Here is a 42,865-nt window from a genome sequence, read left to right on the forward strand (position 1 = left end):
TCTGCGATGTCGATGCCTCGTGTATAGTGGCTGGCGCGGAGAACGGAGGCGCGGCTGACACCGTTTTCCTCTGCGATCCGGTCACAGGTTTTCTTTCCAGAGTGGTGGTTATCACCGTGATCACCACCACTTTTCTTTGCTAAAGTGTACTGATTACCCCGAAAGATTTTTGCAGCTTTCTTTTCAGCTTCATACTGTTTCCCAAGCAGATAGCGTTTCTGTTCGGGGCTCAGGTTTCGCCGTCCCAACTGATTCCGGCAAATCCACGCAATGGTTTCTTCGCGGTTCTCAAATTGGAGCGGCGTAGTGGAAAAATAAATCTCAGGATGCTTCTGGAGAATGGCATAACGGTTGTGGCCGTCAACAAGGGTATTGTTCCAAACGATCAAAGGAGAGAGCAGCTTGCCTTCCTTGAGGATGTTTTCTTCAAGCTGCTTAAATTCATCATCGGTCAGAGGAGGAATCTGAGACTGGAACTCCGGGTCGATTTTCAGGTTGATCATACGCACACTCCTTTATCTCTCCTGCTGCGCCGGTTCTTCCTCCCGGAAAAAGGACGCAACATTCTGCTTTGCGGTTTTCAGCTTGAGCAGCTCGTTCTTGGCTTCCTTGTACTGCTCGTAGAACTGTGCCTTTTCGGATGCCAGCTGCGCATACTCGGCTTCCAGTTTCTTCGGGCTGGGCAGCTTGGTGATATCATTTGCCTTGAAATAGGCTGCTGCCGCCCGGTGCGCTGTCAGCTCTGCACGGTGCTGTTCTTCAAAGGCTGCGGGTCGTTTTGCAGCTTTTAACTGCTGTGCGACGCTCTTGGTGCTGGCGTAGGCTGCGACATGATAGCGCAGCTCTTTGTTGGCTTTCATGCGACCTTCGAGATCTTTCACCACTGCCAGCGAATCGTGGAACTTGGTATCAAGCTCTGTAATTCTCTGGTCGAGTGCGTCCTCGTTGAGCAGACCATTTTCCTGCAAGAGGATCAAGGTCTGTGCCATAGCTTTGAGGTTGTGTTTTTTCGCCCAACGCTCGTAGCCGATGCCCTTACCCTGCTTCAGCTTCGCCTGAATATCGATCAGTTTCCCGATGCGGTCAGACTTGGACTGGATAGTGCGCTTGCGTTCGGTATTGGCTTTCAGAGCGGCAAGCACAAGTTCTTTCTCGAACTTGTCACCGATGCTGCGCGCCCGGATGAACTTTGTCCTTCCAGCAGGCAGATAGCTGAGCCGTCCACGGCTTTCCTTGACGGTAATGCCGTACTGCTGCAAGAGCCTGTCCGAGAAATCTTCAAAACTCGTTGCAACATTGAGAACCTCCGAAATCTGTCTCCGCAAGACTTCTTTTGCGGTTTCAAACTTCGTTTGTGTGGGCTGCTGACCTGTTGCGAGCAGGGCAGCGTTTTCATGGTCGAGTTTCAGTTGACCTCGCTGTTTCATCCAGTATTCGCGCTCGCTCACACGAACCTTCGAGCCGTTGAGCAGGTCGATCTGGTACAGACCAGCACCCTCACACATCTCCATGACCTCAACACGCAAGTGCCGCATGGTCTGGGCTGTGCTGGAGTGCTTCATACCCTCACACCAGTCGCGGGGCTTCTGCATATAGGGCTTGCGTTCCACTTCTCGCATTCGGATGCTGCCGATCACGATGTGGACATGGATGTTTCCCGAATGGTTGTGCCCATCGGGGTGAGTGCAGACGATGGCGGGATGACCGGGGAAGTTTTCTTCGCAGAATTTCAGGCCAAGTGCCTGTGCCTTTTCCATGGTCAAGCCGTTGTCGGCTGCATCTCTTGGGTCAAAGCTGATGATATACTGGTGGCTTTTAATATCACCATGCTGGGTGTTCTTGCCATACTTGCGGTTTGCCAGCAGACAGGCCGTTGCAAATGAGAAATCACCGCACTCAAGGGTGTCGAGCAGGTACGATTCCCGCAGCTTGGGTCTGCCCTGTTCGTCCAGAATCTTCTTGCCGGAAAATTCATCGTGCTGGTAAATCAGATAGGTTTCGGCAGCAGAGTAGTCCGAATTTTTAGAGGCGATATGCTTCAGCGTTGCCATACAGTTCACCCAGAACTTTCTCGGCATTGAGCCGGAAGGCGGTCAGGTCTGCAAGTTCGTCCAGAAGTTTCGCCCGGAGCTGTCCGGTGTCTGCTCCGCCGGAGTTGAAGTGTCGTGCGAGTTGGTTCAGGTTGCCGCCCACCCTGCTGCACTGAGCGAGCAGAGTGGAAACGGCAGTCAGGGTTTCTTCTCCGCCGCCGGCAACGATAACAGTGCGCTCGATCTTCGCACTGTGCAGCGCACGGCGGATGAGGGTGGACAGGGAGAGGTGAAGGAGTTTTGCTGTGCATTGGAGTTCCATCTTTTCAGTTTCCGTCACACGGAACTTGATGATGTGCGTTTTGTTGTTCGGCGTGTCGTGGCGGTGGGTCGTGCTGGGATTCGCTTTGACATTCGTTTTGTTCATTGAACCTCCTGTCGTTTCGCTAGCTCCTCGGTGAAGCTATGTAAGCACGACGCGCCGTTCTTTCGCACCGCAAGGTGCGAATATGAGCAGGGTTTGGGGCAGGCACGCCCCAACAAGATCACTTCGGAAATGCAGGTGCATTGAAGAAGTGAAGTCCCGGTGGAGCACAAGATTTTCAAGAATTGAAAATTTGTGGCCACGGGACGGTTCTTGCCCTCTACCGCTGCGCTCAAAACCGTTTTCGGGTAATTGTTTCCGAAGTGTTAAGACGCAAAAATAAGTAGAGAGTTCCGCTGCTCGTGTATGTTGATCACCGTTTGCTCCGAACGCAGTTCCTGCCCCTGTTTTGCAGCGGCGTTGTCCGGCTCGCCCACACAAAGTGTGAGGTCATGGCACGGTATCACGTTCAGACGGCTTATGTAAGATTCAAGGTACAGTATGAAGAAAGCCGGGCACAGTGCGGACACTACAACCTGCTTCTTTCAAGCATTAGAATAACACTTTGAAGTTGTGCAGTCAACAACCGAAAACAAATTTTGGAGATTTACACAACTACATAAGATTTTATTTGGGGAAAAGAAAAATACCGCCCACGCAGCGCAGCGATGATTTTGTCGGGTGAATCGGCGGCAAAATGAATCGGGTGTGTTGCGGGGCGGTAAGTTCTTTCGTGAACTTTTCCTCACGGAAGTGGTGGGTCTCACGGTGATAACCAACCACTTTCTGTGGCAACGTTCAAAATGAACACGACCACATCTTGTAGATGGTTTTGGGCCAATCCACAAAATCAGTGGGATTTGTGACAGAAAATATCATGGTTTCTAAGATGTGTCAAGATAGCTTTACAAATTCTATTGCGGCAAAGTGAAAGAAGTACGGCTTATATGGAGGTGTTGCACAATTCTAGAAAAATCAATCATTCCAATTTTTCGCCGTTGGAGGCGATAACCTTTTTGTACCAGTAGAAGGAGTCCTTTTTCTCGCGGCTCAGGTCGCCGGTGCCATCATCGAACTTGTTGACGTAGATAAAGCCGTAACGCTTTGCCATCTCGCCGGTGGAAGCCGAAACCAGATCGATGCAGCCCCACGGGGTATAGCCCATCAGATCCACGCCGTCCTTAACCGCCTCAGCCATCTGCTCGATGTGCTGGTGCAGGTAGTCAATGCGATAGCTGTCGTGGATCTTGCCGTCCTCGCTCTTCACATCGTAAGCACCCAGACCGTTCTCCACCACCATCATAGGCAGGTGGTAACGGTCGTAGATTTCGTTGAGGGTGTAGCGCAGACCAATGGGGTCGATCTGCCAGCCCCAGTCGGAAGCCTTCAGGTAGGGGTTCTTCTTTCCGGCAACGATGTTGCCGCCCACATCCTCGATATCCTTATGGGTGGTGATGCAGTTGGACATATAATAGCTGAAGGTGTAGAAGTCCACCGTGCCTTCTTTCAGGATGTCAGCGTCCTCGGGCTGCTGCAGGATGGTGATGCCGTTCTCGGCGAACCAGCGCTTCATATAGCTGGGATACTCGCCGCGCACCTGCACATCGGAGCAGAACCAGTTGGTAATCTGCATCTTCTGCTGATTGGCGATCACATCGGCAGGGTCACAGGTCAGCGGATAACTGGTGATGAAGCAAATCATGTTGCCCATCTTGAACTGGGGATAGTTGTCGTGGGCGTACTTGACCGCCATGGCGCTGGCCACGAACTGGTGATGAAGTGCCTGAAAACGCTCCTGCTTGTTGTCGGGCACATCGGCGGTGGAGCCTTCAAAGCCTTTGATCGTGCCGGTCTCGAGGATCGCGCCCATGGGCATGGTGCCGCAGTTAATCTCGTTGAAGGTCAGCCAGTACTTTACCTTGTCCTTGTAGCGCTCAAAGATTGCCTTGCAGTAGTTCATGTAGAACTCAATCAGTTCCCGGGAAGCCCAGCCGTTGTACTTTTCCACCAGAGCATAGGGCAGCTCGTAATGGCTGATGGTGACCAGCGGCTCGATGCCGTGCTTCTTGCAGCAGTCGAACACGCGGTCGTAGAACTCCAGACCATTCTCATTGGGTTCCGTTTCCCAGCCGTTGGGGAAGATGCGGGTCCAGTTGATGGAGGTGCGGAAGGTCTTGAAGCCCATCTCAGCAAAGAGGGCGATATCCTCTTCGTAGTGATGATAGAAATCAATGGCCTCGTGGCTGGGGTACAGACGGTCGGGTCGGATGCCGGTGGTCACCCATTTCGGGCTGGTGTGGGAACCGTTGGTACACATATCCGGCACGCTGGGGCCTTTGCCGTCCACATCCCATGCACCCTCGAACTGATTGGCAGCGCAGGCACCGCCCCACAGAAAATCATCGCGAAAAACACTCATGGTTTGCTTCTCCTATTCTTTTTAGCAGAAGAGATTTACAAATAAATTTGCTGCTCCACAGCAGAGCATTGTTAAAATTGGATTTATTTTGAACGTCCGAAGGGCAACAAAAGCGGCAACAAAAATCAAAACACCAGCCCAGTTTACGGAGGCAAGGGCAGCAACATTGCCTTGAAACACAACCAGCTTTAAGATAGACAGACCGGCACCTGCGATAAGAGCAACGACTGCTGGACGCAGGCTTGCTAAAACGCTTTGCAGGGCAGAGACATTCTTATATCGATAATAAATATAAGCCAGCAGAGAAACAATGAGAAGCGAAGGCGTAATACAACCTAATGTGGCGATGACGGCACCCAGAGGGCCGGTAATACGGATGCCAACAAAGGTCGCCGAGTTGACCGCAATAGGACCTGGTGTCATTTCAGCAATGGTAATGAGGTCGGTGAATTCGTTCATTGTCAGCCAAGTGTGGCTGGTCACAATTTGATCCCGGATCAGTGGAATGGCCGCATAACCGCCACCGATGCTGAACATGCCTACCTGTAGAAAGCTCAGAAACAACTGCAAGTAAATCATACGGCATCTCCTCTCCGCTTCATGTGGTGAATGACTTCGAGCAGGACGCCAAAAACGGCACAGGTCAGAATGATGAAGATGACGTTGATATTAAAAATGCTGTTTGCAAGGAAGGCAAGCATCATAACCCCGATGTAAACAGGCTTATGCTGCCGGATGATGTTACCGCCCAAGCCAAAAACAACGTCCAGAATGACCGCAGCAACACCGGCCTGCATACCTTTCAGTGCAAGGGAAACATAGAAATTTGTAGCAAAAGCCGTATAAAAAAAGGAAATGCCCGAGAGAATCGCCATGGGTGGAATGATGGTACCGATGACCGATGTCACCATTCCGATAAATCCGCCGACACGCCAGCCGACTAGAATCGCAGCATTGACCGCAATAGCGCCCGGACTGGACTGAGCCAGAGCCGCAAAATCAAGCATTTCATCCTCTTCCAGCCAATGCAGTTCATCAACAAATTTTTGCTTCATGAAGGTGACGATGACGAAGCCGCCACCGAAGGTGAAGGTGCTGATATAAAGGGTGCTTAGGAAAAGCTTCCAAAGTGTTTTTGTATCTGTGCGTTTATTCATAACTTTACTCCATCTCTACAAGGAGAAGCAGGACTCTACAGGGAAAAACAGGACAAGCTGCAATGCCGTCCTGTTTCTGTTTATAATCCCAGTCGGAAAAACTCTTCCTGCGGAGCCTGCACCTGTTTCAGTGCGTTGGTCAGCTTATCCTTCCAGACGGTCTCTTCCGGACTTCCGCTCAGGTTTTTCAGCTGTTCCGGGTCTTTTTTGAGGTCATACAGGCGGTCTTTCAATTTTGCAGTCTGGTATATTTTTACGACCGGATACCGGATGCACGGGATGCCATTGGTAAACCGGGTCCCTTCCACCAGCTCCCCACGGCGAAGCTGATCTTCCGAAAAATACCCACGAATATTCGTCGGCATCAGGGTGTACTCGTACAGCGGCGCATCCTCGTTCTGTTCGGCTTTCAGGTAGGTCATCCGACCATCTGTAATGCCCGTATAGCAGCCATGGACACCAAACAATGCCCATTCCCGAACCGGTTTCCCTTCCAATGCCGGGAGCAGTGACCGACCGTCCATCTCGCCCATCGGGGTCTGGGCACATCCAAAGAGTTCCAGCAGCGTTGGCGCGATATCCACTGTTGTTGCCAGTTGTTCACACCGTCCGCCCTCGGCGATGCCCGGAACATGGAAATAGAACGGGAGATGTACCAATTCGTCATAAGGCGGCGGAAAATTCTTGCCGAGCCATTCGTGTTCGCCCAGCAGGAAGCCGTGGTCGGTGTTGACAATGAGGACCGTATCCTTCCACATATCGTGCGCATCCATGAAGTCCAGAATCAGCCCGAGGTGCACATCGCACATTGTCATCAGAGCCGCATACTCTCTAGCTGCATTTTGCAGATCTTCACGGTAGTCTTCGCTGGCAACTCTGCCGTATCGGGGCCAGTTCAAAGTTTCTTCTTCCGGCAGATCGTACAGGGCACGGTATTTCTGCGGAACATAGAAGGGCTCGTGAGGATCAAAGCACTCTATCTGTAAAAACCAACTGTCTTTTTCCACGTGCTCTTTCAGAAATTCCAGTCCGGCCTGTACAGTTCGTGTGCCGGACATTTCTTCTTCCGTCCTCTGACGCTCCCGGTTGCGGTAATGCTGTGTTACGGAGATACCAGTCTTATTGAGGGGATGGCGTTTCTCAGGCATGTCCACCGGGATATCGTGCGCCACAAAGCGGTCGCCCTCCTGTCCACGGAAGCCCTCCCAGGTGTCATAGCGGTTATGATAGGTGCAGCCACCGTCTTCCCAATAGTGCGAATGGTCTGTACACAGATGGGTATAGACGCCCTCCGCACGCAGGACTTCGACACAAGAACGATCAAACGGTTCCATCGGACCCCAGCTTCGATGAAGAAAGTTATGCTTTCCGGTATGTAGTTCTCGTCGGGCCGGCATGCAGGGCAGACTGCCTGCATAGAAATTGTCGAAGGTTGTGCAGCGTTGTTCCAACCGTTTGAAATTAGGCAGTTTTGTCCAGTTACAGCCGTAACTCGGCAAAAACTTTCGCGTCAGCGTATCAAACATCACCATAATGGTTCGCACAGATTGGTCTCTCCTCTCATGAAAAGGGATTATTCGTAGTGGCGTGCCTTACCCACGATATAGGTCAGCACGCAGGCAGCAATCGCACCGCCAAAGTAAGAAATCAGGTAGTACAGATACTTTCCATCTGCGACCAGCGGCAGAGCAGACATACCAGCCATACCCATCGCATTGAAGGAAACGTTGAACAAACGGATCAGCGCACCGCCGACGCCTGCACCGATGGAACCGGTGATGAAGCCGAAGCCGGAGGGCAGACAGACACCGTAGATGACCGGCTCACCGACGCACAGGAAGGAGGTCGGAATCGCGCCACGGCAGGCCTGACGGACTTTTTCGTTCTTGCTCAGCAGGAAGATGCCGCAGGCTGCGCCGACCATACCGGCGTTGCTCATGACCTGAACCGAAATCAGCGGAGCGTAACCCAGAGTATTGAGCATCTCCATGTGGATTGCCGTCAGACCGTGATGCAGGCCAGTCGAGATCAGGGTCGGGAAACATGCCGCCAGAATAAAGCCGCCGAAGACGCCGGTCTTGTCCAGGATCCACATCAGGCCACTGACGATGGCATCCGATAGAACGCCGCAGACCGGCATCAAAATCGTGATCATCAACGCCGCTGTAATCAGAACACTCAGGGTCGGCACAAAGATAACGGCCACCTGATTGGGAATGATCTTCTGAATAAATTTATAAATGTACTTGAGGACCAGAATCGAGATGATGACGCCAATCAAGCCGCCTTTGCCTGCAGAGGTTCCGAACTTCGTCAAATCGCCGCTCAGGGTGATGCAGCCAATGAGCGCACCGAGGACCGGGTCAACGCTCAGGCGTTTTGCCGCTGTATAGCCGACGTAAATTGCAAGGAAGTTGAACACGCAGGCATAGATCAGGCCCATCAGGTTGCTCAAGTTCAGCAGATGATAATTCTGCAGCCAGACCTGTGCAGCCGTCAGCGTCTCCGTCGCCGCGATGCCAGCCGCTGCCGCACGAGCCTCCGCGACCGATTTCAGAACGTTATTCAGACCCTGTACGATACCGCCTGCGATCATAGCCGGCAGGACCGGAACGAAGATGTCGCTGATGATTTTGAGGAAGTCGCCCTTCTTCTTTTCTTCCGTCACATCCGGCGCATCCGGCGCAGCGGTGCTCGCAGCGCGGTCAACGCTCAGAATCTCATTGATGGCCGCACACAGCTTGTTGCAGACACCCGGGCCGACGACCACCTGCAGGCCGTCCTTTTCAATCACGCTCAGCACACCGTCCATCTCTCCGATGGCCTTTTTGTCCACCTTGGACAGGTCTTTGTACTGGATGCGGACACGGGTCGCGCAGTTTTCGACCGTTATAAAATTTTCCTTACCGCCGGAAAGCTGGATCAGCGTCTCTGCCGCCGCTGAATAGTTCTTGATCGCCATAAAGATTCTCCTTCATTTGCTTTTTACCAATGCAAAAATTCCGGGCCCTGGAATCTTTTCGATGGATTTATTATACGGTCATTCATTCGTAAAATCAATGCTTTTCTGAACAAATGTTCGTTTTTGCCGTGCTGCACAAGAACATCCGTTCGTTTTTGTATACTATTTTTGGGGATTTCGATTGTTTTACTGCTCAATTCTGGACAATTGTTCGTTTTTCGATTATACTTGAGATAATGATCCTTACCGATACCCCAATTTTTAGACTCCGATGGAGGTAATCTCTATGACAGTTCTGGAAAATATGCAGGCTGTGCTTCCCAGTCTCCCCAAAAACGAGCGCAAAGCCGCAGAATACCTGCTGAACTATCCGCACGATATCCAGCGCCGAAGTGCTGAGATCATTGCACAGGATGCCGGCATCTCACGCAGTGCTATCGTTCGTTTATGCCAGAAACTCGGATATCAGGGATGGTCTGAGTTCAAATATGCCTATCTTCATGAACCGGCTCTGGCGGCTTCTGCACAGGAGCACAACATCCTGACCCGGTACGAAAACATTATCCAAAAGCTCCGTCAAGGGGTCTCCGCTGATCAGATTCAGACGATCGTTCAGATCATCCACCGGGCCAATCGCGTTATCACTCTTGGCAACTATCACTCTGGCATGTCTGCACAGCAGATGGCATTTCGTCTGAATCGTTCCGGCATCGACAGCCACTTTATGAATGATACTTCGCAGATGGAATGCTATGTTTCCCTCATCCGATCTAATGACGTTATATTTATTTTTTCTCTCAGCGGTGATCCGCTTTATGAATCCCTTGTGGAACAATATGTTCAACGAGGAGCATCGGTCATCCTCATCACCATGTCGACCCGTACCACTCTCGCAAAACTTGTTACCCAGACGGTTGTGCTTCCTTTCCTTAGCCACGAGCGATGCAATTATCTTCTAGATGATGCGATTACTTTTTTCATATTTATTGAGATGATTATAGAAGCGCTTCATGAAGAAAGCTCTAAGCAGTAAAATAGAAGATATTAAGCTGAGGTAATAATGAAAAATTTGAATTTTCTAATCAAACCAGCTTCAAGTCTGTGCAATATGCGTTGTCGCTACTGTTTTTATGAAGATGAAGCAGTCAATCGCGCAGAAGCCAGCACTGGTCGAATGACGACTGAAACTGTCGATTGTTTGATTCAACAAGCCTTTGCTGCATTGGATAACAGGAACAGTAGCGTGACGTTCGCCTTTCAGGGAGGAGAACCAACACTTGCTGGGCTGGATTACTACCGTTATTTTGTTGAAAAGGTTTACCAGCATAACGCAAACCACGTCCACGTGAATTTTGCAATTCAGACAAATGGCCTGATGATTGATGAACAGTGGGCTGTTTTTCTGGCAGCAAATCGCTTCCTAGTGGGAATCAGTATGGATGGAACAAAAGCTCTTCATGATGAATTACGCCCAGATGCTTTTGGAAGATCCACATGGGCTCGCGTGACAAAAGCACTTTCTCTTTTGCAAAAAAATAAAGTTGATACAAACATCCTCTGTGTTGTTACACGGTCGTGTGCAAAAAGCCCTGTCAAAGTGTATCATACGCTTCAGAAACTTGGTGGTAACTATCTGCAATTTACGCCGTGTCTTGATCCATTAGGTAAAACTCGTGGCAGTATGCCATATTCCATCACACCGGAACTTTATGGACACTTTTTATGTGGGTTATTTGATGAATGGTATCGGGATTGGCAAGCTGGTCGGTATACAAGCGTCCGTTTATTTGACGACTATATCTATCTTGCTATGGGAATGCCTGCAGGAACATGTGCCACAAGTGGAAGTTGTGGAAATTATCTTGTGGTGGAAGGAAACGGTTCTCTCTATCCTTGTGACTTTTACTGTTTAGACGAATGGAAACTGGGGGTAGTGAAGGATACGTCATTTGTCGAAATCATGCAATGCGATAAGGAGCGCCGTTTTTTGAAGGACGGAGCAGAACATCCTGCTGAGTGTAATTCATGCCGCTGGCGAAGAATGTGTTTCGGCGGCTGTAAACGGGATTGGTATGTAGATTCCACTGGAAAGCATAACTATTTATGTGGCGCTTTCCAGATGTTTTTTGAACATTCATTTCCCAGAATCGAACAAATTGCAAAACAACAGAAAGCTTGTTTATATTGAGCTTTCTTGGATTTTTTAGAAAGACCTTGTATTTATTGAAGTTGCGTGATGTATTATACGAAATTAAAGATTGGCAAACGTATTATCGTTCAATGATGTGTAAATGGGAGGTGCCTGCCATGACCGCCGTGATCTATGCCCGCTATTCATCGGATAACCAGCGCGAAGAGTCCATTGAAGGTCAGATTCGGGAATGCACGGCCTATGCGGAAAAGAACGGCATCACCATCGTCAAGCACTACATTGACCGTGCCATCTCTGCCAAGACGGACAACCGCCCGGAGTTTCAGCAGATGATCAAAGACAGCGACAAAAAGCTGTTTGACATTGTGCTGGTCTGGAAGCTGGACCGTTTTGCCCGGAACCGCTACGACAGTGCCCGGTATAAGACCCAACTGAAAAAGAATGGTGTCAAGCTTATGTCTGCCACCGAGATCATTTCGGATGGCCCGGAAGGTATCATTCTGGAATCGGTTCTGGAAGGTTATGCCGAGTATTACTCCGCTGATCTGTCCGAAAAGGTCATTCGCGGCATGACAGAAAACGCCCTGAAAGGCAAATTTTCTGGCGGTGCTATCCCTTTCGGCTACACCATCAACGCAGACCGCCGCTTTGAAATCGACCCACTCACAGCTCCCTTTGTAGCTGAAGCTTTCCAGCGATACAATGACGGACAGACGATGCGGGAGATTCGGGATTGGCTCAATGAAAAGGGCATCAAGAATAAGCGCGGTGGGCCAATGACTTTCAATGTCATCCAGCACATGCTGAGCAACCGCCGATATATCGGCGAGTTGAAGTACCGGGACGTCCTGATTCCCGATGCGATTCCACCTATCGTGTCCGCAGAGCTTTTCAATGATGTACAGGAAAAGATGTTGAAAAACAAGAAAGCCCCTGCCCGTAGAAAGGCAGAGGATGACTACCTGCTCACCACCAAGCTGTTCTGCGGCTACTGTGGGGCGTTGATGTTTGGCGAAAGCGGCACAAGCCGGACGGGTGAAGTCCACCGCTATTATAAATGTGCTACTGCCAAAAAGCACAAGGGCTGCAAGAAAAAGACCGTCCGCAAACAGTGGCTGGAAGATCTGGTGGTCAACCAGACCATGCAGCTTGTCAAGGATGATGCCGCCATGGAATCCATCATTGCCAAGGTGATGGATCTGCAAAACAAGGAAAACACCAACATTCCCCTTTATGAAAAGCAGCTCCGGGATGCGGAATCTGGTATTCAGAATATGCTGAACGCAATTCAGGCCGGTATCCTGACCAGCTCTACCAAGGAGCGGTTGGAACAGCTCGAAGAAACCAAGCGTGAGCTTGAAGCCCGCATTGCGGAAGAAAAGCTGGCAAAGCCCAAGGTCACAGAGGAGTTCATTCGCTTTTGGTTGCTGCGGTTCCGTAAGCTGGACATGAGCCTGAAAGACCAGCGGCAGGCACTGGTGGATACCTTCATCAATGCGATTTATCTGTACGATGATAAGGTTTTGATAACCTTCAACTATAAAGAAGGAACACAGACCGTGACTTTTGGAGAAGCGGCAGAAGCCGCATCAAAGGGAAATGGTTCGGATTTGGATTGCTTTACTGCACCATGACGAATGTTCTTACAGCATTTAGCTGTCAAAGAGCATTCGTCATTTTTTATTTGCTAAATAGCGACATCACAGGGGGCGTAGTTCACAACTACGCCTTTTCTTGTATTCACCGACACATCGGGTGTCGGCAAAGGAAGTGCGCTTGGAATCTCGATGGTGCCCACGCAGTTGTAGTGAATGCGGAGCCGCTGCTCCCACACACCGTTGACCTTTTCTGCATTGAACACTTCGATTTTTTCAACCAGTTCATTCAGCATCCGGGGTGTCAGCTTTTTTGCTCTGGTGTACTTGCGAACCAGACTGATGAACATATCCGTTGTCATAGTACGGCTGCTCTGCTTTTCGATTTCGGAGCGGAGCTGTTTGATTTTCTCGGTCAGCTCCTTTTGCTCGTCCTCATATCTTCGGGACATTCTGGAAAAGCGTTCGTCAGAGATTTTGCCGGAAACATTGTCCTCATAGATGCGCTCAAAAAGGCCGTCCAGTTCTTCATCACGGGCAAGGAGAGCTTTCAACTCTTTCTCTTTCAGCTTGCGGTCGGCTTCGTCCGCCTGCTGGGAGTGCCCGATAACAGCTTTCAGAAAGTCGTCCTCGTAGAGGCTGGCAAACTTGGTCAGCCGCCGAATCTCGCCCAGCACCACTTCTTCCAGAAAGTCTACCCGGATGTAGTGGGTGGATTGACAGGTACCACGGTTGCCCTTGTAGTTGGAGCAGTTGAAATACTTGATTTCCGGGTTGCCCTGATTGAAGTGGAAGTGCAGATTGCAGCCGCAGTCTGCGCAGACAAGCAGGCCGGAGAACATATTGTGTTCTCCGTTGCTGGTACGGCGTTTGCGCATCTTTCCACGCTTCTGCTGTACCTGTTCAAACACGGCACGTTCAATAATGGGTTCGTGAACATTTTGGAACACTACCCAATTTTCCGGGTCGTTATGAATCCGCTTCTTATTCTTGTAGGACTTGGAGTAGGTTTTGAAGTTCAGAACATCACCACAATACTCCTGCTGGTACAGAAGATGGGTAATCGTGGAGCCATTCCACTTGGTGGCGGGGCGCATCTTGGTCTTTCCGGGACGGCCGATGCCTTTCTGAATCCAGTAGGCCTGCGGCGTCAGGATGCCTTCCTTTTCAAACTGGGTGGCAATCTGTTCCGTGCCAAAGCCCTCCAACGTCATATCAAAAATGCGCCGGACAACTTGTGCAGCTTCTTCATCAATGACCCAGTACTTGGGGTTGTTCGGGTCCTTGATATACCCATAGGGAGGAAGTCCCATCGGTTCGCCGGAGTTGCCTTTGATTTTATTACTGATACGGCGTTTCTTGCTGATGTCACGGGCATACCACTCATTGAACAGGTTTCGGATGGGTGCCAGTTCGTTTTCTCCCTCGGCCGTGTCGATGTTGTCCGAAACGGCAACAAGTCGGATGTCATGGTCTGGGAAAAATTCTTCTGTCAGCCGCCCGACCTCGATATAGTTTCGGCCCAGACGGGAAAGGTCTTTGACGAACACAGCAGAGGCTTTTCCTTGTTCAAGCTGCTGCATCATTTCAACGAAACCGGGACGGTTCATGGTCACGCCGGAAATGCCATCATCCAGAAAGTGAACCAGATTGGTATAGCCTTTTTCCTTTGCAACTTTGGTGAGCAGTTTCTTTTGGTTGCCGATGCTGTAACTCTCGCCCTCCAAATTATCATCACGGGAAAGACGCTCATAGAGAAAAGCGGTTGCTTCACGGGATTTCTTGTTACTCGACTGTTTCATACTCGCTCCTTTCTTGGGACAGTCGAATAGCAAATTCACTTGTACACCTATATTATAACACAATCCGCTTTCTCTGTCCGCTGCCTCCCGAAAGGTCATTATAATTTTTCGCTTTCGGATTTCATCAGCCGGAGAAGAACTTCTCCTAAGGTCTGGGAACTTTCTTCTTTGAACACCGGCTCAACGATAAAGGAGCGATTGCCAATACGATAAGTCGAATCCAGAGTAAGCATCTCTGGATTTTTTGCTTTTTCAGGGTTTGTCTTTTTCGCTTGCATCGTAAAAATCCCCTTTCTTAAAAATCAAAAAATGAGCCAACGGACGGCTGCTGGCAGCAGCCCACGGGAATCTCACCCCTGCATTCCTCATGCAGCCCTACTCATTGCCTGCGACGCTCTGAACGCTCGGACTTTGACGGTAAGGGAGTATCAGCCTGCCTGTATGTCATGGCCCGCAAGCAGCCGCGCTTGCATTGCGGCGTGGTGGTGATCGCTCCACTTTTCAAAGAAAAGCATCTTGGCGCACCCGCCGTCCGGCTCGATACAGACAGCAACGTGTCCGTTTGCCCTATGATGCACCGCCATTATCCTGCGGGCATATTTTTCAAGGTGCAGTCCCGAAACGTGGAAAGGGTCAGACTGTTTCGGCTTTGGTCACAATAGAAGAAATCAGTTTGATTTCCAGATGGCGTTTCATGTACTCGTCTATGCACACATGAGGCTGACCGTGCTTGTCATAGAGAATGCCTGTACAGAGCTTGTTGATATAACCTCTGTAATGTCGCAAAACCTGTTCAACTGCATCGGTGTCTCCAGCGCAGGCAGAGCGAATCACCGAGAGCGGTAAAAGCTCTCTGCTTGTGTGTTCATAGGAGCCCATTTACGCCTAACCTCCCTCCGGCAAGTGCGCCTTTAGCTTTTTTCGCAGCTCATTCAGCGTTTTTGCCCGGTGTCGTTGAACAGCACTCCGGGACATTCCCATGAGGTCGCCAATCTCGCCGTCGCCCAGTTCCAGAACGCAAAACAGAATCAGAATACTTTGTTCTTGCTTCGGCAGAGCGGCAAACGCATTGGCAACAAGTTCATTGTCGATGTGCAGATCACAGCCGTAGGACGAAAATATAAATTCTTCGCTCGGATAATAGTCTACACTCGTGAGCTTTCCCAGTTCTTCCAACGAAAGAGTGCTGAATGACTTTTCACGGTCAAGCAGGCGTTTCTTATTTCGGTGATAGTTCCGGGCCTCATTTCGCAGTACCGCTTTGCAGAACGCATCGAATCGGTACTGTTCGCCATCGTTGCGAGGGATAGCTTCCATCTTCTCACCCCCTTTCCGTGGGGATGTCGGGTGGATTTTTCCCTTTCCGCTAATATGACACCTGAAACACCCGCTTCTGCCCGCTTTTCTGAAAATTTCCAAAAATATTTTTGAAACGGGCAGATTTTCAGGCGGCAAAAGAAAATCCAAGCAGACTGAAAGCGGCCAACCGAGCAGAATGACAGTGTTAAACGCGCAGCAACTACATTGTATAGTACATAGTAAAAGCCCTGCTGACCCTGTGCGGGAGCAAGGCTTTTTTTGATGATTCAAAGTTGAGTGACCGATAGAATATCAGGCGCATAGTGGCATCCTCCTAGCGGCCGCCATACGGACGATGAAACGTGCTGATAAGCAAAAAGAACCGGCGGCCCTGATTTTCTCAAAAGCCGTCGGTTCAAAATAGGTACACAAAATCACCTGCTCAAACCAACGGCTTTTTATTTCCCCTTAGTCGGGGCAGGCTCATGTGCTATATGATTGTTCTTTCTTAAAGGCGTCTTTCAGCCGTTCATAGATTTCTGCGCTAATATCGCATTCGATTCAGCAGGTATCACCCCTGCCGCTTTATTTTCTATCAAGCCGATATTTTTTGCTCTGCGTTCCACATAGCAGCATATTTTCCGCCTTTCGCAAGCAATTCCTCGTGGGTTCCCGATTCAGCAATCCTGCCATCACCCATTACAAGGATTTGGTCTGCATTTTTGACAATGGAAAGGGTATGAGCAATCATTACCACTGTCTTTTTCTCTTTTAGCAGATTGGCGATGGCCTGCTTTACGGCAAGCTCATTTTCAATGTCAAGAGATGCGGTTGCTTCATCCAAAAGCAGGATAGGGCTGTTTTTCAGGATAGCGCGGGCTATTGAAATTCGCTGACGCTCACCGCCAGAGAGAAGATTTCCATTCTCGCCAGTCAGCGTATCGTATCCCTTTTCCATCTTACGGATGAAGCTGTCACAGTTGGCTTCCCGGCAGGCAGCCTCGATTTCTGCGTCCGTAGCATTAGGACGGGCGTGTCGGATATTATCCCGGATGGTATCATCAAAGAGAAATACGTCTTGGTCTACCATAGAAACTTGTTCTAGAACCCGCTCGGCGGCTACATGGTTAATGGGCTTACCTCCAATAGAAATCGTCCCGCCCGTTGCTTCGTAATATTTTGCAATCAGGTTCAAAATGGTGGATTTGCCAGAACCAGAGTCTCCGACAATGGCTGTGAGTTTTTGATCCGGCACCGTAAAGGTAGCGTGTTTTAGTACCGGCTCACCGGGTACATACGAAAAATCTACATTGTCAAAGATGATTTCATGGGTGGTTGTGTGAAGCGGCTCCATACTGCCTGTTTCCTCCGGCTCATTCATTACACCCAAGATTTTGTTCTTCGAAATCATCAGGTTTTTATAACTGGTGAGGTCTACAAAAATCGAGTTGGCCAGCTTTGCACAGAACAAGGGCAGCATACAAATCAAAAGGTAGTCTACCGTGTTCAGCGTTCCAGCAGCCCAAGGTGTATAAGCCAGCCAGATAACCAGCGGACAGGATAGCCAGCTCAAAATGCCAAATCCTGTACCGATCGGCAGCACTTTTGCCTCGTATACAAAACTAATACGGCTAAACTCCCGCATGGCGTTAATAACGGTTTTGTTCTTCATACCGCCTACACCATAAGCACGGAAAGTCTGAATGCCAGAAACATATTCAACAATGCTGCTGACATTCTCCGCACAAATATCGTTCTTTTCTTTTCCGTATTTCTGCACCATGCGGAAAGAAAGCCACAAGCCAGGGATTAAAAGAAGGTCAGCAATCAACAGAATAATTCCAGCCGGGACATAAATCGTCATAACAAAAACGATCAACATGAACGACAAGGCAAAATTCTTTGCCAAATCTCCGACCTTATGGGTCAGAATTTTTTCATAGTTATTTACATCGCTTGTGATGGTGTTGATATAATCGCCGGTCTGTCCCTGCGTAAACCGGGACAGTGGGATGCGCTTCAAATGGTCACCCATAAAAAGCCGAATATTCTTGCTGACCTCTGCACCGCCAATCTGCGCTTTGGTATAACCATAGCTGTAAATCAGGATACGGAGAAGAAAAATCACTGCAATGATACCAGTCAGAGCCAAAACTCGGTTCATGTCAAATTGACTCGACCACAAAAACTGCATAACAGAGTAAAGCAGCATAAACAGGCTGCCGGAGAGAAGTCCTTCCAGAACGGTTCCGCCGACACCAATATAGAAATTGCGGTTCTTTTTCAATACATCATGCTCATTCATGCTGCTCACCGCCCTCCAACTGATAAGTGATATTCCGGGCTGTTTCGTAGTCATCCCACGCTTTTCGATAGTAGGCGTTGTTCTTCCGAACTTCCTCATGGGTACCAACGCTGGTAATTGTATGGTTTTCCACCACAGCCACCCGGTTGCACATTTTCAAAGCACTCAAACGGTGTGCTACTACAATAACTGTTTTGCCTTTGCATAGATTTTGAATGGCTTTATCAATCTCCATCTGATTTTCCGGGTCAGAGGCACTTGTGGCCTCGTCCAAAATCAAGATGGGTGCATTTTTCAGAATTGCGCGGGCAATCGCAATCCGCTGCTTTTCTCCGCCGGAAAAGCGGGAGCCGAAACTGCCCACTTTTGTGTCATATCCATCCGGCAGGGACATGATAAAGTCATCAATCTGTGCCTCTTTTGCAGCAGCCCGCACTTCTTCCAGAGTAGCGTTACTACCCATGCGGATATTTTCCAGCACACTGTCACGGGTGAGGAAAGTCTTTTGAAACACGATGGCTATATTTTTCAGAATGGTATCGTAGTCAAGCTCCTTGACATTTTTGCCGCCAATCAGCACTTCGCCTTCCTGCACATCGTAGAACCGGGAAATAAGTTCAATCACAGTGCTTTTACCGGCACCAGATCGGCCCACAAGAGCCATGCGCTCGCCATCATGGATTTTGAGGTTGACACCATGCAGTACATCGGTTTTACCGTCATAAGAAAATCGGACATTCCGAAGTTCAATATCATGTTTTTGGGGGAAGTCTGTTCCACCCTCATAAATCGGAATATCCAGTATTTCTTTGGTTTTGGTAATCGCGTTCAGTACATTTGCAAAGTTTGTGCCCAATTCCTGTAAAGGCCGAATTTCCGTTAAATACATAGAGCCGACATACACAAACAACAGAAGCGCACTGGCTGTCAGCGAACCTTTCAGGAAAAACATCCCGCCTATCGGAACCATCAGCAGCATTCCACATTCAATGATAACGACAAATGCTGCATATGGAGGCCCCATACGCCGGGAAGTCTCATTCCACATGGCGTTTTCCTCCTGGATTGCGTCAGACAATTTTCGGAACGACTTACTCCCCATGTTATAGGCTTTAATCAGTTTCATTCCGCTGATGTATTCAATCATAACGGAGTTCAGTGCAGTAATGGATTGGTTGGCTCGTTCCATCAGGTCATCTGTATTGCGGAACATTATCCCCATTACTACCACGGCCAGAACCAGAGGGACAAGGGAAATCAACGCCAATGGAACATTAACGGTCATCAAATAAATAAAGATGACTACCGGTCCAACCAGATAGCACACAAGGTCGGGAAGATTATGCGCCAGAAATAGCTCCAGCTTTTCAATATCTTCATTCAGAACCGTTTTAATATCTCCTGTGCGCCGTTCATTCAGGGCGCCCAAAGGCGCTCTGGCCATGTGTTCCGCCACCATACAGCGCACTTTGAACAGTGCGCCGTAGGCGCCTTTATGGGCCGCCACGCCGGAACATCCGAACAGGACAAAACGCAGGGTGACAGCAGCGGCAATCATTGCCACAGTCTGCACTACAAGTTCTTTTGTGCAGGCACTGTTAAATGTAGCATCCATCAACCTGTAAATTCCAATATATGGGATAATAATACACAGCCCGCTGCACATGGACAGCAGGATTGCCAGAAACAACCAAAATTTTTGTTCTCCTGCCCAATGCAGCAGCAATGCTACACTGTTTTCTTTTTTCTGCTTCATAGACTACCTCTCCTTTCCATCTGAACGGCCCAGGCCTCCCTCTCTGTCCCCTGCGGGGACATTCACCTTGACAGAGAAAAGCTCTCTCAATTTCGGGAGGGCATCCATTGTAACTAATACGTCATCGGGTATTTCGCCTTCGTCAAAATGTAAGACACGGGAACAGGTACGGCAGACAAACTCAAAATCATGGGTGACAATGAAAATGACTTTTCCCATATCGGATAATCGCCGGATCAATCCTGCAACCTGCGTCATACTGTCAAAGTCAAGGCCGCTGGTCGGTTCATCAAATACAAGCAAGTCTTTCCCACAAATCATGCTGACAGCTACAGCTACTCGTTGCTTTTGACCGCCGGAAAGCGTGTTTGGATGTTGTTCTCGATATGGGGAAAGCCCCAGTTCTTCCAAAGTTGCATTTACCAGCGTTTGGTCTGGATTTCGGATGCCAAAGGAACATTCTGCTTCTACGCTGTCAGCGAAAAGCTCATAGTTCACATCCTGCATGACCATATAAGAGCGTTGCAGCCTTTCCTTACGCTCAATCGGCTTGCTTTCCCACAAAAATTGTCCATCGCAGTTTTTGTGAAGCCCACAGAGAGCGCGAGAAAATGTAGTCTTTCCGGCTCCATTGTGGCCGACCACGCCAATCACTTCGCCCTTTCCCGCGGATAGGACAATGTCATGCAAAATGGTTTGTTTCTTGTAACTGAGCGTCACATTCCGCAGTTCCAATACAGGGGTAAGCGCAGGCAAGTGGGCTTTTGGCGGGAATACCGCCTGTAAATCAACAGCCCGCAGCCCCATGTGTTCACGCTCATATTCCGATAGCTGCCGAAATTCTTCCGGGGTATAAATCCCTTTGATTTCTCCTTTTTCCAGATAAACGATTCGGTCGGCCAGTTCCATCAGGTAGTACAGCCGGTGTTCTGCTATCAAAACCGTTTTGCCCTGCTTTTTTATCAGCCGCAAATGCTCTCTCAACTCCTGAATGGAAGTCATATCCAAATTGGAGGACGGTTCATCCAGCAAATAAATCTGTGGGTTCATGGCATAAACAGAAGCGAAGGCGATTTTCTGCTTTTCACCGCCGGACAGTTCAAAAATATTCCTGTTCCGCAGCTTTTGAATACGCAGATCGTCGGCTGTCTGTTCCACTCGCTCTATCAGCTCTTGTGGAGGACGAGCCTCGTTCTCAATGCCAAAGGCAATCTCGCTGTCTGTGTCCACATTGAAAAACTGTGTCCGTGGATTTTGGAAAACGGAGCCGACCTTAGCAGCAATCTGATACATGGGGCGGCTGCTGATTTCCTGACCATCTACCAGCACACGGCCTTGAAGCTCTCCCTGATAAAACTGAGGAATTAGTCCATTCACCAGCCTTGTGATCGTTGTTTTTCCGCACCCACTGCGGCCACAGAACAGGACACATTCTCCGTCCGAAATTTTCAAATTGATGTCATGCAGCCCGCCATGTTCCTGTCCTGTATAGGAAAACGATACATTTTCAAACTCAATCAACCGATCACACCTCCCCGCACACATAATTCAAAAATCAGATAAGCTACAGCAACGGCCATGACGCCCCAATCGGCAGCTCCGCATTTTATCTGGACAAGGCAGGTGCGTGGATTGGGATTTTCAATTCCACGGGTGACAGAAGCAACAGAAAGATCATCCGCTGCTTTTGAAGCTGCCATCAACAAAGGCACATAAATACACTCAACTGTCATACCCGGATGTGCTAAAAAGCTCGCCAGAGAAGGTGAAACATCTCTCATCCGCATAGCGTCCTTGATATAGCGCCAGTCCTCTTGAATAGTTGGAATGTACCGTAGCATAACTGCCATAGGAATTACTAACTTTTTAGGTGCGTGGACACGGTTCATAGCAGACAGGAACTCATTGACTTTTGTAGTAGTCAGAACAATCCCGGCCAAGGTTCCGCACGCATAGACCTTATGAAACAATCCTAAAAAGGCAATAAACATTGTCCGCAGCGTGCCTGTCATTTCTGCCATGATCCAAACTGTCAGGGCACAGATGACCGCATAAAAGCATACAGCCTTAATGACATATTTCCACTTTCCAAAGAAAGCCCCCAATACCGCAATCAGCATAACAAGGACAAATTGATATGCAAGTGAAGGAGCAAACATGGACGATAAAACACACATAAGAATAAGAAAGAGCTTGGCCCGTGGGTCGAGCCAAATCCCTTTCTTGTGGCGTTTACCGCTCATGCTGTAATACCTGCTTTTTCAAACTGCTTTTTCAGCATTTTGCAGCCCACAAAAGCACTGATTGCAGATGCAGCGATAGCGGTAGCAAACATGGCAATCAGGATGCCAGTATTTGCGGTAGCCTGCATGGTGTCGATATAGCTCTGTTCCGTTCCATTTCCCAGCATGGTCTGTGCCCAGCCGTTGGGGTCAACAAAGAACACGATATACGAACCAGTGCCACCGAGGGAGAACAGGATATAAGACAGGCTGTTGAGTTTTTTGCTTTTGTACTGTCCTGCGCCAGCAACAAAGTCCGCGACAATCGCCATGATCAGGTAGCCCAATGCAAAAGCCCAGTGCATACCAGTCACGAACCAAATAATACCCATGATAACGCCCATTATAGAAAGGCTCCAACGCTTATGTACTTTTGCAATCAGCAAAAGATAAATGGGGCCAGCAAGCAGCCCACCTCCTGCCGGCATGAAAAAAGTAAGCACGGGATTCGTTGCAAAAAAGACACCGCCCACCAATACAAAAACAAATAACAGTGCGGTAAAAATGCCAGTTGTTACAAGGTCTTTCACAGTCAGACCTTTGTTCATAGAATTTACTTGATTACTCATTTTGAGCCTCCTACCTTTCGTTGTCTTGACGCGACAAGCGGTTTGTGATATTCTTCGATTAGATGATGCTAACCGTTATCTAATACGGTACACTTGTGACGAACAGCATTCAATAGGTTTCGGCGATGTTCGTCTGTTCCTTTCAAAGGTTCGTCCAATCGTTGCAAAAAAGAAGGCGGTCTACTTTCATGTCTGAAATCATTGATCAGCTTTATGCGCCCCTGCTTGCGGAACACGGTTTTATCCGTGACTCGGATAACCAGCAATACGGGGCATTAGGTATCTGCTGGAAACTTTCTCCCGAAGTCGGAGAAGGTACCTACTGGACTTATGGACAGAAAGACCTATACGATATTAAAATTCACAATTTTTCTTTCCACAAGGATTTCATGCTGGAATGTTCTTTGCCAGAATGTTTGAGTATTACGCAGTATGATTCTATCTCCGGGGAAGAGTTATCGCCATACCGCAGACTGTCTGCCGGCTGCATCAAAACATTTATCGGAGGCTATGCGCCATACAAGGCTTTGATACATAAGAATATTCCAATCCGTTCGGTTGGAATCGAGATTGCACCCGCATATTATGAAGATTATCTGAAGAAACTGTACCCTGAGGCACAGATCAATCCGATTGACGCCTTCCGCAAAATCGACCAAACATCAGATTTTCCTGCGATGTCACGGTTGCTTACGGAGATTAAGGACTATCGCGGAGAAGGGATTGCCGCAAAACTTTTTTATGAGGGAAAAGTCGCAGAAGCAGTTTCAATGGTAGTGGAATATCAGAAGAAGCATCCTGATAAACCAGTTCATAAGCTCTCGCAGCAGGATATAGAAAGTATCCAGACGGTTGCCTCATATCTTAGCGACCACTATGCTTTTGACATTCCTCTGGAAAGGCTGACGCAGATTGCCTGTATGGGGACAACGAAACTGAAAAGTTGTTTTAAGAAATACTACGACTGCACCATTACAGAGTATATTCAGCAGCGGCGCATGAGCCAAGCCGAGTATCTGCTGGCATACACAGAACTGACAGTCGGACAAGTTGCCCAAACAGTGGGGTATTCCACTTCAAGCCGATTTGCAGAATTGTTCCGCAAAAGCACTGGATTGTTGCCATTGGAGTATAGAAAAACCGCGCAACGAAAGTAGAATGAGAGCCAGAATAAACTCTGGCGCGTGCGTCTGATTTTCAAGTGGAACTATAAAGTGTAAGCTGAATGGATTTTGCATCATTTCGCCAATCGCTCATGAACTATAAAATGTATATGGGTGATGCAGAATGGCGAAAATTGAGGACTGTCCCGGCTTTGAAACGTTCGGAGCGGATGTCAAGGCAGCTCGAAAGGCAAAACAACTTTCCCGCAGTGCGCTGGCTGACATGATACATTGTGACAGCCGGTATCTTGCGAACATCGAAAACGAAGGCACGCTGCCCAGCCTGCCGGTGGTGATTCAGCTGATAAAAATATGTGGTCTGCCCGTGGAGCGATACTTCAACCCGGAACTCATGCGGGAAGAAAGCGCGGATCGTCAGAGGGTCAGCCACAAGCTGCAGCTTTGCCCAGAAGAATACTTACCTATCGTAGAAGGTGCTATTGACGGTGCCTTGCGAATCCATGAACAGGAAAAAGTGCCGGCGTGTGTCTGATTGCCACGCACGGTCATTGAGAGGATGCAAAAGCGTCCTCTTATTTTTTTGCATTTTGCGGGCAGAACGGGGGTGTTGTGGTGTCATAGTAGTGGGGAAAGGTAACGTAGCAAGCATAGGGAGTGTAGCCACTCCCGGCAAAAATGCTTGCTGGGGAGTACCCCAGACCCCCAAGAAACGAGGTGAAACTATGACGAACCGAACCCGAAAAATTGTTCTGCGTGTTCCCGTGACACCGGAGGAACAGAAACTTATCCGGCAGAAGATGGCTCTGCTGCACACACGGAATTTTTCTGCCTACGCCCGGAAGATGCTGATAGATGGTTATGTTGTCCACATCGACACCACCGACATCCGGGCGCAGACCGCCGAATTGCAGAAGATTGGTGTCAACGTCAATCAGATCGCACGGCGGCTGAACAGCATGGGGCCGCTGTACACACAAGATGTTGCGGACATTAAAGGAGCGCTGGCACAGATATGGCAGTTACAAAGATACATCCTATCAAGTCAACGCTGAAAAAGGCACTGGACTACATCGAGAATCCAGCCAAGACGGATGAAAAAATGCTGGTGTCCTCCTTTGCCTGCTCCTATGAAACCGCCGACATCGAATTTGAACTGCTGCTATCACAAGCCATGCAGAAAGGCAACAATCTGGCCCACCACCTGATACAGTCTTTTGCGCCGGGCGAAACCACGCCGGAGCAGGCCCACGAGATTGGCCGGCAGCTTGCAGATGAAGTCCTGCAAGGAAAATATCCCTATGTGCTGACAACGCACATTGACAAAGGGCACATCCACAACCACATCATCTTTTGCGCTGTGGACATGGTGAATCAGCGCAAATATGTTTCTAACCGACAGAGTTATGCCTACATCCGGCGCACCAGCGACCGGCTGTGTAAGGAACATGGCCTGTCCGTGGTAATGCCCGGTCAAGACCGGGGCAAAAGCTATGCCGAGTGGGATGCACACCGCAAGGGCACGAGCTGGAAGGCGAAGCTGAAAACCGCCATAGATGCAGCCATCCCGCAGGCCAAGGATTTTGACGATTTTCTGCGGCTCCTGCAGGAGCAGGGCTACGAGGTCAAGCGGGGCAAGTACGTTTCGTTCCGTGCGCCCGGACAGGGGCGGTTCACTCGCTGCAAAACGCTGGGCGAAGCCTACACCGAAGAAGCTATCACCGAGCGCATCAAAGGGCGGTTTGCGGAGCGGAAGCCCAAAGAAAACCGCAAAATTTCGCTGCGGATTGATTTGGAGAACAGCATCAAGGCCCAGCAGTCCGCAGGGTATGAGAAGTGGGCAAAACTCCACAATCTGAAACAGGCTGCCCGGACGCTGAACTTCCTGACCGAGCATGAAATCGACAGCTACCCGGATTTGGAAAGCCGGTTGGCCGAGATCACCGCCGCCAGCACCGAAGCTGCCGCCGCGCTGAAAGCGGCCGAACGCCGGCTTGCAGAAATGGCCGTGCTGATAAAGGATGTCACCACCTGTAAGGAGCTGCGCCCATTGGTGCAGGAATATCAGCGAGCTGCTGAAAAAAAGCAGTTCCGGCGCAGGCACGAAGGCACCTTGATTCTCTATGAGGCCGCAGCCAAGGCCCTGAAAGAGCAGGGCTTTCAAAAGCTGCCCGACCTTTACGCCCTGAAAGCCGAGTATAAGCTATTGGCCGAGCAGAAAGACCAGCTGCAACAGCAGTACACCGAAGCCAAACGCCAGATGCAGGAGTATGGCATTATCAAGCAGAATGTGGACGGCATCCTACGGACAACACCGGGAAAGGAGCAGATGCAGGAACGGTAAATCTGCACAAAATATTGTTCGGATTTTTGAATCCAAAACGCTTAGACCGGGTGGCGTTTCCACCCGAAATCATGTAAAATAGACTTAGACAACGAAAGCGAGGAACCCTCTATGGCAGAAGTGAACGATAACAGCTCCATCCAGCTTTTTGAAGATCAGAAAATCCGTACTGCATGGGATGCAGAAAAGGAAGAATGGTATTTTTCGATTATTGATGTTATCTCCGTTTTAACAGATACCGCTAATCCGCGGCGATATTGGAGCGACCTGAAACGTAAGCTGAAAATTGAGGGTGCAGTTGAAGTGTACGAAAAAATCGTACAGTTGAAATTGCTGTCCCCGGATGGAAAGAAAAGACTGACGGATGTTGCCAGCACAGAACAACTTTTGCGTATCATCCAGTCAATCCCATCTCCGAAAGCTGAGCCGTTCAAGGCATGGCTGGCAATGGTAGGCAAGGAACGCATCGAGGAAACCATCGACCCGGAACAGGCCATCGACCGCGCACTTGATACCTATTTGAAAAAAGGCTACTCCGAAGAATGGATTCACCAGCGGCTTTTGGCAATCCGCATCCGCAACGAACTGACGGATGAATGGAAGAAGCGCGGAGTACAAAAGGGCAAGGAGTATGCTATCCTGACCGATGAAATCTCCCGCGCATGGTCTGGCATGACCACAGGGCAGTACAAGCGGCTGAAAGGTCTGACGAAAGAAAATCTCCGGGACAATATGACTGATTTGGAACTTGTGCTGACCATGCTGGCGGAAGCCTCCACCACGGATATTTCCAAAACTGCAAAGCCACAGACCTTTGAAGAAAACAAGCAGGTTGCCAAACGCGGCGGCAAGGTGGCCGGCATTGCGCGGCAGGCTCTTGAAGCGGAAACCGGCAAGCCTGTTATCACAGAAAAGAATGCGTTTGACTTCCAGCAGCTTGTGACCGACATTGTAGAAGATGCCGCCGAACTGCCGGAAAATCCCACCGAGAAAAAAGATAAAGACTGATACATGAAAAATAGCCGGACACAGCAGCCACAAGGCCACCGTGTCCGGCTATTTCTGTGTTGACAATGGCACATTACTTTCACTGAAAATAATGTACCATTGTCGAGCTGGCGGTATTATTCACCCGTAAAATCGAATCTCTGTCCGTCAAAGTCAGCATCGGTCATTTGTTCCAATTTTGCAATGGTGCTGTTTGCCAGTTGCCGCATTTCTGTGTCCATATCCGGCAGGACAGCCATCATCCGTGCCATCGTGCGGCGGCGGTCGGAAGTATGGTACATACAGATCAAATTTTCTTCTTCTACACTGAAATTCATGTGTCAGACCTCCAATTCCTTTGTCTTTTCCCGTGGCTGCGTTTGCTTGCTCTGCTCCTTTTTTGCGGCATCCAGCTGTGCCCGGATGGACGGCTTTTTCGGTTTTGCGGCGCGGGATTTCTTGGCTTTCGGTGCCTTTTCTTCGGCCTTGACTGCAGCGGCAAGGTCTGTCAAAGAAATTTGTTCCCCGGCCTTTGCTTTGGCCTCCAATTCGCCCAGAGAGGGCGCATTGTTCAGCACGCCATCAATCATATTTTCGTTTTGTTCAGTGGAAAGTTCTGCGGTGCGCAGCGGATTTTCCCGCAAGAACTCCGGCACCTGCTGGAAGCCCACACTGTCGCAGTAGTGGGCGGTGTCCTGCCCGTTCTGATGCAGCACCACCACATCCGAAACAGACAACGAATGTCCCTTGAAATCTGCCGGATGGTCCACATTGAATGTGCGGTAGATGTCCTCCAACGTGGTGCCAGCAGCCAGCGGCGCGGCGTAAACTTCCGTATAGTTGGCCTTGTCCACAGTCCGGCCAGCGGCCTGCAGGCGGTCGTAAGGCTCAAAACGGTAATCGCAGGTGGAATCCTCATTGCGCAGCTGGTAAATGGAAAAGCTGTCCTGCTGTGGTGCCTCAAAACCTGCCGCTGCGTATTCCTCTACGGTCATTCCGGCAGTCGCCGCTTCCTGCTCAATCTCGGCCTGCACCTGCACCTTGTAGTCCTGTAAGCTCTGGTTGAAGTTGGCCAGCTTGGGTGGTTCCGGCAAGTTATACTGGCCTTGGTTGAGCATCGGGCGGCAGTCCTGTACATAGGCCACAACAGCATTATAGTAGGCAGTCTGTTCCGGCGAAACATTCTGCCCCTCCCGCAAAGCGGTGGTGGCCGTCTGCTCCATAGCCGAAAGATTGCAGTGCTGTTTGAGGTACGGAATAAACTCGGTCAGCACCATTTCCCGCTCTGCCTTGTCCTGCTCCCACGCTTCCGGGCCTTTGTTATGCAGAACAAAATTTTTCCAGTTCTCGTCCTTGGCGTAGTATTCGTGGTAGTTCTGGATGTGTTGAACCAAAGAACCCTCTCCGTCACCGAAATCCTGCCGCCCCTCGTAGTTGTCCGGCTGGCCGTTCATCGTAAAATCAATGCGGAACGCGGTCTTGTCGTACCAGCCGCCCGTGTAGCCGTCCTTTTCCCGTTCCGTGTGCTGTGTGGTGTCCAGTTCTTCAAAAACACGGTTTGCCACGGAAAGCGGCATGGTTTCGCCGTCCTGCAGCTTGTCGCTTTCGCTCCACAAAATCGTGACCGTGGGCTCTGCGGCGGGGTCTGGAATTTTAACGGGTGCGGGAAGTTCGTTGGCCTTTTCCGCCGCGTCTTGGAACGCGGCCAGCTTATCGCCCAACAGGACTTCCGACACCGGGGCTGTCTGCCCCAGCAGGTTAAGGGCTTCCTCTCCGGCATCTTTTAAGGTCAGACCGGGCGCGTCCAGCTGGCCTCCATCCAGAGCCTTGTTATTCGGGCCGTACAAGGTGTAGTCATAGCCAGAATCACAGGTCTGGATGAACAAGGTATTGCCACTGTCCAGCACAAATGCAGCCTCCTGTGCAGCGGAAAGGTCTGCTTCCCGCTGCTGGCGCAATTCTGCCAGATGTTCGTCCAGCGCAGAGATCAGCTTATGGGCCGCGCTGCGGATAATTTCCAGAGAGGCTTTCAGTTCGGCCAGTTCCCGCCCCGAACTCCACCCGGCCACATAGCCAAAGGAATACTCGGATGTGTCCAGCCCGTAGTGCTGGCAGACGGCATAGGCCACGCTTTCGGCCTGCACCTCGCGGGTGCGGCTGTCCGGGCGGTTGGTTTGTTCCGGGTCGTTCGGGTCGATGGCGTGGAGCTTGGCATGGGCAATCTCATGGATGGCTGTCTTGATGGTCTGTAACTGGCTCATGCCTTCTTGGATGGCAATGCGGTTGTCGAGCAGATGAAAGTAACCGTGCGCGCCGCCCTCGATGTCCTCAAACCCGATGGGCACCGGGGATGCCTGCTCCAATGCCTTGAAAAAATCTTGATAGTCCTGCACGCTGCCGGACAGTTCATCTACGGCAATGGACGGCAGCGGTTCGCCCTCGGTCTGGCTGACATCGAACACGGACACCACCTTGAAGGCCGGAATCTGTACCGTTTTTTCCTCGGTCAGCGGCTTGCCGTCCTTGTCCAGAACCGGCTTACCCTGTTCGTCCAGCTTTTCCATCTTCTGCTTGACTTTGTACGGCGCAGGAGCAAGGATTTTGATGCCTTTTTCGCCCTTTTTTACGGTGCGGTGGAATGCGTCTTTCCACTTGTTGAAGCCCGCCACCAGCTGTCCGCCCTGCATGGCGATCAGCAAGGTGTTGTTGAAGCTGTAATTGTGGAATTTTGCCATCGTGGTAAGGTAAGCTTTGTAGCGGTCACTGTCGAACAACTGCTGAATGCCCGTTTCCAGCCGGTCCGTGATTTCTTTCATGCGCTCTGCGCTGTCTTTGCCGTTCAGGATAATGGGAATAACTTTCTGCAGTTCCGTTTCAGGCTGAACAGACGGTGGGATGTTGGCCGAATCTCGCAAAACTTCCGGCGCAGGAAAGGACAGTACCCGGTATTCCTCCGGCACAGGCTGGCCCTCGTGGACTTTCTGCCACGCATCCCCGCTTTTGACAAGGTAGCCATACTCGGTAAACACGCCCTGCTCCTGCTGGGCCACATACCGGCCGAACTGCGCCGTGTCGATGCCGCCTTTCCATTCTTCCGGCATATTCACCATGCCGGAGCGATTCAGGTAGTAATCTCCTAGCTGGGCAGGCCCGTGCACATCCGGCAGATGCACATAGTAGTCCACGTTTTCGGGAAAGTCGGTGATTCTCCCGATGCTGAAAAGCTCACTCTGCGGGGCTTGCAAGGCGGCGTTCAGTTCTGCGCGTTCCCCGGCAGAGAGTGTTTCCAGTTGTGATGCCAGAAAGTTCAGTTCGTCCACATTGGATGCCAGCACCATGTTGTAGGGAATCGCAAAACGCTTTTCTTCCTCGGCAAAATAGCCGGAAATGAAAAGGCCCTGCGGATTATCGGACGAAATGCCGATTTGCCGCAGGGCCGCTTGTACCTGTTCGGTTGTAGTGGGCAGGTCCAGCCAGATGCCATCCCTGCCTTGCTGCTGCCGATTTTGCAGCTGGATGGAAAATAATTCGCTCATTTGGTCACACTCCTTTTTTGCTATCCTACGGATAGAGAGAGCCGGTTATGGCAAAATGAATGCTTCACCTTACCATAACTGGCCCTCGTATTTTTGCCTTACTCTTTGCGCTCTACCCGGTAATTGACGTACTTGCCTCCCGTATCTGCCAGAAGCACCGTTGCATCATAGGTTTTGCCTGTCTTTTCGGAATAGAGACCCTTGACCTTTGCCTTACCGTTTTTGAGCAGAGCAGCGGCGATCTTCGGGGTGAACGCCTTTTTGCGCTGCTCAAAGAAGCGGTCATTCTTCCACATCACGAACTGACAGCCACGATTTCCGCAGTAGAAGCTTTTCTTGCCCTCGTAGACGTTTTCACCACACCGGGGACACTTGCCGATGACAACCCGTTCCGACTGGAACAGGTTTTGTTTGTCCGCGCTGATACAGGAGTAGGTCTTGACCAGCTGACGCACCTGCGCTTCAATTTCGGCCATGAACTCGTCCGGGTCTGCATTGCCCTTGGCAATCTCGGTCAGACGGTTTTCCCATTCAGCAGTCAGAGCGGGAGAGGTCAGGCTTTCCGGCAGAACCACCGCCAGATTGATGCCGTCCTTGGTGGGGACAAGCTGCTTGCCCTTGCGCTGCACAAAGCCCATTTGCACCAGTTTTTCCAGAATCGCGGCACGGGTGGCCGGAGTGCCCAGCCCCTTACGTTCCGCTTCCTCCGGCATATCCTCGGACCCTGCCCGCTCCATTGCTGACAGGAGTGTATCTTCCGTGTAGGCTTTCGGCGGGGACGTGAAATGTTCCGAAATATCAGATACAACAGAATAACTTTGTCCCTCGGTCAGTTCCGGCAGGGTGTTCAGGGTTTCCGTTTCTTCTTCGCCGTCTGCTTTCAGGGTGGAGCGGAACCTCTGGTCGATCTCTTTCCAACCGGGGACAAGCACAGTCTTTCCTTTGGCGGCGAACTCGTTCCCTGCACAGGAGAACACGGCGGTCACTGTTTCGTACTCGTGGGGTGCGGCCACCGCACAGAGCAGTTTGGAGCAGACAAGGTTCATCAGCTTGCACTCACTTTCCGCAAGGCCGGTGAATCCCTGTTTTACAAATTCGGCCGTGGGAAGGATGGCGTGGTGGTCCGATACCTTTTTGCTGTTCAGCACCCGGCCCACATCCGCAGTCAGTGCAAGCCCTTGGGCAAAGGGCAGCAGCCCCAGCAGGGCAGACACAAGATGTTGTACTGTCTGGCCCATATCCTCGGTCAGATATTGGCTGTCGGTGCGGGGATAGGTCAGCAGTTTCTTTTCGTAAAGCTGCTGGGCATAATCAAGGGTCTGCTTTGCCGTGAAGCCGAACAGGCGGTTTGCCTCCCGCTGCAAGGTGGTCAGGTCATAGAGTTTGGGCGGCTGTTCCGCCTTTTTCTCTCGCCGAATGGACATGCAGACTGCATTTGCACCTGTGCATTTTTCTTTGAGAGAATTTGCGGTTTCTGCATCCGCAATGTGTCCACTGTCTGCTTTCAGGCTGCCGGAATGGATGCCGACCGTGTAATACTTTTCTTTCTGGAAGCGCAGGATTTTTGCGTCCCGATCCACCAGCATTTTCAGTGTCGGGGTCTGCACCCGGCCTACCGTCAGGGTTTTGTGGTACAGCACCGAAAACAGCCGTGTTGCATTGATGCCCACCAGCCAATCTGCTTTTGCACGGCAGAGGGCCGATTGGTACAGCGCATCGTAATCCGAATCCGGGCGCAGGTTTGCAAAGCCCTCCCGGATGGCGGCATCCTCCATGCTGGAAATCCAGAGCCGCTTCACAGGTTTTGTGCAACCGGCCATTTGGTAGACGAAACGGAAAATCAGTTCTCCCTCCCGGCCTGCATCGGTCGCGGCGGTCACATTGTCCACATCCGGGCGGTTGAGCAGGGCACGGACGATTTCAAACTGCTGTTTCTTCTCGTCCGGGACGATGAACTGCCACGGCTGGGGCAGGATGGGCAAATCCTCATACCGCCACTTACAGTATTTTTCATCGTACTGGCCCGCTTCCGCAAAGGACACCAGATGCCCGATGCACCAGCTGACCAGATACCCGCCACCCTGCCAATAGCCGTTTTGCTTTTCGGTGGCCCCGATCACGGCGGCAATGCTGCGGGCCACACTGGGCTTTTCGGCAATCACCAGCTGAAAGCTCATGTTTCGTCCTCCTGCCCATCCTCCGAATGAATCTCGATTTCAGTCGGTTCCTCGTCTGCATCCTCATCCTCACCAAAATCGTACTCGTCCAGATCATCGTGCCCGGTGGTGTCGACCTTGGGTTTGCGGAACTTGAAATAATAGAGGGCCGCGCCGCCGCCCGCCAGAGCCAGCACCAGCAGGATCATCAGACTGCCCATATTGGACTTGGGCTTTTCCTGCGGCGTTTCGGTATCGGTTTTGACTGCTTCCGGGGCCGTGCAGTTGCGCAGGCTCTTTTCACACAAGGGGCAGTTTTCGTTGACATTCCCGGCCTCACATTTCACGGTGCAGGTGCAGATTTCGGCGGCCTGCGGTCCTTCATCCAGCAGGGCCAGCAAGTCGGCATCGTCCACTTGGTTCAGGAAGTGGACAGAGGTTTCCTTGTCCTCGCTGGCACGGTCAATCAGGATGTAAAAATAATTCCCGGCCTTGGTGGTCACTGTGATAAGCTGCTTGTCGCCGTAAAAGTCATCCACCAGTGTTGCATTGCCATTGGGCGTGATGGGCACACCCTCCGGCTCCATGCCGCCCGTAGTGGGTTCTTCTTCGATAATCTCCGGCAGAGGTTCCGGGGCAGGGTCAGAGCCGCTTGCAAAAGCGGGCATGGAAAAGGAGCAGAGGCAGAGCAGGATAGCCAGCAGCCCGGCTGCAAAACGGCGGTTCCAATCAGGTTTCATTGGCGGCATCCTCCTGTTTGTGGTACGGTGTGGCGGTGGGTGCAACATTCAGCGCACCGCTGCGCAGGAAGACCGCAAACTCGTCCGGCTTCATGTTCATGCTGCGCACCAGCTGAATGATTTGAAGGTTTTCCTGTTCAGTCTTTGCAGCCTCCAGTTCTTTCAACTGCTGCTGGTATTCAGAGATTTTTTCTTTGAGCCGTTCAATGTCGCGCTCAATGCGGGAAAGTCTTTTTGCCATACAAAATCCTTTCTGGCGTCACGGTAAACGCCCATAGCTGTAAAAATGTTCCTGCCAATATTTTGAGTTGAGGTTTGTGTAAGAGATCGGGTCGCCGCAGTGCAGCATGATGGAATTGCCTACATAGATACCGCAATGGCTCACGCCGGGGGTATCGTAGGTTCCCTTGAAAAACACAAGGTCGCCCGGTTTGACCTGTGCGGTCGAAACAGGAGTACAGAGGTTGTAAAGGCCCTGTGCGGTCTGGCGGCCCACGTTCCAGCCGGAGTGATTCAGCACCCACGAAATGTAGCCGCTGCAATCAAAGCTGGTGCTGGGCGAACTGCCGCCCCACACATACGGGTAGCCGATGTACTTGGTTGCTTCCTCCATCATGGCGGCAAACCTATCATCCTTTAACGCTTCCGGGGGAATATCGTAGTAAGTGGGCTGCTTGATGGTGGACGCATTGGGGTACTGTGCCTGCCCGAACAAATCCGGCCGGTTGCCCAGCGTGCGCATATAGAGCGAATAGGCACTAAGCTGTTCTTCGGTCAGTACTTCCACGGGCAGGTGGGATAAATCCTTGTTCTTCAGCTTGACCGTGCAGATGTAGTATTCATACGGTTCTTGGTAGGTGATAACTTGCGGCACGCCATACGGGCCAATAATGACCATCATTTTTGTACGGTAGCGTATCTGCATGGTCACGGTCTCGGTCAGGATGTATTGCTTTTCAAAGAGCATTTCAAGTTCGCCCTGCACCTCGGCCAGTGTAAAAACGCCATCATGGAGCGCGGACAAAATCGAGATCAGCACATAGGGGTCATGCTCGATTTCGTCCAGATAAAAATGGTATTCATCGTAGTTGTGGGTAGCCTCGTAGGTGTCGAGATACCGTTGCAGTTTTTGTTCCAGCTTGGCGTAGGCTTTCTCTGCACCCAGCATATCCTTGTCCTTGGAAAAGTAAGAGGATGCCGTCACGCCGGTTCCAGCGGTGCCCGCCATCACGGTGCAGGACTGCAAACCCGTTATCAAGAGCAGAGCCAGCAGACCGAACACCGCCACGATCAGAATGGTTTTCCAGTTCCGGGCCGCAAATTCGGCTACCCGTTCGCCGCCCTCGGCCGCCAGCTTTGTTACCCGGAAACCGTTCTCTGCGGTGGCGGCTGCACCCTGCGCGGCGGCTTGTCCGGCCTGCCGTGCAGCTTTGGCATACTGCTGTTTGATACGCCGTTTCTGCCACATCCGGGAAATGGGGTTGCTGGCAGACTGCGCAATTTGCGGATTGTCCCGCAAAGATTTCTGATAGAAATACTCCGCGTTGGCCGAACGCAATTCCCGTTCTGCCTTTTCCACGGCCTTGTAGGGCTTCATCTTGTGGTGCCGGATGCCGCTGCGGATGGCTTTGGCGGTCTGACGCTCCACCAGTTCTTCACCCTTGTGGCCGCCCTCCACGCCCACATTTTCGTGTTCGACTTCATGGATTTTTCCGTGAGCGAACAGCAATGCTTCCGACAGTGGGCGGCTGGCCGGGTTTGGTTTCAGGCTGGGCGAACCTTTGTCCTGCTTCTCAAAGCGCAGGGTGGATTTTGCCTTGCCGCTGACAGCATCGTAGACTTTTCCCTTGACCGGGACGCGCTTTTTCGGCAGAGCGGCGCGGGCTGAATCCAGCTTGTCAGCCTTTGCTTCCGCCTTTTGGATGTACGGCTGCAATGCCGGGTCTGTCCGTTCTTCCTCGGTCAGTTCCAGACGCGCTGCCGAACCGTGCAGACCATCTTCACTCTCGGCGGTTTCCGCAGCTTGTTTGGCTTTTTTCTTTGCCTTGTGCTTGTCCTTTACGTCCTCGGTGCGTTCCAGTATTTTTTCGGTCTTGCCCTCGGAATCCGTAGAATAATCCTGTTCCGCCTCCCGGCTGGAAACGTTCTCCACAGTGCCGTCCGCCTGATTTTCTACCACCAGACCGTCACGGGTCATGGTCTGGGTGACTTTGGCTTTTGCCTGCAATTCTTTCAAGGTTCTTCACCTCCCATCGGACAGCGGCCCGTTTCAATGTCCGCAATGTATTTGAGAATCGGGAACACCTGCGGCGGCGAAACTGCATTGCCCAGCGTTTTCATCCGCTTGCTGCGGTTTGGCACATCTTCGGTCAGGCGCGGGATGTCGGCGGGTTCTTCGGCCCAAAGGGAATGTCCGTCCATTTGCGCGGGAAACCCATCAGCCACTCTACCCAGTCCGGGTTGAGGTAGGGCCTTTCCAGCGTGGTGGGGGTCATGCGGTAGACCACATGGGAAAGCCGCGCCGTCCATGCCTTGCCATCCTTGTTCATCTTGCGGTAGCTGCCGTTCGCAGAGATTTGGATGTCCAGTCCCTTGCCCACATCCCCGGTGTCGCTGGCAAGGGGCGTGGGAAGCAGCGGAGCCGATGATGAATACCCGTTTCCGTTCGTGCCACGCGCCAACGGCAGCAGCAGGTAATACGAAAACCCGAACATCGTAACCTGCCTGCTCCAAGTCAATGAGCGTTTTGTCGAGCCCCATACGGAGGAAGCCAGCAACATTTTCTCCAAGCACCCAACGGGGCTGCAATTCCCGGATGACCCGCAGCATTTCGGGCCACAGGTAGCGTTCATCGTGGAAGCCGCGCTGCCGCCCTGCGGTGGAGAACGGCTGGCACGGGAAGCCACCTGAAATGAGGGTGACGGTGCGAAGTCCTGTTTTTTCAAAGAAAGCCTCCTTTGTTACAGTGGTGATGTCCTGAAAACGGGGCACTTCCGGCCAGTGGCTTGCCAGCACAGCGGCGGGAAATGCCGCCCACTCGCATTGACAGACAGAGGTAAACCCCGCTGTTTCCGCGGCAAGGTCGATGCCGCCGATGCCGGAAAACAAGCTGAAATGTGTTAAGCTCATAGCTCCACCACCTCGCTGAGCCGGGTGGTCATGATCTTATAGAGCTGTGTGTTTTTCGGGATGGGGTTGGAAAACGGAAGCACCACGTTTTCAAAAATCAGCAGTCCTTCGCCCGGTTCCGAATTGTCGATGTACTTCTGCTGGTCTGCGGAGAGGTTCAGCCGTTCCGAAAGGATTTTGCGGTCGCCGGATGCCTGATTCAGCAGCGTGATGAAGTCGCTGTTTTCCAGAATGTTCTCAATCTCCGGGGAAGAAAGAAGGTCCTTCACATTTTGGGTGGCACCTGTGGGCACGCCGCCCCATTTGCGGAAGCGCTTCCAAATCTCGGCACTGTACGCGGCGGTCTGTTCCTCTTTCAGCAAAAGGTGGAACTCGTCTGCAAAATACCATGTGGCCCGGCCTTGGCTGCGGTTCTGGGTGACGCGGCCCCATATCTGGTCTTGGATAATGAGCATCCCCAGTTTTTTTAACTGCTTGCCTAACTCTTTGATGTCAAAGGCCACAAGCCGGTTGTGGATGTCCACATTCGTTTTGTGATTAAACACATTCAGCGAGCCGGACACATACAAGTCCAATGCCTGCGCTACCCGGTCCGCTTCCGGCAAGTGCTGGTCGAGCAGAGCTTGGTGGAGGTCAGACAAAATCGGCATATTCTCTGGGCAGGGGTTTGCCAGATAGGGGCGGTAGATGGCTTTCACGGCACGGTCTATCACGGTGCGTTCAATCGCTTCCAGACCTGTTTTGCCGCCCATGACCAGCTCACAGAACGACAGCACAAAATCCGACTTCAAGGCCAGCGGGCTGTCATCTTCGGAATAATTCAGGTTGATGTCCAGAGGATTCACATAGTCCTTGCTGGTGGGCGAAAGTTTGATGACCTGCCCATGCAGCCGCTTGACCAGCGGATAATACTCGGCCTCTGGGTCTGAAATAAAAATATCGTCAGCAGTCGTTAAAAACACACTGACGATTTCAGCCTTGCAGCTCATGGATTTTCCGCTGCCGGGCGTGCCCAGCTTTAGGCCGTTGGGACACCGGGCCTGCTTGCGGTCCAGCATGATCATGTTGTGGGATTTTGCGTTGATGCCGTAGTACATGGCCGCACCGCTCTGGAAAAGCTCCTGCGTCACAAAGGGCACGAATACCGCCACGTTGGAGGTGGTGAGGCTGCGCTGAATCTTTATCTGGTTGATGCCCAGCGGCAGGCTGGACACAAGGCCCTGTTCCTGCTGGTAGTCCAGCCGGACAAGGGAACAGTTGTATTTCTGGGCCACACCTGCGGCTTGGAACACATCGTTGCCCAGCTTTTGCTTGGTGTCAGCCACATTCAGCACTAAAAAAGTCAGCATGAAAAGCCGCTCGTTCCGGGTCTGCAATTTATTCAGCAGCTTTTTGGCATCCTCGCCGTAGGTGGCAAGGTCGCTGGGCAGTATATCCATGTCGTACCCGGAACGGACAGCCTTTTTCTGTTCCTGAATCTTCATGGCGTCAAGGTCTGTGATTTTCCGTTTGATGGTTTTGATGGCCTCGGTCTGGTCAATGGCCTGCACATGGAGATTGACGAGAATCCCGCTTTCCGTTTTGAGGAAGTCGGCCAGCATTTCGTCCGAAAGTTCCGGCGCAAGGATTTGTAAAAAGCTCACAGCTCCATACTTGCCGCTCAAACCAAAGGTTTTGGCCGTACCGAAGCAGAGGGAGGACGGGGCCACAAAATCCTTGGTAGACAGGCCGGAGGGTGCCAGCCAGTCCCATTCAAAGCGGAACGGTTCGCCGTCCGGGTGGAAGATGCCGTGCAGAACTTCCAAACGCTCCTGCCCGTCCATAACGTGTGCCACACAGCCCATGGTCTTGAAATAGCCCAGCAGGTCAAGGCCAATGCGGGTCAGCCGTGACCGCGCAGTTTTCAGGCTGTCGGCCTCGATGGTGAAGGTCAGATATTTGGTTTTGACAATGCCGTTGTTGCCGCTGGCAAGCTGCTTTTGCAGGATGGCCGTGTACTCGGCGCGGATGTCGTCAAAATCATCCCCCTGCGGTGCGATCTCAAAACTTTTTGCGTACTGCACCGGGTCAACCTTGCGATTCAAAAACGAAAGCTGCACATGGATGGAGGCATCCACATAGTTGTAGAGGTCGCACAGGTGTTCAAAGATGGCGGTCCGGGTCTCCGGCTGGGCCAGCTGATAACTGATGTCCTCGAAGGCAATGCACTTGGAGAACGTGCGTCGGTCAATGCGGCACACACCGTCCGGGTAAATGGCCTCATACGGGATGGTGGCCTGTGCCGTGCGGGGCTTGCCGTCACCCTTGTACTTGCGGATAACGGCATCAATTTCTTTTTTCTGGGCGCGGGTGAGCTTTTTGGGCTTTTCGGTTTCGCGGGGTATCGTTTTTCTGGACAATGGCCTTTACCTCCTGTTCCATTTGGTATTGCCGCACAAGTGCGGCGTAAGCATTGTTGGTCTGATAGGGCCTTTCCTTGGGACGGATAAAGCAGCACTGAATCATTTGCTGAATCACCGCTTCAAGGGGCTGGCCGTGCCGCTCGAACAGAGCGAACAGCAGCCCCGGCAGCATGGCAAAAATCATCAGCAGGGCCGCTGCGCTGTTGGAAAGATAGTCCCGGGTCAAAAAATAAAGCGGCCCGCCCGTGAGGAGCGCGCCGCCAAAGCAGACCAGCTGCCGCTTGGTCAGCCCGAATAAGACTTTGGATTTTACATGGGTCAAATCTTTGGGAACGGTCACATACGCCATACGTTTTTCCTTTCTCGGCCTTAGTGGGCACCAAACACCGACTTGCTGATGCTGCCGGTCTTGAACAGACAGAAACAGAGTAGCACGGTGTAGCCCATGCAGCCCCAGATGGCCCCGGCAATGTCCGCTGCACCTGAAATGTTGCGTATCAGCACCGCATAGATGCCCACGACAATCATAATCAGGAACGCTTGGAAGCCTAACGCCAAAAGCGATTTCAAATAGTTCTGCCCGGTGCTGCGCCACTCGCTGCTGCCCATGGTCGCCAGCGGGATAGGCCCCAGTGCGGTCACAACGTAAATCTCGATCATGCGGCCGTAGGTCACAAGGAAGATGCAGATGGACAGGATGTTCATGGTCAGGCCCACCACAAGGGTCTGGAACCACAGGCTGAGCAGACTGCCGATGGTCATGCTTTCTAGCTGAAATTCCAGTCCGGGTATCAGGCGGTCAAAGTGGATGGATGTTTCGCCAATGATAACGCCGGAACTTTGGTTGACAACGCTCTGGGTGGCATCGAACACACCCATAACGATATTCCATGTGTTGCTGACTATGAGGATGGCAAAGGCAGACTTGAAAATCCAGCGGAAGAACATGGAAGTATCGAAGTCGTGCATATTGTTCTTTTCGGTAATCATCTGGATAAGCTCATGGCACATCACAAGGGCAAGGATGGCCGCTGCAATGGGCAGTACTACCGTTTCGGAAAGACTGCGCAGCATATTGAAAATGCCGCTGTTCCATGCCTGCGGGGTAGAACCAACGTCCGAAGCGATTTCGCCCACCTTGGCGTTCACGTTATCGAACAGGCCGGAGAGGTTGCCCGTGATGCCATCGATCAAAATGCCTTTTATCCATTTCTCGATGATCTCACTAATCAAGCAAAGATACCTCCTTTCCCGCGCCCTCCCATGTGAGAGGGAGAGCGCGGAGTAGGATTTTAAGTGTTAGTTGTTCGGAAAATTGTGGGCAGCGATGCAGGGCTTAGCCCAGCAGCCCGGACAGCAGCGGGACAAGGGTCACGCCAATCAGGGCAACACCGCCGCCCGCGACCAACTGCTTGACGCCCTGGCTCTTGCTGCCGGGGTTATCCTGTCCATAGCCCTCCAACAGGTTGATGCCGCCCCAGACACACAGGGCACCGCCCAGACCGACCACGATGGTCTGCAAAGTATCGACTGCACTGTTGAAAAATTCCATAAGGTCCTCACTTTCTGCCGCTTGTTCTGCGGCACTCAAAAATAAAATTATTCGGCTGCATTTTCATCCGACAGGTCGATTTCGTACAGGTCAAAACTTTCGTCCTGTGCGACTACCTGCTGCCGTTTCCGGCGCAGGGTGGATAAGAACCTGTCCACATCAAAGGTGTTTTTCTTGTCCGCGTCCGCAAGATATTTGTAGTGCGGGTGCTTGGTGATGTCGAACTTCTCCGAAAAGAACGGCCTCACACCCCGCAGCTGCAAAATACATCTGCCGCCGTCCATGATTGCGATTTCGTCCTCTGACATCAACGCCTTTCCTAATTTTTGATAGTTCAGTCCGTGGGAGGTTTGAGAGCCCCGGTTCTCGCTGGTGTTGAAACTGTCGATAGTCTCTTTCCCCAGCGCATCGGAGATCTCTTTGGCATTCTTGCCCCGCCCACTCAAAAAGAGAACAGAATCGCAGTTGTCCGAAATGATTTCGGCCGCATCCTTGTAGATAGCTTTCAGCTGCGACTGGCTCTGCAAGATGATGGATGCCGAGATTTCCCGGCTGCGGATGGTGGCGATCAGCTTGTCGAAGTTGGGTATCTGCCCGATGTTGGCGAACTCGTCCAGAATCAGCCGCACATGGACAGGCAGCCGACCGCCGTATTTATCATCCGCACGGTCACACAGCAGGTTGATAAGCTGGCTTTGGAGCATGGCCAGAATGAAGTTGAAGGTGGTGTCCGTGTCACTCATAATCAGGAACAGTACGGTCTTTTCATCCCCGATGGTGTCCAGCTCCATTTCATCGTCCTCCATCAGCTCCCGCACCTCCCGGATGTCAAATGGGGCTAAACGGGCACCGCAGCTTATCAGGATGGAGGAACGGGTCTTGCCCGCCGACAGCAGAAACTTTTTGTACTGCCGGACAGCGAAGTGGTCCGGGTCTTTCTGTTCCAGCCGTTCAAACATGAGGTCCACCGGGCTTTGAAAGTCCGGGTCATCCTCGCGAGCTTCACTGGCGTTTATCATTTCCAGCAGGGTGGTGAAGTTCATTTCTTCTGCCGGGGCCTCGTACCAGATGTAGCCAATGAGTGCGGTGTAGAACAGCCGTTCCGACTTCACCCAAAAATCTTCCGCCGATTTTTCACCCTCGCCCTTTGTGTTGGCGATAAGGGTATTCACCAGCTTCAGCACATCCTTTTCCGAGTGGATGTAAACAAACGGGTTGTACTTCATGGACTTGGAAAAGTTTATCGTGTTCAGGATTTTTACACGATAGCCTGCCCGCTGGAACATTTGGCCCGTTTCCAGAACCAGTGTGCCTTTTGGGTCTGTGACCACGAATGAGGTGGGATAGTCGGAAGTGGGAAAGCATTGCATGAGGTTGGGCTTCACATAGAAGCGGGTCTTGCCGCTGCCGGAGCCGCCGATCACAAGCACATTTTTGTTCCGGGCCGTCTTGGGGTCTTTGGGCCGCCCGGTCATGGTCAGGCGTTCGGTCTGGGTCAGCAGGATGTTGTTTTCAAACTTGGGGTCGATGTACGGGGCAATGTCTTTGGCGGTGCCCCACCGGGCAGAGCCGTACTCCATGCCATGCCGGTACTTTTTGGCGTTTTTGCCTTTCAGGTACACCGCCAGCCGCATTCCAGCACCGCAGCACAGACCAATGAACAAGTCAAATGGGCGCAGGCTGGGCAGCGGATTGGAAAATGCAGCCGGGAGAGTATCCATCAGCGATACGATTTTATCGCCCAGTTCCTTACCCGCAGCCAGCCGCCACGCCTCGCCCAGATTGGTTGCCAGCAAGCCAATTACCACATAGGGCAGATAGAGCGCCAGCAGCTTGGAAAGCTTCTTTTTGCTCATAGGCCGCGCTCCTCCTGCTTGTGCCGCACTTTGTCCGGCAGATTTGCAACGGACTGCGCCAGATCATGCAGCTTTGCCAGCACGGAAGGACGCTTGGTTTTATCCAGCACCGATGCCGAATATTCCTTGAAAGCTGCATTCAAGGCATCCGTGTCCTGTGCCTTGAAGTAGATTAGATACCGGGGCGGCTTGCAGGACAGGTCTTTCTGGATGGAGTAGTCGATGTGATACCGCTTGGCATAGCGGTCAAAATCCTTGATACCGGTTTTCTGAATCTCCACATTGGTCACGCCACGGTTCTGCCGTACCAACCGCTTCATGGACTGCTTGCCCTGCGAAGCGTGCTTGTC

General features: G+C 51.4%; 38 protein-coding genes. 8 read left to right on the forward strand and 30 right to left on the reverse strand.

Annotated elements, in window-relative coordinates:
• The 8 genes from WMO44_RS10500 to WMO44_RS10535 all read right to left on the reverse strand — a co-directional run.
• Nucleotides 1-503 (reverse strand): ParB N-terminal domain-containing protein (locus WMO44_RS10500; protein WP_494337428.1); only part of this gene is annotated, 503 nt, incomplete at its 3' end.
• A gap of 12 nt (nt 504-515) precedes the next feature.
• Complete coding sequence (locus tag WMO44_RS10505) at nt 516-2,051, reverse strand: relaxase/mobilization nuclease domain-containing protein (protein ID WP_349152552.1); 1,536 nt, start codon at nt 2,049-2,051, stop codon at nt 516-518.
• Nucleotides 2,023-2,457: a plasmid mobilization protein gene (locus tag WMO44_RS10510; RefSeq protein ID WP_349152553.1), complete on the reverse strand. Its 435-nt coding sequence runs from the start codon at nt 2,455-2,457 to the stop codon at nt 2,023-2,025. Before WMO44_RS10510 ends, WMO44_RS10505 begins: the two co-directional genes overlap by 29 nt.
• A gap of 916 nt (nt 2,458-3,373) precedes the next feature.
• A complete protein-coding gene (locus WMO44_RS10515) occupies nt 3,374-4,813 on the reverse strand; it encodes a glycoside hydrolase family 1 protein (RefSeq protein ID WP_349152554.1) in 1,440 nt (479 codons plus the stop codon).
• A 21-nt stretch (nt 4,814-4,834) separates the two neighbouring features.
• Entirely contained in the window at nt 4,835-5,392 is a 558-nt protein-coding gene (locus WMO44_RS10520) for a chromate transporter (protein ID WP_349152555.1), read from the reverse strand.
• A complete protein-coding gene (locus WMO44_RS10525) occupies nt 5,389-5,970 on the reverse strand; it encodes a chromate transporter (protein WP_249252765.1) in 582 nt (193 codons plus the stop codon). The genes WMO44_RS10520 and WMO44_RS10525 overlap by 4 nt, the downstream gene beginning before the upstream one ends.
• Nucleotides 5,971-6,050: 80 nt before the next feature.
• Entirely contained in the window at nt 6,051-7,514 is a 1,464-nt protein-coding gene (locus WMO44_RS10530; protein WP_349152556.1) for a sulfatase, read from the reverse strand.
• A 29-nt stretch (nt 7,515-7,543) separates the two neighbouring features.
• A complete protein-coding gene (locus WMO44_RS10535; RefSeq protein WP_349152557.1) occupies nt 7,544-8,932 on the reverse strand; it encodes a PTS transporter subunit EIIC in 1,389 nt (462 codons plus the stop codon).
• Between the two features lie 286 nt (nt 8,933-9,218).
• Between WMO44_RS10535 and WMO44_RS10540 the strand changes: the two genes are divergently transcribed.
• The 3 genes from WMO44_RS10540 to WMO44_RS10550 all read left to right on the forward strand — a co-directional run bounded on the left by WMO44_RS10540 (nt 9,219) and on the right by WMO44_RS10550 (nt 12,718).
• A complete protein-coding gene (locus tag WMO44_RS10540) occupies nt 9,219-9,965 on the forward strand; it encodes a MurR/RpiR family transcriptional regulator (RefSeq protein WP_349152558.1) in 747 nt (248 codons plus the stop codon).
• Nucleotides 9,966-9,992: 27 nt separating this feature from the next.
• Nucleotides 9,993-11,120, forward strand: coding sequence for an anaerobic sulfatase maturase (locus WMO44_RS10545; RefSeq protein WP_349152559.1), 1,128 nt, complete (start codon nt 9,993-9,995; stop codon nt 11,118-11,120).
• 119 nt (nt 11,121-11,239) lie between these two features.
• On the forward strand, nt 11,240-12,718 hold the full coding sequence (locus WMO44_RS10550) for a recombinase family protein (RefSeq protein WP_349152560.1): 1,479 nt from the start codon (nt 11,240-11,242) through the stop codon (nt 12,716-12,718).
• Nucleotides 12,719-12,771: 53 nt separating this feature from the next.
• On the opposite strand, the gene WMO44_RS10555 is transcribed toward WMO44_RS10550, so the two are convergent.
• The 9 genes from WMO44_RS10555 to WMO44_RS10595 form a co-directional block, all read right to left on the reverse strand.
• Nucleotides 12,772-14,481 (reverse strand): recombinase family protein, encoded by a 1,710-nt coding sequence (locus WMO44_RS10555; protein ID WP_044960212.1) that lies wholly within the window; start codon nt 14,479-14,481, stop codon nt 12,772-12,774.
• Nucleotides 14,482-14,579: 98 nt separating this feature from the next.
• The gene (locus tag WMO44_RS10560; protein WP_158403747.1) at nt 14,580-14,759 is read right to left on the reverse strand and encodes a hypothetical protein; all 180 of its coding nucleotides are present in this window, start codon (nt 14,757-14,759) and stop codon (nt 14,580-14,582) included.
• Between the two features lie 355 nt (nt 14,760-15,114).
• Nucleotides 15,115-15,360, reverse strand: coding sequence for a helix-turn-helix domain-containing protein (locus tag WMO44_RS10565; RefSeq protein WP_112122069.1), 246 nt, complete (start codon nt 15,358-15,360; stop codon nt 15,115-15,117).
• 6 nt (nt 15,361-15,366) lie between these two features.
• A complete protein-coding gene (locus WMO44_RS10570; RefSeq protein WP_349152561.1) occupies nt 15,367-15,798 on the reverse strand; it encodes a sigma-70 family RNA polymerase sigma factor in 432 nt (143 codons plus the stop codon).
• 577 nt (nt 15,799-16,375) lie between these two features.
• Complete coding sequence (locus WMO44_RS10575) at nt 16,376-18,085, reverse strand: ABC transporter ATP-binding protein (protein ID WP_349151170.1); 1,710 nt, start codon at nt 18,083-18,085, stop codon at nt 16,376-16,378.
• Nucleotides 18,078-19,841 carry an ABC transporter ATP-binding protein gene (locus WMO44_RS10580; protein WP_349152562.1) on the reverse strand — a complete coding sequence of 588 codons (1,764 nt, stop codon included), beginning with the start codon at nt 19,839-19,841 and terminating at the stop codon, nt 18,078-18,080. The genes WMO44_RS10575 and WMO44_RS10580 overlap by 8 nt, the downstream gene beginning before the upstream one ends.
• Nucleotides 19,842-19,844: 3 nt before the next feature.
• A complete protein-coding gene (locus WMO44_RS10585; RefSeq protein ID WP_349152563.1) occupies nt 19,845-21,362 on the reverse strand; it encodes an ABC transporter ATP-binding protein in 1,518 nt (505 codons plus the stop codon).
• Entirely contained in the window at nt 21,359-22,084 is a 726-nt protein-coding gene (locus WMO44_RS10590) for an energy-coupling factor transporter transmembrane component T (RefSeq protein ID WP_112122073.1), read from the reverse strand. The genes WMO44_RS10585 and WMO44_RS10590 overlap by 4 nt, the downstream gene beginning before the upstream one ends.
• Entirely contained in the window at nt 22,081-22,692 is a 612-nt protein-coding gene (locus tag WMO44_RS10595) for an MptD family putative ECF transporter S component (RefSeq protein WP_112122074.1), read from the reverse strand. The genes WMO44_RS10590 and WMO44_RS10595 overlap by 4 nt, the downstream gene beginning before the upstream one ends.
• Nucleotides 22,693-22,880: 188 nt before the next feature.
• Between WMO44_RS10595 and WMO44_RS10600 the strand changes: the two genes are divergently transcribed.
• The 5 genes from WMO44_RS10600 (at nt 22,881) to WMO44_RS10620 (ending at nt 27,165) form a co-directional block, all read left to right on the forward strand.
• On the forward strand, nt 22,881-23,849 hold the full coding sequence (locus WMO44_RS10600) for a helix-turn-helix transcriptional regulator (protein ID WP_112122075.1): 969 nt from the start codon (nt 22,881-22,883) through the stop codon (nt 23,847-23,849).
• Between the two features lie 130 nt (nt 23,850-23,979).
• A complete protein-coding gene (locus WMO44_RS10605; RefSeq protein ID WP_349152564.1) occupies nt 23,980-24,348 on the forward strand; it encodes a helix-turn-helix transcriptional regulator in 369 nt (122 codons plus the stop codon).
• A 190-nt stretch (nt 24,349-24,538) separates the two neighbouring features.
• Nucleotides 24,539-24,868, forward strand: a complete 330-nt coding sequence (locus WMO44_RS10610; RefSeq protein WP_349152565.1) for a plasmid mobilization protein — start codon at nt 24,539-24,541, stop codon at nt 24,866-24,868.
• On the forward strand, nt 24,829-26,157 hold the full coding sequence (locus WMO44_RS10615; RefSeq protein WP_349152566.1) for a relaxase/mobilization nuclease domain-containing protein: 1,329 nt from the start codon (nt 24,829-24,831) through the stop codon (nt 26,155-26,157). Before WMO44_RS10610 ends, WMO44_RS10615 begins: the two co-directional genes overlap by 40 nt.
• Before the next feature lie 111 nt (nt 26,158-26,268).
• Nucleotides 26,269-27,165, forward strand: coding sequence for a BRO-N domain-containing protein (locus WMO44_RS10620; protein WP_112115873.1), 897 nt, complete (start codon nt 26,269-26,271; stop codon nt 27,163-27,165).
• A gap of 116 nt (nt 27,166-27,281) precedes the next feature.
• On the opposite strand, the gene WMO44_RS10625 is transcribed toward WMO44_RS10620, so the two are convergent.
• From WMO44_RS10625 to WMO44_RS10685, 13 genes are all read right to left on the reverse strand, one after another.
• Nucleotides 27,282-27,482, reverse strand: coding sequence for a transposon-transfer assisting family protein (locus WMO44_RS10625; protein ID WP_227623102.1), 201 nt, complete (start codon nt 27,480-27,482; stop codon nt 27,282-27,284).
• A 3-nt stretch (nt 27,483-27,485) separates the two neighbouring features.
• Nucleotides 27,486-30,680, reverse strand: coding sequence for a YodL domain-containing protein (locus WMO44_RS10630; RefSeq protein ID WP_349152567.1), 3,195 nt, complete (start codon nt 30,678-30,680; stop codon nt 27,486-27,488).
• Nucleotides 30,681-30,778: 98 nt separating this feature from the next.
• Nucleotides 30,779-32,857, reverse strand: a complete 2,079-nt coding sequence (locus tag WMO44_RS10635; protein WP_349152568.1) for a DNA topoisomerase 3 — start codon at nt 32,855-32,857, stop codon at nt 30,779-30,781.
• Nucleotides 32,854-33,576 carry a DUF4366 domain-containing protein gene (locus WMO44_RS10640; RefSeq protein WP_349152569.1) on the reverse strand — a complete coding sequence of 241 codons (723 nt, stop codon included), beginning with the start codon at nt 33,574-33,576 and terminating at the stop codon, nt 32,854-32,856. The genes WMO44_RS10635 and WMO44_RS10640 overlap by 4 nt, the downstream gene beginning before the upstream one ends.
• Nucleotides 33,566-33,817 (reverse strand): DUF4315 family protein, encoded by a 252-nt coding sequence (locus WMO44_RS10645; RefSeq protein ID WP_349152570.1) that lies wholly within the window; start codon nt 33,815-33,817, stop codon nt 33,566-33,568. The genes WMO44_RS10640 and WMO44_RS10645 overlap by 11 nt, the downstream gene beginning before the upstream one ends.
• A gap of 18 nt (nt 33,818-33,835) precedes the next feature.
• A complete protein-coding gene (locus WMO44_RS10650; RefSeq protein ID WP_349152571.1) occupies nt 33,836-35,812 on the reverse strand; it encodes a C40 family peptidase in 1,977 nt (658 codons plus the stop codon).
• Nucleotides 35,809-36,705: a DNA cytosine methyltransferase gene (locus WMO44_RS10655; protein ID WP_349152572.1), complete on the reverse strand. Its 897-nt coding sequence runs from the start codon at nt 36,703-36,705 to the stop codon at nt 35,809-35,811. Before WMO44_RS10655 ends, WMO44_RS10650 begins: the two co-directional genes overlap by 4 nt.
• The gene (locus WMO44_RS10660) at nt 36,702-39,104 is read right to left on the reverse strand and encodes a VirB4-like conjugal transfer ATPase, CD1110 family (protein WP_349152573.1); all 2,403 of its coding nucleotides are present in this window, start codon (nt 39,102-39,104) and stop codon (nt 36,702-36,704) included. The genes WMO44_RS10655 and WMO44_RS10660 overlap by 4 nt, the downstream gene beginning before the upstream one ends.
• Nucleotides 39,031-39,456 (reverse strand): PrgI family protein, encoded by a 426-nt coding sequence (locus WMO44_RS10665; protein WP_349152574.1) that lies wholly within the window; start codon nt 39,454-39,456, stop codon nt 39,031-39,033. The genes WMO44_RS10660 and WMO44_RS10665 overlap by 74 nt, the downstream gene beginning before the upstream one ends.
• A gap of 20 nt (nt 39,457-39,476) precedes the next feature.
• Nucleotides 39,477-40,340: a VirB6/TrbL-like conjugal transfer protein, CD1112 family gene (locus tag WMO44_RS10670; RefSeq protein ID WP_005927770.1), complete on the reverse strand. Its 864-nt coding sequence runs from the start codon at nt 40,338-40,340 to the stop codon at nt 39,477-39,479.
• Nucleotides 40,341-40,443: 103 nt separating this feature from the next.
• Nucleotides 40,444-40,659 (reverse strand): Maff2 family mobile element protein, encoded by a 216-nt coding sequence (locus tag WMO44_RS10675; protein ID WP_005922889.1) that lies wholly within the window; start codon nt 40,657-40,659, stop codon nt 40,444-40,446.
• A gap of 47 nt (nt 40,660-40,706) precedes the next feature.
• On the reverse strand, nt 40,707-42,515 hold the full coding sequence (locus tag WMO44_RS10680) for a VirD4-like conjugal transfer protein, CD1115 family (protein WP_349152575.1): 1,809 nt from the start codon (nt 42,513-42,515) through the stop codon (nt 40,707-40,709).
• On the reverse strand, nt 42,512-42,865 hold a 354-nt coding region (locus WMO44_RS10685; protein ID WP_349152576.1), incomplete at its 5' end, for a PcfB family protein. The genes WMO44_RS10680 and WMO44_RS10685, both read right to left, overlap by 4 nt.

This window comes from Faecalibacterium tardum (assembly GCF_040096515.1).
Classification (GTDB): Bacteria; Bacillota; Clostridia; order Oscillospirales; family Ruminococcaceae; genus Faecalibacterium; species Faecalibacterium tardum.

What these genes read in the sequence shown, in the direction of transcription:
- WMO44_RS10505 (WP_349152552.1), bottom strand. Translation starts at nt 2,051, where the DNA reads ATGGCAACGCTGAAGCATATCGCCTCTAAAAATTCGGACTACTCTGCT.
- WMO44_RS10510 (WP_349152553.1), bottom strand. Translation starts at nt 2,457, where the DNA reads ATGAACAAAACGAATGTCAAAGCGAATCCCAGCACGACCCACCGCCAC.
- WMO44_RS10515 (WP_349152554.1), bottom strand. Translation starts at nt 4,813, where the DNA reads ATGAGTGTTTTTCGCGATGATTTTCTGTGGGGCGGTGCCTGCGCTGCC.
- WMO44_RS10520 (WP_349152555.1), bottom strand. Translation starts at nt 5,392, where the DNA reads ATGATTTACTTGCAGTTGTTTCTGAGCTTTCTACAGGTAGGCATGTTC.
- WMO44_RS10525 (WP_249252765.1), bottom strand. Translation starts at nt 5,970, where the DNA reads ATGAATAAACGCACAGATACAAAAACACTTTGGAAGCTTTTCCTAAGC.
- WMO44_RS10535 (WP_349152557.1), bottom strand. Translation starts at nt 8,932, where the DNA reads ATGGCGATCAAGAACTATTCAGCGGCGGCAGAGACGCTGATCCAGCTT.
- WMO44_RS10540 (WP_349152558.1), top strand. Translation starts at nt 9,219, where the DNA reads ATGACAGTTCTGGAAAATATGCAGGCTGTGCTTCCCAGTCTCCCCAAA.
- WMO44_RS10545 (WP_349152559.1), top strand. Translation starts at nt 9,993, where the DNA reads ATGAAAAATTTGAATTTTCTAATCAAACCAGCTTCAAGTCTGTGCAAT.
- WMO44_RS10550 (WP_349152560.1), top strand. Translation starts at nt 11,240, where the DNA reads ATGACCGCCGTGATCTATGCCCGCTATTCATCGGATAACCAGCGCGAA.
- WMO44_RS10555 (WP_044960212.1), bottom strand. Translation starts at nt 14,481, where the DNA reads ATGAAACAGTCGAGTAACAAGAAATCCCGTGAAGCAACCGCTTTTCTC.
- WMO44_RS10560 (WP_158403747.1), bottom strand. Translation starts at nt 14,759, where the DNA reads ATGCAAGCGAAAAAGACAAACCCTGAAAAAGCAAAAAATCCAGAGATG.
- WMO44_RS10565 (WP_112122069.1), bottom strand. Translation starts at nt 15,360, where the DNA reads ATGGGCTCCTATGAACACACAAGCAGAGAGCTTTTACCGCTCTCGGTG.
- WMO44_RS10570 (WP_349152561.1), bottom strand. Translation starts at nt 15,798, where the DNA reads ATGGAAGCTATCCCTCGCAACGATGGCGAACAGTACCGATTCGATGCG.
- WMO44_RS10575 (WP_349151170.1), bottom strand. Translation starts at nt 18,085, where the DNA reads ATGAATGAGCATGATGTATTGAAAAAGAACCGCAATTTCTATATTGGT.
- WMO44_RS10580 (WP_349152562.1), bottom strand. Translation starts at nt 19,841, where the DNA reads ATGAAGCAGAAAAAAGAAAACAGTGTAGCATTGCTGCTGCATTGGGCA.
- WMO44_RS10590 (WP_112122073.1), bottom strand. Translation starts at nt 22,084, where the DNA reads ATGAGCGGTAAACGCCACAAGAAAGGGATTTGGCTCGACCCACGGGCC.
- WMO44_RS10595 (WP_112122074.1), bottom strand. Translation starts at nt 22,692, where the DNA reads ATGAGTAATCAAGTAAATTCTATGAACAAAGGTCTGACTGTGAAAGAC.
- WMO44_RS10600 (WP_112122075.1), top strand. Translation starts at nt 22,881, where the DNA reads ATGTCTGAAATCATTGATCAGCTTTATGCGCCCCTGCTTGCGGAACAC.
- WMO44_RS10605 (WP_349152564.1), top strand. Translation starts at nt 23,980, where the DNA reads ATGGCGAAAATTGAGGACTGTCCCGGCTTTGAAACGTTCGGAGCGGAT.
- WMO44_RS10610 (WP_349152565.1), top strand. Translation starts at nt 24,539, where the DNA reads ATGACGAACCGAACCCGAAAAATTGTTCTGCGTGTTCCCGTGACACCG.
- WMO44_RS10615 (WP_349152566.1), top strand. Translation starts at nt 24,829, where the DNA reads ATGGCAGTTACAAAGATACATCCTATCAAGTCAACGCTGAAAAAGGCA.
- WMO44_RS10620 (WP_112115873.1), top strand. Translation starts at nt 26,269, where the DNA reads ATGGCAGAAGTGAACGATAACAGCTCCATCCAGCTTTTTGAAGATCAG.
- WMO44_RS10625 (WP_227623102.1), bottom strand. Translation starts at nt 27,482, where the DNA reads ATGAATTTCAGTGTAGAAGAAGAAAATTTGATCTGTATGTACCATACT.
- WMO44_RS10630 (WP_349152567.1), bottom strand. Translation starts at nt 30,680, where the DNA reads ATGAGCGAATTATTTTCCATCCAGCTGCAAAATCGGCAGCAGCAAGGC.
- WMO44_RS10635 (WP_349152568.1), bottom strand. Translation starts at nt 32,857, where the DNA reads ATGAGCTTTCAGCTGGTGATTGCCGAAAAGCCCAGTGTGGCCCGCAGC.
- WMO44_RS10640 (WP_349152569.1), bottom strand. Translation starts at nt 33,576, where the DNA reads ATGAAACCTGATTGGAACCGCCGTTTTGCAGCCGGGCTGCTGGCTATC.
- WMO44_RS10645 (WP_349152570.1), bottom strand. Translation starts at nt 33,817, where the DNA reads ATGGCAAAAAGACTTTCCCGCATTGAGCGCGACATTGAACGGCTCAAA.
- WMO44_RS10655 (WP_349152572.1), bottom strand. Translation starts at nt 36,705, where the DNA reads ATGAGCTTAACACATTTCAGCTTGTTTTCCGGCATCGGCGGCATCGAC.
- WMO44_RS10665 (WP_349152574.1), bottom strand. Translation starts at nt 39,456, where the DNA reads ATGGCGTATGTGACCGTTCCCAAAGATTTGACCCATGTAAAATCCAAA.
- WMO44_RS10675 (WP_005922889.1), bottom strand. Translation starts at nt 40,659, where the DNA reads ATGGAATTTTTCAACAGTGCAGTCGATACTTTGCAGACCATCGTGGTC.
- WMO44_RS10680 (WP_349152575.1), bottom strand. Translation starts at nt 42,515, where the DNA reads ATGAGCAAAAAGAAGCTTTCCAAGCTGCTGGCGCTCTATCTGCCCTAT.